The 45,293-nt window shown below is 62.8% G+C and carries 42 protein-coding genes, 2 tRNA genes and 2 pseudogenes (2 of these 46 only partly in view); 32 read left to right on the top strand and 14 right to left on the bottom strand.

The annotated features are described in order from the left end of the window. Positions 1-165, bottom strand: partial view of an acyl-CoA thioesterase gene (locus tag BI327_RS31690; RefSeq protein ID WP_076865189.1) — the 5' portion only. Its footprint begins 270 nt before the window's first position; only the first 165 of its 435 coding nucleotides appear in the window; its start codon is at positions 163-165; the stop codon falls past the left edge of the window. 102 nt (positions 166-267) lie between these two features. On the opposite strand from BI327_RS31690, the gene BI327_RS31695 reads away from it, so the two are divergent. Further along, positions 268-825 (top strand): TetR/AcrR family transcriptional regulator, encoded by a 558-nt coding sequence (locus BI327_RS31695; RefSeq protein WP_076865191.1) that lies wholly within the window; start codon positions 268-270, stop codon positions 823-825. 70 nt (positions 826-895) lie between these two features. Here the strand turns inward: BI327_RS31695 and BI327_RS31700 are convergent, their stop codons facing one another. Beyond that, positions 896-1,387: a hypothetical protein gene (locus tag BI327_RS31700; protein WP_076865193.1), complete on the bottom strand. Its 492-nt coding sequence runs from the start codon at positions 1,385-1,387 to the stop codon at positions 896-898. Between the two features lie 224 nt (positions 1,388-1,611). On the opposite strand from BI327_RS31700, the gene BI327_RS31705 reads away from it, so the two are divergent. Together BI327_RS31705 and BI327_RS31710 are read left to right on the top strand one after the other, a co-directional pair. Beyond that, entirely contained in the window at positions 1,612-1,890 is a 279-nt protein-coding gene (locus tag BI327_RS31705; protein ID WP_076865503.1) for a PsiF family protein, read from the top strand. Positions 1,891-2,161: 271 nt separating this feature from the next. Then, positions 2,162-3,247: an AbrB family transcriptional regulator gene (locus BI327_RS31710; protein WP_089025652.1), complete on the top strand. Its 1,086-nt coding sequence runs from the start codon at positions 2,162-2,164 to the stop codon at positions 3,245-3,247. A 155-nt stretch (positions 3,248-3,402) separates the two neighbouring features. On the opposite strand, the gene BI327_RS31715 is transcribed toward BI327_RS31710, so the two are convergent. Continuing rightward, positions 3,403-3,975: a disulfide bond formation protein B gene (locus BI327_RS31715; RefSeq protein WP_076865195.1), complete on the bottom strand. Its 573-nt coding sequence runs from the start codon at positions 3,973-3,975 to the stop codon at positions 3,403-3,405. A 110-nt stretch (positions 3,976-4,085) separates the two neighbouring features. Then, the gene (locus BI327_RS31720; RefSeq protein WP_076865196.1) at positions 4,086-4,754 is read right to left on the bottom strand and encodes an imm11 family protein; all 669 of its coding nucleotides are present in this window, start codon (positions 4,752-4,754) and stop codon (positions 4,086-4,088) included. A gap of 316 nt (positions 4,755-5,070) precedes the next feature. Here BI327_RS31720 and BI327_RS31725 point away from each other — a divergent pair. The 5 genes and pseudogenes from BI327_RS31725 (at position 5,071) to BI327_RS31745 (ending at position 11,738) form a co-directional block, all read left to right on the top strand. Further along, positions 5,071-5,155, top strand: a tRNA-Leu gene (locus tag BI327_RS31725). 213 nt (positions 5,156-5,368) lie between these two features. Next, on the top strand, positions 5,369-6,739 hold the full coding sequence (locus BI327_RS31730) for a tyrosine-type recombinase/integrase (RefSeq protein ID WP_076865198.1): 1,371 nt from the start codon (positions 5,369-5,371) through the stop codon (positions 6,737-6,739). Positions 6,740-7,083: 344 nt separating this feature from the next. Then, on the top strand, positions 7,084-8,874 hold the full coding sequence (locus BI327_RS31735) for a recombinase family protein (RefSeq protein WP_083742282.1): 1,791 nt from the start codon (positions 7,084-7,086) through the stop codon (positions 8,872-8,874). Between the two features lie 187 nt (positions 8,875-9,061). After that, a pseudogene (locus BI327_RS31740) lies at positions 9,062-9,563 on the top strand (SOS response-associated peptidase family protein); the annotation flags it as partial. A gap of 1,572 nt (positions 9,564-11,135) precedes the next feature. Continuing rightward, complete coding sequence (locus tag BI327_RS31745; RefSeq protein ID WP_076865202.1) at positions 11,136-11,738, top strand: CarD family transcriptional regulator; 603 nt, start codon at positions 11,136-11,138, stop codon at positions 11,736-11,738. An 843-nt stretch (positions 11,739-12,581) separates the two neighbouring features. On the opposite strand, the gene BI327_RS31760 is transcribed toward BI327_RS31745, so the two are convergent. Together BI327_RS31760 and BI327_RS31765 are read right to left on the bottom strand one after the other, a co-directional pair. Further along, on the bottom strand, positions 12,582-12,905 hold the full coding sequence (locus BI327_RS31760; RefSeq protein ID WP_076865207.1) for a nuclear transport factor 2 family protein: 324 nt from the start codon (positions 12,903-12,905) through the stop codon (positions 12,582-12,584). 931 nt (positions 12,906-13,836) lie between these two features. After that, positions 13,837-14,040: a cold-shock protein gene (locus BI327_RS31765; RefSeq protein ID WP_076865209.1), complete on the bottom strand. Its 204-nt coding sequence runs from the start codon at positions 14,038-14,040 to the stop codon at positions 13,837-13,839. Positions 14,041-14,448: 408 nt separating this feature from the next. On the opposite strand from BI327_RS31765, the gene BI327_RS31770 reads away from it, so the two are divergent. The 4 genes from BI327_RS31770 (at position 14,449) to BI327_RS43685 (ending at position 19,251) form a co-directional block, all read left to right on the top strand. After that, on the top strand, positions 14,449-14,646 hold the full coding sequence (locus BI327_RS31770) for a hypothetical protein (RefSeq protein ID WP_076865210.1): 198 nt from the start codon (positions 14,449-14,451) through the stop codon (positions 14,644-14,646). 399 nt (positions 14,647-15,045) lie between these two features. Then, positions 15,046-16,833, top strand: coding sequence for a retroviral-like aspartic protease family protein (locus tag BI327_RS31775; RefSeq protein WP_076865212.1), 1,788 nt, complete (start codon positions 15,046-15,048; stop codon positions 16,831-16,833). 296 nt (positions 16,834-17,129) lie between these two features. Further along, entirely contained in the window at positions 17,130-17,315 is a 186-nt protein-coding gene (locus tag BI327_RS41970; protein ID WP_143271723.1) for a hypothetical protein, read from the top strand. Positions 17,316-17,553: 238 nt separating this feature from the next. Further along, on the top strand, positions 17,554-19,251 hold the full coding sequence (locus BI327_RS43685) for a recombinase family protein (protein ID WP_076865505.1): 1,698 nt from the start codon (positions 17,554-17,556) through the stop codon (positions 19,249-19,251). Here BI327_RS43685 and BI327_RS31785 read toward each other — a convergent pair. After that, positions 19,208-19,284: transfer RNA gene (locus tag BI327_RS31785), tRNA-Met, on the bottom strand. The two genes, BI327_RS43685 and BI327_RS31785, sit on opposite strands and share 44 nt — an antisense overlap. 317 nt (positions 19,285-19,601) lie before the next feature. Between BI327_RS31785 and BI327_RS31790 the strand changes: the two are divergent. Both BI327_RS31790 and BI327_RS31795 read left to right on the top strand, forming a co-directional pair. After that, positions 19,602-21,036 (top strand): annotated as a pseudogene (locus BI327_RS31790) (coniferyl aldehyde dehydrogenase). A gap of 157 nt (positions 21,037-21,193) precedes the next feature. Continuing rightward, positions 21,194-22,801 (top strand): GMC family oxidoreductase, encoded by a 1,608-nt coding sequence (locus BI327_RS31795; protein ID WP_076865213.1) that lies wholly within the window; start codon positions 21,194-21,196, stop codon positions 22,799-22,801. A gap of 118 nt (positions 22,802-22,919) precedes the next feature. Here the strand turns inward: BI327_RS31795 and BI327_RS31800 are convergent, their stop codons facing one another. Next, positions 22,920-23,681 (bottom strand): SDR family NAD(P)-dependent oxidoreductase, encoded by a 762-nt coding sequence (locus BI327_RS31800; protein ID WP_076865214.1) that lies wholly within the window; start codon positions 23,679-23,681, stop codon positions 22,920-22,922. A 108-nt stretch (positions 23,682-23,789) separates the two neighbouring features. On the opposite strand from BI327_RS31800, the gene BI327_RS31805 reads away from it, so the two are divergent. The 3 genes from BI327_RS31805 (at position 23,790) to BI327_RS31815 (ending at position 26,210) form a co-directional block, all read left to right on the top strand. Further along, a complete protein-coding gene (locus BI327_RS31805; protein WP_076865215.1) occupies positions 23,790-24,305 on the top strand; it encodes a CvpA family protein in 516 nt (171 codons plus the stop codon). A gap of 136 nt (positions 24,306-24,441) precedes the next feature. Next, positions 24,442-25,224 (top strand): SDR family oxidoreductase, encoded by a 783-nt coding sequence (locus BI327_RS31810; RefSeq protein ID WP_076865217.1) that lies wholly within the window; start codon positions 24,442-24,444, stop codon positions 25,222-25,224. After that, positions 25,221-26,210, top strand: a complete 990-nt coding sequence (locus tag BI327_RS31815) for an NADPH:quinone reductase (protein WP_076865219.1) — start codon at positions 25,221-25,223, stop codon at positions 26,208-26,210. The genes BI327_RS31810 and BI327_RS31815 overlap by 4 nt, the downstream gene beginning before the upstream one ends. A gap of 187 nt (positions 26,211-26,397) precedes the next feature. On the opposite strand, the gene BI327_RS31820 is transcribed toward BI327_RS31815, so the two are convergent. Continuing rightward, positions 26,398-26,811 carry a DUF3775 domain-containing protein gene (locus BI327_RS31820; protein WP_076865220.1) on the bottom strand — a complete coding sequence of 138 codons (414 nt, stop codon included), beginning with the start codon at positions 26,809-26,811 and terminating at the stop codon, positions 26,398-26,400. Between the two features lie 116 nt (positions 26,812-26,927). Here BI327_RS31820 and BI327_RS31825 point away from each other — a divergent pair, with 116 nt between their 5' ends. Then, positions 26,928-27,773: an MBL fold metallo-hydrolase gene (locus BI327_RS31825; RefSeq protein ID WP_076865221.1), complete on the top strand. Its 846-nt coding sequence runs from the start codon at positions 26,928-26,930 to the stop codon at positions 27,771-27,773. Here the strand turns inward: BI327_RS31825 and BI327_RS31830 are convergent. After that, positions 27,770-28,141, bottom strand: a complete 372-nt coding sequence (locus BI327_RS31830; RefSeq protein ID WP_076865506.1) for a hypothetical protein — start codon at positions 28,139-28,141, stop codon at positions 27,770-27,772. The two genes, BI327_RS31825 and BI327_RS31830, sit on opposite strands and share 4 nt — an antisense overlap. Positions 28,142-28,153: 12 nt before the next feature. Between BI327_RS31830 and BI327_RS42995 the strand changes: the two genes are divergently transcribed. From BI327_RS42995 to BI327_RS31855, 6 genes are all read left to right on the top strand, one after another. Then, positions 28,154-28,318, top strand: coding sequence for a hypothetical protein (locus tag BI327_RS42995; RefSeq protein WP_210191240.1), 165 nt, complete (start codon positions 28,154-28,156; stop codon positions 28,316-28,318). Continuing rightward, positions 28,315-28,959: a TetR/AcrR family transcriptional regulator gene (locus tag BI327_RS31835; RefSeq protein ID WP_076865507.1), complete on the top strand. Its 645-nt coding sequence runs from the start codon at positions 28,315-28,317 to the stop codon at positions 28,957-28,959. The genes BI327_RS42995 and BI327_RS31835 overlap by 4 nt, the downstream gene beginning before the upstream one ends. A 145-nt stretch (positions 28,960-29,104) precedes the next feature. Next, the gene (locus BI327_RS31840) at positions 29,105-29,947 is read left to right on the top strand and encodes a fumarylacetoacetate hydrolase family protein (RefSeq protein WP_076865508.1); all 843 of its coding nucleotides are present in this window, start codon (positions 29,105-29,107) and stop codon (positions 29,945-29,947) included. A gap of 143 nt (positions 29,948-30,090) precedes the next feature. Then, positions 30,091-30,705: a glutathione S-transferase family protein gene (locus tag BI327_RS31845; RefSeq protein ID WP_076865509.1), complete on the top strand. Its 615-nt coding sequence runs from the start codon at positions 30,091-30,093 to the stop codon at positions 30,703-30,705. 24 nt (positions 30,706-30,729) lie between these two features. Continuing rightward, positions 30,730-31,920: a serine hydrolase domain-containing protein gene (locus BI327_RS31850; protein ID WP_076865510.1), complete on the top strand. Its 1,191-nt coding sequence runs from the start codon at positions 30,730-30,732 to the stop codon at positions 31,918-31,920. A gap of 72 nt (positions 31,921-31,992) precedes the next feature. Next, a complete protein-coding gene (locus BI327_RS31855) occupies positions 31,993-32,862 on the top strand; it encodes an MBL fold metallo-hydrolase (RefSeq protein WP_076865223.1) in 870 nt (289 codons plus the stop codon). 246 nt (positions 32,863-33,108) lie between these two features. On the opposite strand, the gene BI327_RS31860 is transcribed toward BI327_RS31855, so the two are convergent. After that, complete coding sequence (locus BI327_RS31860; protein ID WP_076865224.1) at positions 33,109-33,651, bottom strand: methylated-DNA--[protein]-cysteine S-methyltransferase; 543 nt, start codon at positions 33,649-33,651, stop codon at positions 33,109-33,111. Between the two features lie 155 nt (positions 33,652-33,806). Between BI327_RS31860 and BI327_RS31865 the strand changes: the two genes are divergently transcribed. Beyond that, positions 33,807-34,616, top strand: a complete 810-nt coding sequence (locus BI327_RS31865; protein ID WP_076865225.1) for an alpha/beta fold hydrolase — start codon at positions 33,807-33,809, stop codon at positions 34,614-34,616. A 201-nt stretch (positions 34,617-34,817) separates the two neighbouring features. Here the strand turns inward: BI327_RS31865 and BI327_RS31870 are convergent, their stop codons facing one another. Further along, positions 34,818-35,273 (bottom strand): carboxymuconolactone decarboxylase family protein, encoded by a 456-nt coding sequence (locus tag BI327_RS31870; RefSeq protein ID WP_076865511.1) that lies wholly within the window; start codon positions 35,271-35,273, stop codon positions 34,818-34,820. Between the two features lie 110 nt (positions 35,274-35,383). On the opposite strand from BI327_RS31870, the gene BI327_RS31875 reads away from it, so the two are divergent. The 5 genes from BI327_RS31875 to BI327_RS31895 all read left to right on the top strand — a co-directional run bounded on the left by BI327_RS31875 (position 35,384) and on the right by BI327_RS31895 (position 41,326). Then, positions 35,384-36,250 (top strand): sigma-70 family RNA polymerase sigma factor, encoded by an 867-nt coding sequence (locus BI327_RS31875; RefSeq protein WP_076865227.1) that lies wholly within the window; start codon positions 35,384-35,386, stop codon positions 36,248-36,250. 65 nt (positions 36,251-36,315) lie between these two features. After that, positions 36,316-37,572: a M20/M25/M40 family metallo-hydrolase gene (locus tag BI327_RS31880; RefSeq protein ID WP_076865228.1), complete on the top strand. Its 1,257-nt coding sequence runs from the start codon at positions 36,316-36,318 to the stop codon at positions 37,570-37,572. 685 nt (positions 37,573-38,257) lie between these two features. Beyond that, positions 38,258-38,932: a GntR family transcriptional regulator gene (locus BI327_RS31885; protein WP_076865229.1), complete on the top strand. Its 675-nt coding sequence runs from the start codon at positions 38,258-38,260 to the stop codon at positions 38,930-38,932. A gap of 128 nt (positions 38,933-39,060) precedes the next feature. Continuing rightward, positions 39,061-39,861 (top strand): phytanoyl-CoA dioxygenase family protein, encoded by an 801-nt coding sequence (locus BI327_RS31890; RefSeq protein ID WP_076865231.1) that lies wholly within the window; start codon positions 39,061-39,063, stop codon positions 39,859-39,861. A 157-nt stretch (positions 39,862-40,018) separates the two neighbouring features. Beyond that, the gene (locus BI327_RS31895) at positions 40,019-41,326 is read left to right on the top strand and encodes an NAD(P)H-dependent oxidoreductase (protein WP_076865232.1); all 1,308 of its coding nucleotides are present in this window, start codon (positions 40,019-40,021) and stop codon (positions 41,324-41,326) included. A 250-nt stretch (positions 41,327-41,576) separates the two neighbouring features. On the opposite strand, the gene BI327_RS31900 is transcribed toward BI327_RS31895, so the two are convergent. Beyond that, positions 41,577-42,662, bottom strand: coding sequence for an NAD-dependent epimerase/dehydratase family protein (locus tag BI327_RS31900; protein ID WP_076865234.1), 1,086 nt, complete (start codon positions 42,660-42,662; stop codon positions 41,577-41,579). 307 nt (positions 42,663-42,969) lie between these two features. Here BI327_RS31900 and BI327_RS31905 point away from each other — a divergent pair, with 307 nt between their 5' ends. Then, positions 42,970-44,058 (top strand): TRAP transporter substrate-binding protein, encoded by a 1,089-nt coding sequence (locus BI327_RS31905; protein ID WP_076865235.1) that lies wholly within the window; start codon positions 42,970-42,972, stop codon positions 44,056-44,058. Positions 44,059-44,314: 256 nt separating this feature from the next. Here BI327_RS31905 and BI327_RS31910 read toward each other — a convergent pair whose 3' ends face one another. Continuing rightward, complete coding sequence (locus BI327_RS31910; RefSeq protein WP_076865237.1) at positions 44,315-44,944, bottom strand: hypothetical protein; 630 nt, start codon at positions 44,942-44,944, stop codon at positions 44,315-44,317. Between the two features lie 318 nt (positions 44,945-45,262). On the opposite strand from BI327_RS31910, the gene BI327_RS31915 reads away from it, so the two are divergent. After that, positions 45,263-45,293, top strand: partial view of a GFA family protein gene (locus tag BI327_RS31915; protein ID WP_076865240.1) — the beginning only. 368 nt of this gene lie beyond the right edge of the window; the window shows 31 of its 399 coding nt (coding positions 1-31); it begins with the start codon at positions 45,263-45,265; the stop codon falls past the right edge of the window.

Genomic DNA, 45,293 nt, shown 5'->3' on the forward strand with positions numbered 1-45,293 from the left:
GCCGCGGCCGGACTCGCGCAGATAGCTCGGCGTCAGGCCGAGCCGCGCGAACATGTTCCAGCTCGCCTCGTCGAACTTGCCGACATACCACATGACGTTCATGTGGCCGATGTGGTCGCAGTGCCAGGGATAGACCGTGCCGCGATAGGTCGCCTCGCCCTCCATCGTACCCTCCGTCGATTTTTGATACGGTAGCGTATCAAGGACGAAGCAGGCTAGCAATACGGTACCGTATCAAGATCGCGCATAAGGGTCCGCGGAGATCACATGACTGAAAGCAAGGGCGACGTCTGGGTCGCGGCCGGATTCGCCGAACTCGCGCATAGCGGCGTCGACGGCGTGCGGGTCGAGGTGCTGGCGAAGAATCTCGGCGTCACCAAGGGCGGCTTCTACCGCCGCTTCAAGGATCGCGCCGCGCTGCTCGAGGCCATGCTGATGCGCTGGCGCGACGGCCGTATCGCGTCGATCGAGAAGCAGACCGCGCTCGACGGCGCCAGCGCGCGCGAGCGGCTGAAGGCGATCATCACGCTCTATTCGGAACGCATGAACACCGAGGCGATGGCGGTCGAGCTCGCGATCCGGCAATGGGCGCGCACCGACGAGGCCGCGGCGGCCGCCGCTGCGAGCGTCGATGCCGCGCGGCTGAAACAGGTCGGCCAGCTCTACCGCGCCACCGGGCTGCCGACCGACGAGGCCGATGCGCAGGCCTTCCTGTTCTACTGCTTCATCTTCGGCCAGAGCCTCTTGTTTCTCGAACGCGGCCCGCGCAAGCGCGCGCAACTGCTGGCGCAGTCGGCAGATAAGCTATTGGCGGAAAGCCCGTAGAGCTTCGGCCCAAACAAAAGCGGTCGGCTTGCGCCGGCCGCTCTCCTCGAACGTCCGTTCAGGTAAGGACTCAGGCGCCCTTCAGACGCTTGTTGCATTCGCTGTAATAGCCGCCGCCCTTCTGGATCCACTTCAGGCCGCCATTGCCGCCGGTGGTCTTGTTGGCGTTGTACTGGTCGAGGCAGCTGTGCATGCGCTGCTTGCCCTCGGTTTCCTTGGCATATTTGGGATCGACCGCATTCGGAAACACGGCGGGTCCAGCCGGCATCGCCGGTGCCGCGGCGGGAGCGGCTTCCTTCTTGGCCTCCTTCGGCGCGGCCGGAGCGGGCGCGGCGGCAGCGGGCGGCGGAGCGGCAGGCGCCGCAGCCGGCGTCGCGTCGGCGCCGCATTGCGCCTTGCGGAAATCATTCCACTTCTGGCCGCCGAGGGTGCCGGCCGACTTGGCCGCCTGATACTTGGCGCTGCATTCCTGCGCGGTCAGGGCCTGCGCCGGCGCGCTCGCCGCAAAGGCTGCAAAGCCCGACACCGCAATCACGCACAACAATCTGGTCTGAATGGTCATCCCTGGTCTCCCGTCATCCCTAAATTCCCGTCCCTGGTTTCCATTCCTGGTTTCCCTGGGGGGCATTGGCGTAAGACCATTATCCTAGCGCAACCCCGACTTGCGACAACGTGCGGGCGCGCCCGCGCGTGAAAATATTGTGGCGGCGGGACCGCCGCATGTTCATCCACGGTTCAGCATCGCCGCGCGACGTTTCGGCCTCCTTTCCTCAGAGGTGCCCCATGATGAAGATTTCCTCCCTTGCGACCGTGACCGCCCTTGCCTCCGCGCTGCTGATCGGCGGTGCCTTCGCGCAGACCGCCGCGCCCGCCGCCAAGGACGCTGCTCCGAAGGCCGACGCGAAGATGGCCAAGGAAGCCAAGCCGCGCACCGCCGAGTCGCTGGAGTGCTCGAAGGAAGCCGATGCCAAGGGCCTGCACGGCAAGGAGCGCAAGAAATTCCGCTCCGAGTGCAAGAAGAACGCGGCGGGCGGTGCCGCTGCCGCGCCCGCGGCGACGAAGTAAATCGCGAACGCTGCCACCCTCCCCTGGAGGGGGAGGGTCGGCACACGTTGAGCACAGCGAAACGTGTGTCGGGGTGGGGTGATCTCTCAACACGGGCAGCTCCCGACAGGAGAGACCGTCACCCCATCCCGCCTCGCATTGCGCTTCGCTTCATGCGAAGCGACCCTCCCCTCCAGGGGAGGGTGAAGGAGGATTCCCCCGAGTATTCCGGCGCAATGCTGCAATCGCGAGATGCAATTGTCCCGTGGTTGCGAATTTGCCATAAGGCGGCGTGACCCTGATCCGCGCTTCGATGGCAACAGCCATTCCCGACCGCAGCAAAGTTCTGAACGGGCTCGAGACTCTCGTCATCGGCGCCGGCGGCGGCCTGCTGTTTTTATGGGCAGGATTGCCGGGCGGTCTGATCTCCGGAGCGATGTGCGCGGTTGGGATCGCCGCACTGGCCGGACGGCCGCTCGCGGTGCCGCCGGTGCTGACGCAATCGGTGCTGCTGCTGCTCGGCATTTCCCTGGGCTCGCTGATGTCGCAGCAATTGCTGCAGCACATGAGTTCCTATCCGCTCACCATCGGCCTGTTGGCGCTGGCGACCTTCTGCTCGACCTTCGGATCGAGCCTCTATCTGCAGCGCGTGCACGGCTGGGACCAGACCTCGGCCTTCCTCGCCGGCAGCCCCGGCGCGCTGTCGCAGATCACGATCCTCGCCGCGGAAAAGGGTGCCGACGTCGCCGCGATCGCCGTGGTGCAGACCATGCGCGTCATCATCCTGACCGCGGCGCTGCCGCTGGTGCTGGCGCTGACCGGGGTGACGCACGCCGCGCCGCCGCCCTTGCCGACCACGGTCGCCTCGCCGTTCGGCCTCATTGCCCTGATCGCGCTGTCGATCGGCGTCTCGCTGCTGCTGCGCTGGATCAAATTTCCCGCAAGCTGGATGTTCGGCGCGATGCTCGCCTCCAGCCTGCTGCATGGCTCGGGCCTGGTCGATGGCGGCCTGCCGCCCTGGCTGCGCAATATCGCGCTGGTCGGCATCGGCGCCATTATCGGCACCCGCTTTGCGCGGATGAAGACTTCGACCCTGCTCAGCCACGTCAATGCCGGGCTCGGCTCGTTTGCGATCGCGATCGTAATCTCCGCCGTGTTCGTCGCGGTGATCGGCTTCACCACCCATGTCCGGCTCGCCGACGTCGTGGTCGCCTTCGCGCCCGGCGCGATGGACGCGATGCTGGCGCTGGCGCTGACGCTGCACATCGACCCGATCTTCGTCGGCGCGCATCATCTGTCGCGCTTCCTGTTCGTCACCATCTCGACGCCGGGCATCATCCATCTGTTCGGTCGTCCCCAGGACGACGTCGACGATTAATTAAGTGCGGCGCACCTGCCAGTCCCGTCATCCTGAGGTGCGAGCTCTTGCGAGCCTCGAAGGATGAACGGCCCGGCCGGTGCCCGTGCATGCTTCGAGACGGCCGCTACGCGGCCTCCTCGGCATGACGGATCACCGGAAGCCGTGTTTCGACCTCAGGCCTTCGCGACCTTCACCATGCCCCAGCCGGCGATCGCGGCCATCAGCAGCGAGATCAGCACGTTGTAGCCGGCGAGCGAGATGCCGAGGAAGCGCCACTGCACCTCGTCGCAGCGAACCACCTTGACCTTGTCGAGCTGGTCCAGCAGCGAGCCGGCCTTGCCGAAATCCACCAGCGGGCCGGTGCAATCGGTCGGCCCCGGCCAGAAGCCCCATTCGACGCCGGCGTGATAGGCGCCGAGCCCGGCATTGGCGAGCGCGGCGAGGCCGAGGATCGCTAGCCCCGCGAGCAGCACCGGACGCGCCGCGCCGCGGGCGGCTGCGAGCGCGACCACGGCACCGAGCGGGACCGCGAGGTAGTAGGCATAGCGCTGCTCGAGGCAGAGCGGACAGGGCATGATCTCCAGCACGAGCTGGAAGAACCAGGCGCCGGCCAAGGTCGCGGCCGCGATCACCGCGATCGCCAGAGCCGAGGTCAGCGCCGGATTGCCGGCGGCGGAAGCATCCGACGGATGGGCGGTGGCGGTCGTCACGGCGGTCCTCCTGCGAGCATCGTCCGGGAGGGTCATGGCCCTGCTCCATACTCGATCCGGGTGGTATCGCGCGAAAATACCGCTGTCGAGACGCAGGACAATCACATCCGCGCGGGTTGACCGTGACGAACTATCGTCCGCCGCGCTCAAATCGCGTTCAGCCGATGATGCGTGGGCACGCGCAGACCCCACCGGGTCATTTCCGCCTGCAACTCATCGGAAAAGAATACGCTCGGGTTGAGCAGCCTGCGTTCGTGCCAGAGGTGGACGCCAGCGCTGACACGCTTCTGGACCGTTAGACTGCCGTAGCCCTTTTTCGTCGGATCATTTGCGAAATAGGCCATTGATCCCTCCGAGACCTGACGGACGGCGCTTTGCTCCGGCACGAAGCTGTCGAGATAGCGGCGGACGAGCATTCCGTAATACGGGACGGGGTAGTCCTTGCCCTTCGGCGTGGTGATCCGCAGCGGCCAGAACTGGTGCACGCCCGGCTCCAGCTTCTCGATGATCGCGTGCAGGGTTGCATCGACCGCGCGGAGCCCGCTGGTCAGCATCAGCAGCGAACCGAGCGATTTGCGCGGGTCCTCCATCCTGAATTCCGACGGGCATTCGTGCGGCTCGAGCAGGCCCCTGTCCTCCCTGAACTTGCGGGCGACGTCCCCGATGTAGGCGACGTGCCAATTGTTCAGCGCCGCCCTTTGCTCGGCAGACATCTGCTCGTCGAAATATTGCTTGAGCCCTTCCTCCCAGCCGACGTAATCGCCGTTCGGGAAGAAGTCACCGAATTGGCTGCGCTCGTACCATGCCCACACCATCTGCAAATGCCCCTTGCGTCGTCGCAATCGACGAGCCGGACATTAGCTTTGCTCGCGCCCCCGCGTCACGGAGCAGGTTGCCACAGCCGCGGCCAGCGACATGGGGGCGCCCGCCGACGGTAGGGCGCCAGCGGCAATTCCGTCGCGAACGCGCTCGGACCGGCGATCCCTCTGCCCAATCCGGGTCGTATCCTTGCGAAAATTTGGCTGCCGGAGCGCGGGACATCCCGTCCGCGCGGGTTGACCGTGACGGGCCGCCCGCTATAGTCCGCCGCGCTTCGCGACCCCGGCCTTCCCGGCCGGGACCATTGCGAATGCCCCTGTGGCGGAACTGGTAGACGCGCTCGACTCAAAATCGAGTTCCGCAAGGAGTGCTGGTTCGATTCCGGCCAGGGGCACCAACTAGGCTGTTCAAGCCCGTTCCAAAGCGTCCGCGACCGTCCGCGCAGTGCCCGGAAACCCTTGAAAAATAGGGCTTTCCGCGTACATCGGTGTTCGCCACCGTTTGTTCTCATCCGATCCCAGCCGCTCAATGTGTCGGTATTTTTGTCGGTATCCGGAGAACAAACGTTCGCGGCGACTTTCGCTATTCCGAACGAAGGGATTTTGAGCAGATGGCCGGCAAGAATGATGGCGTGTGCGCCAACCCCAAGCAGATCAAGACAGACGTCGACTGCCGCGCCGCCCGACCGAAATTCGACAACGGCATGTGCATCCCTGCCAAGATTTCCGACGTGACGGGCGGCGGCCTCTATCTGTTCGTCACCGCGGACCAGAACAGGCCCGGCAACGCTGCCTCCAAGCTCTGGCGGATGGACTACCGCTTCCACAGCCGTCGGAAAACCTACTCCATCGGCCGTTACGGCAACGGCAAGGATGGCACCTTCTCGCTCGCCGACGCGCGGCGCGAGCGCGACAAGGCCAAAGACCTGCTCAAGGAGGGCAAAGACCCGAGCACAGAGAAGCAGCTCGACAAGCACAGGCAGGCGGCCGCCCGGTCTTTCGGGCAATGGGCCGACGAGTGGCTCGCGAAGAAGAAGGTGGAGAAAGTCAAACGCGGTAGGATCGTCGCGGTGCGCGATCCCAAGACCATCGAGGTGCTTGAGCTGCGCGTCGGTTACGTCAAGGACCGGTTCGGCAAGCTTTGTAGGCAGGAGATCAAGCGTCCGGACGTGCTCGCTTTCATGCGTTCATACGAGGCCGACGGAAAGCTGGAAACCCGCGACCGCGTGCGCAGCATCGGCGAGCAGATTTGCGATTATGCCGACGTCGAAGGCGACGGCTATAATCCATTCCGCAACCTGAATGGGCAGATGATTGCCAACATTTCGACGCCGCGCCCCGGCGTTACCGAGCCACGTGACGTGACGCGCGTCTTCAAGCTCATCACCGCACCGTGGACGAGAGCGAGGTTTGGCGACGTTGTTGGCCTTGCCCTGCGCTTCGATGCGCTCACCATACCCCGCCCCGGCATGGTCAATGAAATGGAGTGGAGCGAGGTCGATTGGGATGCCGAACGCTGGACTATTCCAGCCGCCAAGATGAAAACCGGTTGGGACCATGTCGTGCCTTTGTCACGGCAGGCACTCGCAATCTTGCGCATCACTAAGAAGCTGACCGGCCATCGCCGGTACGCGTTTTCCTGCTCTAAGGATGCACCTCTATCAAGCAACACGCTCAACAAGCGTTTGCGGCTGCTTGGCATTGACACCAAGACCCATCATTGCGCCCACGGATTCAGGACCACATTTTCGACTTTGTCTCACCACGAGGAGATCAAGGACGCTAAGGCATGGGACGGCGACGTTGTCGAGCTGCAGCTTGCGCATCTCGATAACTCAACCGTGGAAGGTCTCTACAAGAGGCACGGACCGCTCGCGCTGATCGGCTCGCGCACGAAGCTGCTGCAGCATTGGGCAGATCGGATCGACCATTGGATAGATCCCAAGAAAGTAGCGCCGATCAAAGGAGGCGCCCGGGCTTGAGACAGAGGCTGCTTGCTGCCAACGGCTCGGAATAAGGCCGCGCGGATGACCTGGTCGCCGAGCCCGCCCGCACTGCAACAAGCGGAAGCATTTGGCGCCGCGTCTGCCACGCGGCTGCGAAGTATATTCCGGAAGTCGGAAGGATTGTCTGGCCTAGTCCGGAACCCTCGACATGGCTCGCCTGTTCAACGTCACCACGCATGAAGTTTCGATCATCGGGCTGTTCCGCGCGATCAAATGCCAATATTGGAAATCCTCCGTGACGGCTCGACATCCGTCAGGAACCATCTGGCATTGTCGGCATTACCGATCTGCGGTCAGTTGCACACTTTCGTCGAAATCACATGCCTTCGACAGTGCCCGAGCGACGATCATCTTCACCGACGCGCCCAGAACGCGCCATTGCGTTGCGCGAGCCAAGGATTGCCAAAACCGCCTCATTTCAGGCAGAACAGCAATCACCACCGACGCTTCGTGCCGCACAGTATTTGCGGATGTCGTCCAATCCCCAGCAATACTCGATCGAAATCCAAGCTGCCGCCATCGCCGCCTATGCGGCGCGCCGAGGCATCGATATCGTTCGCAACTATTCCGATCCCGGACGCAGTGGCCTCACCATTGCACGCCGCAAGGGTCTGCAGCAGCTCATTAATGACGTCGAGAGCGGGCAGACAGGATTTGACTGTATCCTCGTCTTCGATGTGAGCCGCTGGGGACGCTTCCAGGACACCGACGAAAGCGCCTACTACGAATTCATCTGCACACGCGCGGGAATACAGGTTCACTATTGCGCCGATGAGTTTGAGAACGATGGCAGCCTGTCATCGGTCGTACTCAAGAGCCTGAAGCGCGCGAAAGCCGCTGGCTTCAGCCAGGACTTGTCGCGGAACGTGTTTATGGGCCAGACGAATATCGTCGACCGCGGATATTGGCGGGGCGGGGCTGCACCTTATGGGCTGCGTCGGATGCGTGTCGATGCGAACAGAAAGCACAAGGGGATACTAGAGCATGGCGAGCAGAAGAACCTGAAATCCGAAAGAGTCATTCTCGTTCGAGGGCCCAGCTCTGAAGTAAAGGCCGTCCGTCGTATCTTCACGTCGTTTGCGATTCACAAAAGAAACAGGACGCATATTGCGGAGGAGCTCAACGCTGATGGCTTATTGAGTCCAGGTGGAAAACGATGGACCGCTCTCACTGTCAGCAACATTCTCGCGAATGAGATCTACTTGGGTCACATCATTTTTAATCGTAGCTCCATGAAGCTCGCGGGACACCGTGTCACCAACCCACCCGACATGTGGATACGACACGACAATGCGTTCAAAGCAATCGTAGAGCCGCGTCTTTTCGCTCGTGCGCAAAAGCGGCTGGTTCAGGTCGCAAACAACAAGCAAGAAACTGATCAGCAATTGCTCGATAGATTGGTGAACCTCCTGCGACGAAAGGGCCGCTTGTCCGTGCACATCATCGCGGCGGCGAAGACGGTGCCTCACCCCAGCGTCTACACAAAGAGATTTGGGTCGCTCATGAGAGCCTATGAGCTCGTCGGCTACAGGCCCAACGCTCGGTACCGCTTTATGGAGATCGCAGTCGAAATTGACCGCACAATCTGCTCCGTGGTCGATGACATCATTATCAATCTGAGAGGACGAGGCGTGAACGCCTCGTTTTTGCACGAGCTGTACCTCGTCACGATTTCTGGAGGATTGACTGTATCGGTTGCCGTGGCGCGCGCCGTTTCAGACGGTGACACCAGGGCTCGCCGATGGGAGGTGCGAAAGCTCAAGTACCAAAAGGCCGAACTTACGCTTCTGATTCGAATGGATAGCGGCAACACACGCATTCAAGATTATTTCCTCCTCCCAACAGCGGCGCTTCCATTGACGAAGGACAGAAAGAAGCTGCGCGTGTCGGATCATCTCTTTTGTCGAATGCGGCTCGACAGCCTCGAGGCCGTCATGGCGGCCCTTTATGGCAGGTTGCGTGTTTCACGAGAGGAAAACAGGCTCACGGGCGCTCACCCTCTACCTACTCAAAGTGAAACCAGGGCCATTCGAGCCTCCCAAGCTAAGCCGTTGACGCCAGCGCGTACAAAAAGGCGCTCAGTAAGGAAGGCTGGCAGCGCGCGGGCCTGACTGAGCGGACTGAGAACTTTGAACAAGGTCTACCCATCGGGCGGCTATTTGTCAGGACGGCAGGCGCCACATCGACAGATCGAACGGCGAGTTGCTTGCGCGCTGTCGGGGGTTCGATTCACTGGTGCGCTAGATCGTGAAACCCACTATTTCGGAGGCCTATTTTTCCTATCGGCGCGCAGCCCAACTGCGGTGGGGCATGCCGCCACCGCCGCGCACGGGCGGACCGCCGGTCACCAACATCCGCAACACGGCATCACCGCATTGGCGGGGTTGGCTGAATCCGGAGCATCGTTGTCTGGTCCCCTTCAATAGCTTCGCCGAGTACGCTCCAGAACCGAATCCGGAGACCAAGAAGAAGGACGTCGTTTGGTTTGCGATCGATGACGATCGGCCACTGGCAGCTTTCGCCGGCATCTGGACCGAGTTCAAAGGAGATCGCGGGACGAAGTCAAAGCCGATCCCGGGCCCCCATTTGGTCTATGGCTTCCTGACGACGACGCCGAATGCACGTCGAGCCAATCCACCCTAAGGCTATGCCTGTGATCTTAACGACCGACGAGGAGCGCGATGTCTGGATGCGGGCACCGTGGGACGAAGCGAAGGCGCTTCAACGCCCGTTGACAGATGATGCGCTAAAGATCGTCGCCCGCGGTGAAGCGAAGGCAGATATCTTGGTGCCGCCATAGGGCGTCGACCACATATCGAGGCCGCTGGGCTACCCCTTCCTGAGTAAGAAACATCTGCTGGTCCCAGCAGTTTTCTACTCGTCAGGATTTTGCACTTTACATCCTGGGGCTAGAGCCAGCGCTGCCCGTGAGCATTTTAAACGGGCGGCGTTTGCGCCCTGGTCGCTAACTCCATCAGAGCGCGACGTTCGTGAGCACGCTTCCGCCAGAGAGCGATCTGTTGGCCGAGGGATAGCCCGTTTGGGTCATTGACCGCGGTCGTCGTCCTGATCGCGTCAGGAACCTTCACGTGCGCTCGGTGATTGATGTGACCTTTCCGAGGCACCTTCCAGATGGATGATGATACTGCCGCACCGGAAACGGCTCTCAGCGCATGGCCGAAGAACCTCCACCGTCTTGCGGACTGGATGACACGCGGTAATCGATGGACCGGTGCATTGTTGTCCACAGTGTGGATTACGCCACACCGCGCGGGTGTGAATCGCCGTACCGTACGCTTAAGGGAGTATTTCACTCCGCGGGTCTCGAACCCGTCGCGACTGGCAAGCTATCCATCCTTTGATGGCTTGCACACGGGCAGCCGGCTGCTGATCGAGCACCGGCCTGACAATTGCAACGACAACGCATTCCGGTATCGCGAATGCAGCAACAGCATCATTTCAAAAAACCGATTGCGCGGCATGGATCTATTTCGAGCTGACAAGATCGCAACTGTCCCGGACCAATCACATCATGACTGCCGCGTTTTCGGAGTGAAGCTCACCCTCGTCAGAACAATCATGGAATCTGAAAGCGGAACTGTCATTCATACGTTTGAATGCCCGCGGTGTGGAGACCGTACTTGGACTGACTAAAGGTTAGCAGGAAGCGCAAGCCAGAGGTCAATCGCTCACTACAACTAGGACAGCACCGACCCTCATAAAAACACCAGCGCCCCTACCCGGCGCTGGTGTTGGAGTTGCGCAAGCGTGTAGCGTGCACCGCTGCGTATAGAGAGCTTCTCTAAACTGGCCAGCGATAGACAATGCGTCATTGGTCTATGCGGAACTCGCCACAACGGCCCGATCTATGGGTCAACGCTCAACGTGACATCGATCACATCGCGCGTCACCCGCCGCGCCCTGAAGTGCCAACGAACCAAATTAATGGGAACTCGCTTCCATCGTGCCAACCAGGAGGTTCGACACAATCAGCACGATCCTGTTGAGAGGATTGTCGCTGCGACCGAGCGCACGCTTCGACTACAGTTTGTTGCGTGATTTCCTGAGAGGAGACTCCCGATTCACAGCGCAGCTTTGGGTATGCGACAAATGCGATCACAAGGTTTTCCTGCAGGCTAGCAACTGCTGGATTTGTAGGCTGGCGAACTCGTTGCCAAGAAGTCACGCCATCGAACCGAATGGATATTGCTCGTGCCATTATCGTGGCGGCGCTCGCACTCGTAGCTTATTGGTGAGGGATAGCCGGGGCGGCATTCTTTTTCTGAGCCCCGCAGTTGTTTCTAATGCGTTCATTGATCAAAGCTCGAATTGGCAAGAAACCAATTGCAGATTTCATGGAGCATGTCGCGAAATGAACTTTGTCTATCAGTCTAGCGCTAATCATTCAGCCCACACGCAATCAGCTACGTCCCCTGCCGATCAAGCGGATAGAAGCCAGAGCAACAAGACGCTCTTTGGATTCAAGGCGAATGACCTGATCGTCTACCCAGCGCACGGTGTTGGTCAGATCGTTGCGATCGAAGAGCAGACTGTAGCCGGCGCCTGCCTCGAGTTCTTCGTCGTCTATTTCTGCAAGAGCAAGATGACACTTCGCGTTCCAACGAGCAGAGCGGCCAAAACTGGAATGCGTCGGTTGTCCGACCCTGGCACCATCCAGCACGCACGACGCATCCTGTGTCAGCCACCTCGTAAGGCGCGGGGCAATTGGTCACGAATTGCTCAAGAGTACGAAAGCAAGATCAATTCGGGTGATATTATTGCAATTGCCGAAGTGATGCGCGACCTCCACAGGCGGGCCGCCAGCCCTGACCAGAGCTACGCCGAACGTCAGCTCTACACGACGGCCGTTGATCGCTTGTCCGAAGAAGTAGCTCTTGTTAGCGGCATGACCGAACAAGAAGCGGTTAAAGAGCTGGAAGGTACGGTAGTCATCGAGGCCAGGCGCAGCGCCTAGTTGAAGCTTCTCGGACCAGTCGCAGCTTTGCGTCAATTGACAACGGGAGCGCCATCCGTCAGACGGCGCGGCCGATATTTTCCGTACAACTATCCGATGATCTACCAGGACAAAGCGACGCCGGCCGAGTATTGGGCTGGGCTACAGCACGCTATCGGCCGAGGCTGGCTCGAGTACCACGAGAGCGGAACGTTCGTGAGGATGCTTCAGCCCGGAAGCGATGCGTTCGCTGACGGATAGCTCGTTTGGGCCATAAGTCTTGGCGAACTGCCCTGCAGACGCAATCCCTGCGACGACTGGCTTAGCCCGTTTGGGAGATGGCACCGCACCCTGGCGGCCATATGCACGATAACGTGCATTGTGGCCTTGATTCGGGAGCGGCGCGGATGGAGAGCTTGGAACAAGTTTGCACGTCGTGTGACGTGTCGCGGCACGCGATCTACGCTGAGCCGCTCACCACAGGCTACGAGGCGCTGGTTCTACACTGCCCGGATTGCAAATCTGTGGTGCGCCTAGCTGCCCCACAATCGAAACAGAAGAAGAAAAGATGATCGTCGTGCAGGTCATGCCAGTCGGCCCATGCATGAGCCCATTCCCAGGCTGGGACGATCTACCGTACCTTCCCGGTACTCGCGCCGCGCCTCGATTGCTAAATCGGGCGCATGCCCACCACGCATGTCCATAGAGGGGTCACGTTCAGCGTGACCAGCCGATACGACGATCAATTCGAGATCGCCATCGAGCTCGATGACAAAGTGCTAAACAGTACCGTGCGCACGAGGTTGCCCGAATTGGCAAGGCGACGCGCTCAAATGCTGATCGATCGGAAGCTGAAGAGTAGGGTCAAGCTTGTCCGCAGCTAACAGCCTTGATTTGGCCGACTGCGTCGAACGTCAAAACTGCGTTGACTAAGCCGGCGCCTGTAAAATACGAGATCGCGGTCTCGCCTCTGTCGTGGCGCAGATTGTCCAGTTCGAATGCCGGATAGCGCTTGAGGCGATCAATCCAATACGCGCGAAGGGCTTCCCGGCCGGTTAGAGTTTTCGTGCTCCCGCAATCGCAGTAGATCACGGCATCCTCAGCATACATGCCAAGCATGTCTTCAAGGTCGCCAGCGCGGTAGGCATCGAGCCAGTCAACCGCAGCGGCCATCGGGTCAAAGGACATATTCCTCACCTACATGCCGATCATCAAGGCCGCAGGTTCTATGGTTTGCAAAGTGAATGCAAGGTGAAGCCTACTCCGTCGTCGACCTCTTGCACTCGCCTGAAAGAAATGGCCCCAGCGCCGGGGTAACGCTGAGGCCATGTCCTAGTGCTGTCCGTCTTAGGCACCGGGAACGCTGGTCAACCGCGCGACTCAACGGAGGTTCCTATCGCAAGCATCATCGGACATTCGACCCAAAAAATCCCCGTTCTCGCCCGGATGGCGGTTGTAGGTTTGCGGGTGCATAAGCGGGCATAGATGTGAACGACAGAATGCTGCGGTTCACTGCCGGTCAGAGATCAGTCATGCGGATGATCCGGATTTTGGCGTTGGGAATAATCGGCTTTGCCGGAATGGGTGCAGTTGCAGCGCTCGCGGGAGATCCTCCGCCGGCACCGACCATCGCGTATCCAGCAGCGGAGCGCGCTAAGAAGTCCGATCGGCTTTCGCTCGTCCCAGAACAGCGGACGGTCGGCACTACCACGCCCAGCGCCCCCGCGGCAGAGCCAGGACCGATCGCACCGGTACCCCCTCCGCCTGCCCCGCAAACGAAAACAATCCTCGAGCCTCTCGCTCCTGTCGTCGCTCCACGGCGGCATAAAGCGACCGATCCGGATTTGAGAAAGAGAAAGCGGCTCGCCAGCAGTAAACAATCGCAGGCCGTCCCAGCCGAAAAGCCCGCGCGCACAATCGACTGCAGCGGAAACGGGCTGGATGGTCTCTTGCGGACAATGCGGCTGAAGCCAGGTTGTCTATAGACTGGATGTCTGACAAACGAAAACGACCCCGGCGCGGGGAGCGCCGAGGCCGTTATGAAACTCCCGGTCGGGGGGCAACCTATCGCGGGAGCGTATGCATGACTCCCGGCATTGCCGCTTGTTCCTTAAGTAGTTCAACCAACGCGGAGGTTTTCGGCTGACGTTTTGCCGCGGTTTTCTCGCTCTTCGTAGCTGACCTTTGCACCCTCGTTGAGGCTGCTCAGCCCTGCTTTCTCAACTGCCGAAATATGCACAAAGACATCCTTGCCGCCGTTGTCAGGTTGGATGAAACCATAGCCCTTTGTCGGGTTAAACCACTTCACAGTACCTGTAGCCACTAGACCAATCTCCTTAGAGCCAATGGCGGCAACTTAGGTCGATAGCGCTGCACCACGCAAGCGCAATCACCGCAGAATAGACGACCCCGACGCGCCACGCGCGTCGAGGCCGCGTTCCAGCTCTCGGCAAGGGCTTGGGGGTGTGGTTTTTGCCGAGAGCCCGTTCAATGACTCTCGACGCCTCCCCTCGTTCCTCTGTCCTTCGACACACAACTTCGACCGTTATGGGCTACTTCGGCATATCCATTAGGAAATCAGAAATGTGGGCCGGCGGCGGTCCGATCGACCCCTCATCCTCGACCAAACCACCTAACGCGATAGCGCTGCGAGCGCGACGGCCGCATAGGAACGAAACCAAGATGGGAGACCTTATCCGCCGGGAGCGACGAACAACGAAGGATTCCCCATATGGCAAAAGAAGAACACAACAAGGCAGCCGAGCATCACGAGAACGCCGCCAAAGCGCATCGATCGGCGGCGGAGCACCACGGCAAAGGAGACCATGCGAAAGGCATGGAGCACGCCAACACCGCGATGCAACACTCTCAAACCGCCCACCAACATAGCGAGCAGGCTCACTCGAAGAGCCAGCCAAAAGTGACCTAAAGAAGCCCGGTGATGAGCCGGGCTTTCTTGTTGCAGGGCGCCTTCGGAGCGTGAGATCGCCCTCCCTCAAGTCGAGCCCCTTCGAGCCATCCCGCGCGGGAGCTCGCGGGCCAAGACGCGTCGATTGGCGTTCGGCTGGGCAGCGACCAGCAAGGACACCGGGCAGCTGTGCTCAGCTCCCAGAGGGGGCCCCGCACGTCACGCCTTCGGCGAGACAGGCGAAGGGTACTGTGGCGGGCGCGAGCGGTCGTCGAGCGGGTTTTCTTAATCAACCGAGAGTTTTCGCCTTGGCGCCGCACACCTTGCTGAATATCCGGCATTGGCAGGAGCGAGCCGGACGGATAGGCTTGGCCTTATTGTAGCGAAAACACTTTCAGTTCGTCTCACAGGAGGAGTACGGTGAGGCTAATTTATATTTCCGTCGGACTCTTGTTTGGATTTAGTTGTTCCTCTATTTCCGCCGCCGAGAAGCCACTTGTTGCACTTCTAGCAGCCTGCGATCAAGTTGCGGCTCATCCGTTTGATAGCACGCGACCAGCGGGAGTCGCTGGTGTCAGTTCTGAAAAGATCGTCGCACAGGTCGCAATCGATGCATGCGAGCGCGCAGCGAAGGTTGCCCCAAACGATCCCAGGATTGCCCTCCAGCTTGGTCGGGCCTATCAGGCTGCGAAGAGCGTTGATGCGGCCCGACGGCAATACACCAAGGCGTTCGAGGGTGGCAGCGCTCAAGGGGCGGCCAACCTGGCATCGCTTTATCTGATTGGCGAGGGCGGCATCCCGAAGGATGACGCCGAAGCGCTCCGCCTCTCGAAATTCGCTGCAGATCACGGGAATGCGCAAGGTCAAAACGACCTTGGAGTTCTTTATCTAGCGGGACGTGGCGGGCTTCCACAAAATGATACTGAAGCCGCCCGTCTTTTTAGGCTTTCCGCAGATCAGGGCTTCCCGGCGGCGCAATACAATCTCGGCAGATTGTATCAAACGGGACGTGGCGGCTTAGCCAAAGATGAGTACGCGGCCGCCCGTCTATACAGAACAGCCGCAGAGCGCGGTAGCGCCTTCGCGCAAGTCTATCTCGGGCTCTTTTATCTCGAGGGACGCGGCGGAGTCACCAAAGATGAACGTGAAGCGGGCCGACAGTTCAAATTATCGGCCGACCAAGGTAATGCTCTCGGGCAGGCTTATCTTGGGCTCGCCTATGCGCGAGGTCACGCTGGGGTATCAAAAGACCAGCATGAAGCCGTACGACTTTTTAAGCTTTCGGCCGATCAAGGTAACGCCGTTGGTCAGGCGAACCTCGGATTTGCCTATGAGCGTGGAGAGGGCGGTCTAGCTAGAGACGATCGTGAAGCTGTGCGTCTCTACAAGTTGTCAGCTGATCAAGGCAACGATCAGGCGCAAAATAGCTTGGGCGTGGCGTATTTGCGCGGCTCCGGTGGCTTAACTAGGGAGGAGACCGAAGCAGTGCGGCTTTATAAGCTCGCAGCAGAACACAGGAATGCGCAGGCGCAGGCGAATCTGGGACTTGCCTATTTGGGTGGAGTCGGAGGACTGCCGAAAGATGTTGTCGAGGCTGTACGGTTCTTCAAAATGTCTGCGGATGGTGGCAACGCTCTAGGTCAAGCAAATCTAGGAGCTGCATACGAGCGCGGCGATGGCGGGTTAGTGAAAGATGAGCGCGAAGCTGTCCGCCTGTACAGGTTAGCCGCAGATCACGGAAATCGTTTTGCCCAGGCGGCATTGGCCCGTCTCGGCGTCCCTTGGCCCGCGGCACCTCAGATAATGACCGAACTATCCGCGGGCGACGCGCGCGTGAGGATGGTTTCAGGCAATGGGACCTATTACGTGCCCGCTCTCATAAACGGCACCCTGAAATTAAACTTCGTTGTTGACAGTGGAGCCTCTGACGTATCGATCCCAGCCGATGTTGCTCAAACCTTGATGAGGACCGGCACGATCAACGAAAGCGACTTTACTGGATCCGCGAACCATCGCCTTGCTGATGGTTCGATTGTCTCGTCGAGGACATTTCTCATCAGATCTTTGAAGGTTGGAGATCGAACGGTGACCAATGTTCGCGCGAGCATCGCACGTGCCAATGCCCCTTCGCTGCTTGGACAGTCCTTTTTGAATAGGTTCAGGTCTTGGTCGCAAGACAACGTAAGCCACGAACTTGTCCTTCAATAAGGTCTCACACTCAAGGGGTCTCATCGATGTCCTGACTCGGCACAGGGCACCCTGCCCTCACGAACGGCGGAGCGCCTCAGTTGAACACCCCCTTCATTGCCGCGCTAGAAATAGCCAGCGCAACTACTTCCGCCTACCTTTGCCCTCCGAAGGCAAAGGTCGCGCGCTCTGGCCTCGACACGACTGAGCGGCCCACTTAAACGCAAATGTATCCGAAAGCCGCATCGACGCTTTTGCGCACTTTCATTTCCACGGGAGCTTTGTCTTGACTGTGCCCCGCGGAGGCGCAGCGAGCGTTGGAAATCAAGAACGGCGAAAATTCCAGGCTTTCGCCTGCAGCTGAAGCAATCAATCAGGCGGAGGCTTGCGAAAAATCAATCCTTCGCCTTGCCCGCCTGATCGGAAGACAAATGGCCCGTGACGATTTCAAAAATCGTCGATCAGCCTATGCTTCGTCCGAGGAGGAAACTACCCCAATCTAGCTGTAGCCTAGTCGACGCACGTCGACGCACGCAGCTCTTCGAGTGCGACCGTCATCAGGCGCCTTTACCTTGCATAACTTAGTTCCCTCCGGGACTTTTTCTCGACGCTGACAAGCGATACCCTCTGTCGTGCGTCAATGGCCGGGTGCGCGCGCATATAAATGCCGCGTTCATTCTATAGGGTTAAATGCAGCACGACACCGTGTGTCGGCGGCGAAGAGAATGCCGGGGGAAATGAATGACGCGAGTAGCGCTGTACGCCCGATATTCGTCCGACAATCAACGTGACGCTTCGATCGAAGACCAATTTCGTATTTGCAAAGAGCGGGCAGAGCGTGAAAAGTGGGCGATCGTCAGCTCCTACAAGGATGCCGGAATTTCCGGTGCGAGCATGGTTCTTCGACCGGGCATCCAAGCCTTGTTGCATGATGCTCAAGGCGGTGCGTTCAACATCGTGCTCGCCGAGGCGCTCGATCGTATCAGCCGCGACCAAGCGGACGTTGCAACCCTATTCAAGCAACTGCGCTTTGCCGGCGTTCCAATCGTCACCTTGGCCGAAGGGGAAATCACCGAGCTTCACGTCGGTCTAAAAGGAACGATGAATGCTCTGTTTCTGAAAGACCTCGCCGCGAAGACACACCGTGGTTTGCGTGGTCGGGTAGAGAGTGGAAAGTCCGGTGGCGGGCTTTGCTACGGGTACCGAGTTATCAAGCGGCTGGACGAGCGCGGAGATCGCATCCGGGGAGACCGAGAGATTGATTCGACCCAGGCCGACATAATCCGGCACATCTTTCGCGACTTTGCCGCTGGCATCAGCCCGCGGGCGATTGCAGTGAAGCTTAACGCCGAAGGCATTGCCGGCCCTGAGACCAAGCTATGGAACGACACGACGATCCGCGGTCATATCAAGCGTGGTACCGGGATCATCAACAACGAGCTCTACCTGGGTCGCCTCGTCTGGAATCGGCTACATTACGTTAAGGACCCTTCGACGGGGAAACGCATCTCGCGTCTCAATCCGGAGTCCGAATGGATCATCACCAAAGTCCCAGAGCTTCGCATCGTCGAGGACGAGCTCTGGCAGCTGGTGAAGGCAAAGCAAAGTGAGATCGCCGAAAAGTTTATCAATTTGACGGCGGCCGTCCGTGAGCACCACTCGAACAAACGGCTCAATAGTGCTCGTCGCCCCAAGTCGTTATTCTCGGGACTTGTACTCTGCGGCTGGTGCGATGGCCCCTGTTCGCTGCGCGGCGCTGACCGCTTCGTCTGCTCGGCACATGTCAGCAATGGATCCTGTTCGAACGGCCGGACCTTGGCGCGGAGCGAGCTCGAACAACGCGTGTTGGGCGGGCTGAAGGATCGGCTGCTGGCGCCAAACGTCGTCGCAGAAGCAATGCGCACATATGCCGAGGAGATGAACCGGCTGAACCGCGAGCGGCGGGCCAGTGGCGATGCCTGGCGTGCTGAATTGGCAAAGGTCGAGAAGCAAATCCACGGAATCGTCGAAGCGATCAAGGAAGGCATGTTCCAGCAGTCGATGATCGCAGCGATGGACACACTGGAGGCTCGCAAAGCGGAACTCTCTACCCTGCTCGCCGAAGCCCGTGTGGATCCCCCGGACATTCTCCCGAGCGCTTCGCAACTCTACGCCAAGAAGGTCGCCCACCTCACCGAGGCTTTGAACCGTCCGGAGGACCGCGCCGAGGCCGCCCAGGCTCTTCGTGGCCTGATCGAACGCATCGTTCTCCACCCTGGCGCCAAGCGCGGCCATATCGATGCCACGCTCCATGGCGATTTAGGCACCATCCTGAGCTGGACTGCTAACTGCAACACGAAAAAGGGGGCACAAACCAAAACTCCCGCAGCCTCGGCTACGGGAGTGTCGGTATCAGTGGTTGCGGGGATAGGATTTGAACCTATGACCTTCAGGTTATGAGCCTGACGAGCTACCGGGCTGCTCCACCCCGCGTTAAACCGTTGCGTGCCTTTGCAGAAAGAGTGCCCGAACCGGTCGGCCAACGCTTGTAACGGCGCCGATCGATCCGTCCGGAGGGCTTCCTGAGAAGGCGACCCGGGCCGAAGCCGTCGGGCGCGTGGCGTATGTATCAACGTGAGGTGGGTTTGGAAAGCCCCGGATGCGGGTTTTTGAGGATTTTGTGACGCTGAAATCACCGGTTTTCCCGGCAAATTGTCCGCCGGGAACCGGCTCTTGCCAGATTGCCCGCAAAAGCGGAGCTTGGCGCCCAACAAAATCCGTCAAGGAAACGTCATACGAGGGGGAACGCGATGGACCGGCCGTTGAAGAGCCCGGGGCTGCATGCGCTCGAGGAGGCCTTTCACCGCCAGTTTGAGCTGTCGCGCAGCGAATCGGCGCCGAGCTTGCAGGCACGGCTCGACCGGCTGCGCCGCCTGCGCGCCGCGCTGACCGAGAATGAGGCGCGCTTCGAGGCTGCGATCTCGGCCGATTTCGGCCACCGCTCCACCGTCGAAACCGCGATCGCCGAGACCATGCTGGTGCTGGGCGAGATCAAGCATGCGGCCAGGCACCTCAAGGGCTGGATGGCACCACGGAAGGTGCCGACCACGGTGCAGTTCGCGCCGGCCAGGAACCGGCTGATCCCGCAACCGCTCGGCGTGGTCGGGATCATCGCGCCCTGGAATTATCCGCTGCAATTGACGCTCGCGCCCACTGTCGCGGCGATCGCGGCCGGCAACCGCGCGATCATCAAGCCGAGCGGGCTGGTGCCGCGCTTCGCCGAGTTGCTGGCCGAGGCGATCGAAAAGAAGTTCGATACCGCCGAACTTGCGGTGACCGATGTCGATGACGAGATCGCGAAGGCCTTCGCCGCGCTGCCATTCGATCATCTGATCTTCACCGGCTCGACCCGCATCGGCCGGCTGGTCGCGGCGACCGCCGGACGTAACCTTACCCCGGTGACGCTCGAGCTCGGCGGCAAATCGCCCGTGATCGTCGACGGCTCCGCCGACATCGACGAGGGCCGCGCAGCGCATCGCCTATGGCAAGCTGCTCAATGCCGGCCAGACCTGCATCGCGCCCGACTACGTGCTGCTGCCGCAGGCCTCGGTGCAGCCGCTCGCGATGCGGCTGCAGGGCCACATGCTGCAGATGTTCGGCACCGATCCCAGAAATCCCGACTACACCTCGATCGTCTCGGACCGGCACTACACCCGGCTCGAGGGCCTGGTGGCCGACGCCGCCGCGAAGGGCGCGACCATCATGCAGCCGGCGGCGCCGAACGATCCCGAGTGGAAGGCGCGGCGCAAATTCCCGCCGACCGTCATCGTCGATGCGACGCCCGAGATGGCCGTGATGCAGGAGGAGATCTTCGGGCCGCTGCTACCGGTCATGGGAGTCCGCGATGCAACCGAGGCGATCGCCTTCATCAACCGGCGCGACCGCCCGCTGGCGCTGTACTGGTTCGGCACCGACAATGCCGCCCGCGATGCGGTACTGGCGCGCACGGTGTCCGGCGGCGTCACCATCAATGACTGCCTGTTCCATTTCGCGCAGGCCTATCAGCCGATGGGCGGCGTCGGCGCGTCCGGCACCGGCGCCTACCACGGCGAATGGGGGTTCAAGACGCTGACCAAGCTGAAGCCGGTGTTCTATCGCTCGCGCTTCAACCGGCTCGCCGATCTCTATCCGCCCTACGGCGCGAAGATCGCGCGGCTGGAGAAGCTGATGCGGTTGTTGTCGTAGTATCCAAACCGTCATTGCGAGGAGCAAAGCGACGAAGCAATCCACAGCCCCACATAACGGTTGGATGGATTGCTTCGCGGAGCCTGTCATCCGGCGGCGCTCCGCGCCGACCGGGTGGCTCGCAATGACCTAAAACGAAGACGAGGGGGAAACAAACGTGACTGACACATTCGATTTCGTGGTGGTGGGCGCAGGCTCCGGCGGCTGCGCGGTGGCGGGGCGGCTGTCGGAGGATCCGGCGACCTCGGTGGCGGTGCTCGATGCCGGCGGCAAGAACGACAATTGGGTGGTGACCACACCCGGCGCCATCATTCTGATGCTCTCGGGCAAGCTCAACAACTGGGCGTTCGACACGGTGCCGCAGAAGGGCCTGAACGGTCGCATCGGCTATCAGCCGCGCGGCAAGGGCCTCGGCGGCTCCTCGGCCATCAATGCCATGGTCTATATCCGCGGCCATCGCGCCGACTACGACCACTGGGCTTCGCTCGGCAATACCGGCTGGAGCTACGCCGACGTCCTGCCCTACTTCAAGCGTTCGGAGCACAACACCGAGCTCGACGGCGAATATCACGGCAAGGGCGGGCCGCTCAACGTCACGGGCCTGCAGTCCGACAATCCGGTCAAGGAGATGTTCCTGCAGGGCGCGCGCGAGGCCCAGTTCCGGATCCGCGACGATTTCAACGGCGCCGAGCAGGAAGGATTAGGCATCTACCAGGTGACCCAGCGGAATGGCGAACGCTGGAGCGCAGCGCGCGGCTACATCCATCCCCACATGGGCCGCCGGCCCAATCTGCGCATCGAGACGCAGGCGTACGCGACCCGCATCATCTTCGAGGGCAAGCGTGCCGTCGGCGTCGAATACATGCAAGGCAAGGAGAAAAAGGTGCTGCGCGCTCGGCGCGAGGTCATCCTCTCGGCCGGCGCGTTCCAGTCGCCGCAATTGATGATGCTGTCGGGCATCGGCGACACTGCTGCGCTCGGCAAGCACGGCATCGCCAGCGAGCATCATCTGCCGGGTGTCGGACAGAACCTGCAGGATCATCCGGATTTCGTATTCGGCTTCGCCTCCGACGCACCTTATTTCTCGGGACTGTCGTGGAGCGGCATCGGGCGGATCATCAAGGGCATCGGGCAATACCGGCGCGAGCGGCGCGGCCCGATGACTTCGAACGTCGCCGAATGCGGCGGCTTCCTGAAGACGCGACCCGAGCTCGACGTCCCCGACATCCAGCTGCATTTCTGCATGGCCATGGTGGAAGACCACGGCCGCAAGCCGCGCTGGGGCACCGGCTTCTCCTGCCATGTCTGCCTGCTGCGCCCGGCAAGCCGCGGCAGCGTCTGGCTGAACAGCGCCGACCCGCTGGCAGCACCTGCGATCGATCCGAATTTCCTCGGCGAGGACAGCGACGTCGAGACCATGGTCGCGGGCTTCAAGATGACGAAGCGGCTGCTCGACACGCCGGCGCTGCGCGCGCTGCAGCAGAAGGACATGTTCACCGCAGATGTCCGCACCGACGACGACATCCGCAGCGTCCTGCGGGCGCGCTCCGACACGGTCTATCACCCGGTCGGCACCTGCAGGATGGGCACCAATGATCCGCTTGCGGTGGTCGATCCGAAGCTGCGCGTGCACGGGCTCGAAGGCTTGCGCGTGGTCGACGCCTCGATCATGCCGACGCTGATCGGCGGCAACACCAATGCGCCGACCATCATGATCGGCGAAAAGGCCGCCGACATGATCAGGGCGGAGATGCGGGCGGGGTGACGGCCGCCGAGCGAGATCGTCATGCGCGGGCTTGACCCGCGCATCCATCGTTCTTCGACAAAGAGTTTGGCGAAGCAGGATGGATTGCCGGGTCAAGCCCGGCAATGACAGGCTCGGATCAATTCAACAAGAACCCGCCATCCACCGTCACCACGGTGCCGGTCATGTAGCGCGAGGCGTTGGAGGCGAGCAGCAGGATCGCGCCGTCGAGATCGGATTCCGCCCCGACCCGGCGCTGCGGAATCCGCTTGGCGAGCCGCTCGCCCGCCGGCGTCGACCAGAAATCATGGTTCATCTCGGTGTCGATATAGCCCGGCGCCAGCGCGTTGACGCGGATGTTGTTGCCGGCGAGCTCGAGCGCCATCGCCTTGGTGCCCTGGATCATGCCGGCCTTGGAGATCGCATAGGGCGAGACCGCCTTCAGCACGCCCTGCCCGAGCACCGAGGCGACATTGACGATGTTGCCCGGCTGCTTGCGCAGAATCATGCGCCGCGAAAGTTCGGTCGCGAGGAAGTAGGCGCCCTTCAGATTGGCGTTCACGACCGCGTCCCAATCCGCCTCGGTCTGCTCGGTCGCGAGCTTCTCGATCGCGATGCCGGCGTTGTTGATCAGAACCGTGACCGGGCCGAGCGCGGCTTCCGCGGCGTCGAGCGCTTTCGCAATGCCGGCAATATCCGCGACGTCCATCTGCACCGCAGCGGCGCGGCCGCCCCTGGCCTTGATCTCCTCCTCCAGGCTCTTCAGCTTCGCGGTCTGGCGCGCGGCCAGCACCACCGCGGCGCCATGTGCCGCCAGCACGCGGGCGAATTGCCGCCCCAGCCCCTGCGAGGCGCCGGTGATGAGGATGATTTCTTTACTGACATCGAATAGGTCGGACATCGACAGGTTCCCGGATTGAAGCGGACGATTGATAGCTACAATTGTCCCTGATGTAAGCAGGTTTGATCAACCAGGACACCGCAGGAGATTGGGGCAGGAATTCCCTCCATGAACCTCTTCGACCTTGCCGTGATCGTCGGATTGCTGTTCGCGGTCGTGACCGGCTTCACGACCGGCCTGTTGCGCAGCGCGGTCACGATCCTGGCCTATCTCGTTGCCATGCCGCTCGCGGTCGCAGCGCTGGCGCTGATCGGGCCCCACATCGCGACACTGCCGTCGTCGCCGTTTCCGCCCAACGGCGTGCTGCTGTTCGGTCTGTTCCTCGTGATCGGCGTCGTCCTCGGAAAGATGGCGCGCATGGTGCTCGACGACACCATCGGCGCGGAAATCGGTATCGGCGACCGCCTCGGCGGCGCGCTGCTCGGTGCGACCAGGGTCGGCCTCGTCGTGACCACGCTAGTGCTGGTGTTCGATCAGCTGGTGCCGCTCGCCCGGCAGCCGCAATTCCTCAACGGATCGCAATTGCGGCCGCTGTTCTCCGCGGCCGGACAAGCCGGATTCCGCTCGCTGCCGCCCGAAGCCACCATGGCGATCGAGCGGCTGCGCCGCGAGCAGCGCATCTAGCCGATCGTGCTCACCCGCCTGTTCCGGCCCGGCATGCACTTATGCATTGCACGTCCCTTACCGGCGCCGCCGAGCTTGGCTAGACTGGCGGCATCGAAGCTTTACAAACCTACCCCACATCACAGGGAGCGAACTCGTGGATCTTGGAATCAAAGGCCGCCGGGCCATCGTCTGCGCATCGAGCAAGGGACTGGGCCGCGCCTGCGCGATCGCGCTCGCCAATGAAGGCGTGCATGTCACGCTGACGGCGCGCGGCGCCGAGGCGCTGAAGCAGACCGCCGACGAGATCCGTAAGACCCATCCCGGCGTCACCGTCACCGAAATCGTCGGCGACATCACGACGCCTGCGGGACGCGAAGCCGTGCTCAAGGCCTGCCCCGAGCCCGACATCCTGATCAACAATGCCGGCGGCCCGCCGCCCGGCGACTTCCGCAACTGGACCCGCGACGACTGGATCAAGGCGATCGACGCCAACATGCTGACGCCGATCGAGCTGATCAAGGCGACCGTCGACGGCATGATGGCACGCAAGTTCGGCCGCATCGTCAACATCACCTCTGCCGCGGTGAAAGCGCCGATCGAAATTCTCGGCCTGTCCAACGGCGCCCGCGCCGGCCTCACCGGCTTCGTCGCCGGCCTGTCGCGCAAGACCGTCATCAACAACGTCACCATCAACGGCCTGCTGCCGGGTCCGTTCGACACCGACCGTCTGCGCGGCACCGCCAAGCCCGAAGCCGAAAAGCGCGGCATCTCGGCCGACCAGGTCCTGGCCGAACGCGCCAAGCTGAACCCCGCCGGCCGCTTCGGCCGTCCCGATGAATTCGGATACGCCTGCGCGTTCCTGTGCGGCGAAAAGGCCGGCTTCATCACCGGGCAGAACATCCTGCTCGATGGCGGCGCCTTCCCGGGCACGCTGTGAGAGCGGTCTGGTACGAACGGACCGGCGCGGCGCCGACGGTGCTCACCGTCGGCGAGACGCCGACGCCTGATGCCGGGCCCGGCGAGGTCCGCGTCCGTCTCGAGGCCTCCGGCGTCAATCCGGCCGATGTCGGCCGCCGCAGCGGCAACTATCGCGCGATGGAATTTCCCCGCGTGATCCCCAACAGCGACGGCGCCGGGATCATCGACCAGGTCGGTGAAGGCGTCACTCGCTTTGCCGTCGGCGATCGCGTCTGGCTGTTCAACGGCCAGCGCAATGGCCGCGCCTTCGGCACCGCCGCCGAATACATCACGCTTGCCGATTACCTGGTGACGCCACTGCCGCAGGACGTGTCGTTCGCGGCTGGAGCGACGCTTGGCATCCCCTGCATGACCGCGTGGTGCGCGTTATTTGCCGACGGCCCGATCTCCGGCCAGACGGTGCTGGTCACCGGCGGCGCCGGCGCGGTCGGTCACTATGCCGTGCAATTGGCAAAATGGGGCGGCGCGCGGGTGATCGCGACGGTCAGTTCGCAGGTCAAGGACGTCGAGGCGCGGCTTGCCGGCGCCGACACCGTCGTCAACTACCGGACTGAGGACGTCGTCGCCAAGGTGATGGCTTTCACCGAGAACCGCGGCGTCGACCGCGTGATCGATGTCGATTTCGGCGGCAACCTCGCGACCACGCTGAAGCTGATGGCGCTGAACTCGACGATTGTGGTCTACGCCACCAACGGCAACCGCACGCCGGTACTGCCGGTCCGCGAATTGATGGAGAAATGCATCACGGTACGCTCGCTGGTACTGTTCGCGTTGCCACCGCCGCTGCTCGCGGCCGCGCAGGCCGACATCACGCAGTGGCTGGCGTCAGGCACCCGCGTGCACAATATCGCCGGACAATTCGCGCTGGCAGAGACCGCCGACGCCCATCTCGCCGTCGAGAAGGGCGACAAGATCGGCACCGTGATCGTCGACTGCGCGCGATAGCTCGCGTTGCTATCTTCTCCCTCGCCCCGTTCTTACGGGGAGAGGGTTGGGGTGAGGGGCTTTCACCGCGAAGAAAGTGATAGCGGAGGATGCCGAGACTCCCCCTCACCCGGAATTCAAGCTGCGCTTGAATTCCGACCTCTCCCCGCAAGCGGGGCGAGGTAAGGAGAGCAGCACGCTTCTGCTCCTACTGGATCGGCGTGATGCGCTCGTCGCCGGGCGCGAGGCCGAACTCGTCGAGCCCTTCGGCGAGGAAATCGCCGAGCATCGGCTCACCCAGCAGATAGCTCGCAGTGCGGCCGTTGCGGCCGCGCGCGGCTTCGCGGCGCAGATCGGCCCACTCCTCGATCGTGCCGTCGCCGCGGCCGAGCCGCATCAAGGCGACGAGATCGACCTGCTCGTCCTCGCTCAGCGCGTCGATGAAGCCTGTGATCTCGCGCGCCACCGGATCGCTGCCGTCATCCTCGAGCACATCGATCATCTCGTCGTCGGCGCCGTTCGAACCGGAATCCGGATCGACGATCCCCTCCTTGACGTCGAATTCGCGCGCCTTCTCGATCAAGAAGCCAACTTTTTCGGGGGAGATTGTGAGTTCCGGCATTCGCGCACTCCTTGGTCCAACGAGGCGGTAACGCAGGAGGCGCCGACTTGATCCATTGCGCGGACGCGCGGAAACCCGCATGGTTCGGCCACAAACAAAAACAGAGGGCACGCCGCATGCACTGGACGATCGGCAAGGTCAAAATCACAAAAGTCGTCGAGCTCGAGACCGTCGGCAGCACGCGCTTCATCCTGCCGCTGGCCGGCCGGGAGGAGATCCAGAGCCTGCCCTGGCTGATCCCGCATTTCGCCAATGAGGACGGCCAGCTGAAGATGTCGATCCATTCGCTGCTGGTGGAGACGCCGGAGCACCGCATCGTCGTCGACACCGGGCTCGGCAACGACAAGCAGGGCCGCAACGTGCCGACCTGGAACAACCGCAGCGATCCGTTCCTGGAGAAGCTGACCGCGGCCGGATTTGCCCCTGACAGCATCGACACCGTGCTGTGCACGCATCTGCATGTCGACCATGTCGGCTGGAACACGAAGCTCTCCGGCGGCAAATGGGTGCCGACCTTCGCCAATGCGCGCTATGTGTTCGGCAAGACCGAGTATGAGCACTGGCGCGATCACAGCGACGATCCGGCGCACGCTGCGGTGTTCGCCGATTCCGTGAAGCCGATCGCGGATGCCGGCAAGGCCGAGCTGGTGCCGAGCGATCAACGGCTGACGGAAGAGATCACGCTGATCCCGACGCCGGGTCACAGCCCCGGCCATATGAGCATCCACATCAAGTCCGGCGGCGAGGAAGGATTGCTGACCGGCGATGTCGCGCATCATCCTTGCCAGATGTATCACCTCGACTGGTCATCGACGGCGGATTCCGACCAGAAGCAATCGGCCGCGACGCGCCGCGAATTGTTCTCGCGCTTTGCCGATACGCCGACGCTGGTGATCGGCGGGCATTTCAATGCCGGCCATATCAAGCGCGACGGCGACGCCTTCAGGTTTATCGCGCTTTAGCTCAAGCTGGCGCGCGCGAGGAAGAGCGCGTCGGCCTCGCTGGCGGCGATCGCGGCGGGATAGGGTAAGGCCTTGGCCCGTCCCGGGAGGGTGCGCTCGAGTTCGGCGCGCTCCGCGGCGTCATCGGCGATGTAGACGGTGACCCGGATCAGCCGGCCGAGCTCGGCCTTGCGTGCCTTCATCCACAGCACCATCGGTTTGCCGGCGGCGACCTCGGGCTGATCGTTGACATTGACGATCACGGCGAGTGGACGGTCAGCGGCAAGCAGTTCGGCGTATTCCGCGGTCCAATCGCAGCCATCCTGCTCGGTCTGCAGGCGGCCGGTCGCGATGAAGATGCCGGGCTCGGCTTCGCGAAAGAATCTCATGGAGCTTTCCTCATGATGACGACGCCAGACCGTGCTGATCGGGTCGATCCGGATGGCGGCGGCGCACAAATATCTATTGACCGACGGTCGGTCAATACAACTAAGCCGTTTCAAAATCATTCTAAATATGCGATCCAAGAATCGGGTATCAGGTGCGGATGGATGCTGACGGCATGATCGGGAAACGGCAAGCGGCGGCCACGCGCGCCGCGTCACAGCGCTGGCGGCGGACTCAGCCCGCCGAGGTCAGGGTTGACGACCTGATGTCGGCGGCGGCGGCCCTTTTCATCGCAAAGGGCATCGAGGCCACCACGATCGACGACATCGTCGGACGGGCCGGCGTCGCGAAGGGCACCTTCTACCACTACTTCTCGACCAAGGCGGATGTGATGATCGCGCTGCGCACGCGCTTCACGCAGGACTTCCTCGCCCGTGTCGAGGCGGCGATCGGCGAGCGCGCGGCGGACGATCATGCCGGGCGGCTGGCCGCCTGGCTGCGCGGCGCCGTCGGAACCTATCTCGCCAATGTCGAGTTGCATGACGTCGTGTTTCACGACTTCCCGCATCATCAGCGCCAGTCGTCGGAAAAGGACGACGTGATCGCCCAGATCGTCGCCGTGCTGGAGGCTGGCCGGAAGGCCGGCGTCTGGGCGTTCCCGAACGCCCGCAGCGCGGCGCTGATCGTTTTCGACGGAATGCATGCCGTGGCCGACGATGCGATCGTCGCCGGCACCCGCGATCCCGAGCCGCCGTGCCGGCTATTGGAGGAGATGTTCACGCGGATGCTGGCGGCGCCCGCCATCATGACCGGCATTTGAAGGAACGGCGCAAGGCGGCCACGCCGGAAGGTGATGGCTGCAATGCCATGGCCGTGAGGCGGTTGAATTTCCGCCCGCGCTGTTCCATGAAGCGTGTCGAGGTATACCAGTAACAATCCTCAAGACACCGTAGGGAGTGATCAACATGAAGCTTGTTCGTTATGGCGAAAAGGGCGCGGAAAAGCCCGGTCTGATCGATAAATCCGGCCAGCTCCGCGACCTCTCGGCCCATCTGAAGGACCTGACCGGCGACGCCTACGCGCCGGAATCGCTGAAGAAGCTTGCCGCGCTCGATCCCGCCTCCCTGCCCGCCGTTTCCGGCAAGCCGCGCTTCGGCGCCCCGGTCACCGGCATCTCCAAATTCGTCGCGATCGGCCTGAACTATTCCGACCACGCCAAGGAAACCGGCAACCCGATCCCCTCGGAGCCGATCTTCTTCCTCAAGGCCAACACCGCGCTGTCAGGCCCGAACGACGCGGTCGAGAAGCCGCGCGGCTCGACCAAGCTCGACTGGGAAGTCGAGATCGCCGCCATCATCGGCACCCGCGCCAAGTATGTCTCGGAAGCCGACGCGCTGAACCATGTCGCCGGCTACTGCATCTGCAACGACGTCTCCGAGCGCAACTTCCAGATCGAGCGCCTCGGGCAGTGGACCAAGGGCAAGTCGCACGACACGTTCGGCCCGGTCGGCCCGTGGCTCGCCACCAAGGACGAGATCCCCGACGTGCAGAAGCTGTCGATGTGGCTCGACGTCAACGGCCAGCGCCGCCAGACCGGCTCGACCTCGACCATGATCTTCACGATGGCGAAGTGCATCTCCTATGTCTCGCAGTTCATGACGCTGTTGCCCGGCGACATCGTCACCACCGGCACCCCGCCCGGCGTCGGCACCGGTATGAAGCCGCCGCAATATCTCAATGTCGGCGACGTCGTGACGCTCGGCATCGAGGGCCTCGGCGAGCAGCGCCAGGAAATCATCGGGGCGTAAGGTTCGGGCAACGCTCTATCAACGCGTCATGCCCGGGCTTGACCCGGGCATCCACGTCTTGGACCAGGCGCGCGGATCAAGACGTGGATGGCCGGGTCAAGCCCGGCCATGACAGCGGAAAGAATCTTCGCAAGGAGTTCTCCATGAAACTCACCTTCTCTCCCGCCTCCCCGTTCGCCCGCAAGGTGCGCATCGCGGCGATCGAGCTCGGCCTGATCGACAAGATCGAGTTCGTTCCGGCTACCGTCGCGCCGGGCACGGCCAACGACGAATATTCCAGGATCTCGCCGCTGAAGAAGCTGCCGGTGCTGATCCTCGACCATGGCGACGTGATCCTGGATTCCTACGTCATCGTCGAATATCTCAACGAGCTCGGCGGCGGCCGGCTGATCCCGGGCTACGGCCCGCGGCGCTGGAAGCTGAAGACCGACCACTCGCTGCTCAACGGCATGCTCGATTCCATGCTGCTGTGCCGCTACGAGAAGATGGTGCGGCCGCAGGGCTCGCTGTGGCAGGCCTGGTACGACGATCACTGGAACAGGGCCTGGGTCGGCATGGCGCGGTTCGAGAACCGGCCGGACGTGCTCGACGGCTCGTCGTTCGACATCGCTCAGATCGGTCTCGTCTGCGTGCTCGGCTATGCCGATTTCCGCTTCGCCGATTGCGGCTGGCGCAAGGCCTATCCCAAGCTCGATGCCTTCTACCAGCGCATGCTGGAGCGGCCGTCGGTGAAGATTTCGGCACCGCCTGCGGCGTAGCCGCGAATTGCAGGGGGAATGACGATGCGCCATCGCTTCCCCCGCTTGCTCATTCTCGGCGCGAGCCTCGCGCTCGCGTTGACGGCCTCATTCACCAATCTGAGGGCCGACGATATGACACCCGGACCACAGGACCACCCTTGCGGAGCGCCGGCCGCGCTCGACGACGGCTGGACGATTGCCGCGCCTGAGAGCGTCGGCATGGACGGCGCACGGCTGTGCGGCATCGCTGCGCGGCTCGGCTTGCGCAGCAGCGAGATCCATTCGGTGGTCGTGGCGCGCCACGGCAGGCTGGTGTTCGAGCAGTATTTTGCCGGCATCGACCAGCCGTGGGGACAGCCCGAAGGCCGCATCGACTTCACTGCGACGACCCGGCACGACATGCGCTCGGCATCGAAGAGCGTGACGTCGCTGCTGGTCGGCATCGCCATCGACCACAAACTGATCGCGAGCGCCGACGAGCCCGTGTTGAAATTCTTCCCCGAGCATCAGTCGGCGAAGAAAGCAGGATGGGACGCCATCACGCTGCGCCATTTGCTGACGATGTCGTCAGGCTTCAAATGGGACGAGACGCTACCCTGGAACGACCCAGACAACGACGAGCCGCATCTCGCCTTTGATGCCGATCCGATCGGCTACGTGCTGGCCAAGCCGATCGCCGCGCCGCCGGATACGCTGTGGAACTACAGTGGCGGCGGCACCGATCTGCTCGGCAACATCGTCGAGCAGGTCTCCGGCAAGCCGCTCGAAGCCTTCGCACGCGAGACGCTGTTTCAGCCGCTCGGCATCACCGATCTCGAGTGGAAGACCTACAAGAACGGCAAGATTGCCGCCGCTTCCGGCCTTCGCTTGCGGCCACGCGATGCCGCGAAGATCGGTCAACTGATGCTCGATCGCGGCATGTGGAACGGACAGCAGATCATCTCGGCGGACTGGGTCGCGCAATCGATCGCACCGCGCTTCCAGGCAGTCGGCTATTTCGGCGGCACGCTGTTCTACGGTTATCAATGGTGGGTCGGCCGGTCGCTGTCCGAGGGCAAGGAAGTGGGATGGGTCGGCGCTTTCGGCTGGGGCGGCCAGCGCATCATCGTCGTGCCCGATCTCGATCTTGTGATGATGACGACGGCAGCCCAGTACGGCCAACTGAAGGAAGGCCTTGCGGCGATGGACATCCTCGCCAACATCATCATTCCCGCCGTGCGCGACGCGCACTGACCTTTTTTGCGCGTTTTCTTTACGCGAACCGGACGCCACTTCGCTCGAAAACGCTCACGCCAAGGAATCACCATGAGCCTGAAATTTGCAGCCGGCGATCTCACCATTCATCGCATCGTCGAGCAGGAGACGACCTTCCTGCCGGCGCACGACATGTTCCCCACCTTGACGCCGGAGCTGCTCGCCGAGAACCGCGGCTGGATGAAGGCGGCCGGCGCGCTCGACGACAGCGACACGTTGATCCTGGCGTTCCAGTCCTACATCGTGAAGACACCGCACCACACCATCCTGATCGACAGCTGCATCGGCAATCACAAGCCGCGGCCGACGCGGCCGACCTGGAACATGAAGACCGACGACAGCTACCTGCGCGGCCTCGCGGCGGCGGGCTTTTCGGTCGACGACATCGACTATGTGATGTGCACGCATCTGCATGTCGATCATGTCGGCTGGAATACGCGGCTCGAGAACGGCCGTTGGGTGCCGACCTTCCCGAACGCGCGCTACGTGTTCGACAAGACCGAGTTCGACTACTGGACCGAGACCAATGCGAAAGCAGAGGTCGCGCCGTTCGTCGACAGCGTGCTGCCGGTGGTCGAAGCCAAGCGGGCCGAGCTCGTCGGCAATGATTTTGCGATCGGCGACCACATGCGCATCCTGCCGACCCCCGGCCATACGCCGGGCCATGTCGCCTTCACCTTCGGCCGCGGCAAGGACGATGCGGTGTTTGCCGGCGACCTGATGCACTCGCCGGTCCAGACGCTTTATCCGGAGATCTCGCCGAAATTCGACGTCGATCCGGCGCAGGCGGCAACGACGCGGCGCAGCTTCCTGGAGCGCTATTGCGACACCGACACGCTGTGCTGCCCAGCGCACTTCCCCTCGCCGTCGGTCGGCAAGATCAGGCGGAAGGGGAACGGGTTCGTGTGCGAGACGGTGTGACGTAAGCTGAACTCGCGGCAAGCTCGCTGCCACCCTCCCCTGGAGGGGGAGGGTCGGCTCACAGCGAACGAAGTGAGATGTGAGGCGGGGTGGGGTGATCTCTCAACACGGGCACTGCCCGATACGAGAGACCTTCACCCCACCTCGGTTCGCATTTCATGCGAACCGATCCCAGAGCGAGCTCCGCTCGTCTCGACCCCTCCAGGGGAGGATGAAGAGCGCACCTTCTCAGTCGAACAGGCTCGCTCAATCAAACAAACTCGGCGTGTGGTTCACCACCGCGCCTTCGATCTGCAGCATCTTCAACTTGGTCACGACGCCGCCATTGGCCGAGAAGCCGCCGGGTTTGTTGCCCGCCGCCAGCACCCGGTGGCAGGGCACCACGATCGGGCACGGGTTGCGGCCCAAGGCCTGGCCGACGTCGCGTGACAGCTCGACGCCGCCGAGCTGCTTGGCGATATCGCCATAGGTCATGGTCTTGCCCGGCGGAATCCTGCGCGCGATGTCATAGACGCCGCGGTTGAACTCCGGCACGCCGTCGAGATCGAGCACGATGTCGGCGAGGTCGTTCGGCTTGCCCGCCAGAAGCTCGATCATGCCGTCGATCGCGTGCTGCACCACGGCCGGCGGCGCCGCCTCGGTGACGTCGCCATTGCGTTGGGCAATCCGCTTGCGGGTCTTTTCCTCTGATCCCATCGGCAGCTGCACGCCGGTGACGCCGTGCTCGCCCCAGACGACGCCGCAGGCGCCGATCATGGTCTCGAAGATTGCAAAATGCTGGCCGGTCATGGCTCGCTCCAGATGTTCCCTGATATCTCTTTGGGCTCACGTATGAGCCTGCTGTTGATCTGAAATCTAGGCTTGGAGAATGTTGCTATCCACCCGAATTCCGTGGGAACTTCGGCTAAATCAACAACATCCCCCGCCCTTCGCGAGCCCTTAAAATGCACAGCCTCCACGTCAACGGTTTCGACATGCCCTATCTGGATATCGGCCAGGGTCCGCCGCTGGTCTGCGTGCATGGCTCGCTGTGCGATTTCCGGATCTGGTCGGCAGTGCTTGGTCCGCTGACGCGCCACCATCGCGTGATCGCGGTCAGCCTGCGGCATTTCTTCCCGGCGCATTGGGACGGCATCGGCGACACCTATTCGATCGCCCAGCATGTCGACGATGTGATCGCCTTCATCGAAAAATTCGACACCAAACCGGTCGACCTGATGGGGCATTCCCGCGGCGGCCACATCTGCTTCCGTGCCGCGCAGCGGCGGCCGGACCTGCTGCGCAAGCTGATCCTCGCCGAGCCCGGCGGCGAGCTCGACGAGAGCCTTGATCCGGACTTCAAGCCTGGCCCCTCGCCGCTGGCCGCGCGCTTTGCGGCATGCGCCGCGGAAATCGCCAAGGGCGATATCGACGGTGGCTTGCAGATCTTCATGGACGCGCTCGAAGGCCCCGGCGCCTGGAAGCGGATTCCGGCAACCTCCAAGCAGCTGTTGCGCGACAATGCGACGACGCTGATCGGCCAGACCCGCGACCAGCGCCCGCCGTTCTCGAAGGCCGACGCGGAGGCAATCAAGACCCCGACGCTGTTCATCGGCGGCGCCAACACCAAGGGCGTGCTGCCGAAAGTGCTGCACGCGCTGGCCGCCAATGTGAAGGGTTCGCGCACCGAGATGATCCCGGGCACCACGCACCCGATGTTCGAGCAGGCCCCGCAGCGCTATTGCGAGATCGTGCTGGAGTTTCTCTCCGCGTAAGCGATGTACCCTCTCCCCTTGTGGGAGAGGGTGGTGCGATGGCGCGCAGCGACATCGTGCCGGGTGAGGAGTTTCTCTCCGCGGAGAGACAGACCCCTCACCCGGATCGCATCTGTCGATGCGATCCGACCTCTCCCACAAGGGGAGAGGTGCAGTGAGCAAGCCGCAGGTCCTTTCCCAAGCACAGGGAGAGGGGGAAGATTACACCTTCCACGCACCGACCGGCTGGCGCACCGTAACGTTCAGCCGGTTCCAGACGTTGATCGCCGCGATCCCCAGCACCAGCGACGCCAGCTGCTGCTCGTCGAAATGCTTGGCGGCCTCGTCCCACACCGCGTCCGTCACCGGATCCTCGCGGTCGCTGAGCCGGGTCACCGCTTCCGTCAGCGCCAGCGCGGCGCGTTCGGCTTCGGTGAAATAGGGCGTGTCGCGCCAGGCGCCGACCGCGAACAGCCGCTCGTCGGTCTCGCCGGCGCGCCGGGCGAGCTTCGGGTGCATATCGACACAGACGCTGCAGCCGTTGATCTGGCTGGCGCGCAGATGCACCAGTTCGAGCAGCTTTTCCGGCAGCGCCGGCTTGGTGCTCTCGCTGAGCGCCTGCAGCGCCTTCATGGCCTCGGGAACAACCATCACCGGGTGGTTCATGCGGGCTTTCATCATGTCACTCTCCTGAGTTGCCGTTTGACGCCGCGGTGCCGATCTGTTGTCACATCGGCCCAGTTTCGTTCGTCATAGCCATGACGGAGCGGACAAAGGGAATGTGACCGATGGACGAGAAAAGGTTTTTGGCCGAGCAGTTCGAAGCCAATCGGCCGCGCCTGCGGGCGGTGGCCTATCGCATGCTGGGCTCGACCGCCGAGGTCGACGACGCCGTGCAGGAAACCTGGTTGCGGCTCGGCCGCACCGACACCGCGGCGGTCGACAATCTCGGGGGATGGTTGACCACGGTGATCGCGCGGATCTGCCTCGACATGCTGCGCTCGCGCAAATCGCGCCGCGAGGAGCCGATGGGTTCGCACGTGCCGGAGCCGATCGCGGACAATCCATCCGAGCGCGAGACCGAGATGGCTGACTCCGTCGGTGCCGCGCTGCTCGTGGTGCTGGAAACACTGGCGCCGGCCGAGCGGCTGGCCTTCGTGTTGCACGACATGTTCGCGGTGCCATTCGAGGAGATCGCGCCGATCGTCGGGCGTACGCCGGCCGCCGCACGGCAGCTCGCCAGCCGCGCACGGCGTCGCGTCCAGGGCGCGCCGCCCGCGCCGGATGCCGATCTCAGCCGGCAGCGCGGCATCGTCGAGGCTTTCCTCGCCGCATCGCGCAATGGCGATTTCGAGGGGCTGCTTGCGGTGCTCGCGCCGGATGTCGTGGTGCAAGCCGATCAGGCGGCGCAGCGGCTCGGCTCGCTGCCGGTGATCCGCGGCGCCACAGCGGTTGCCGAGAGCTTCAAGGGACGCGCGCAGGCGGCGCGAACCGCATTGGTCGACGGTGAGATCGGCGTTGCCGTCATCTTCGGCGGCAGGCTGCGCATCGTGCTGCGGGTCACGATTTCGGGCGACCGGATCGCGGCGATCGATGCGACCGCCGAACCTGCGCAGATCGAAACATTCGACGTCGAGGTGCTCGACCGCATCTGACGCGGCTGGAGGCGCGTGGATCACGATGCTAGTCTCTCGCTGCATTTTATGCAGGGAGGACAACAATGAAACTATCGGTCAAATTGCTCGCATCGGTCGGCCTGTTCTCGCTTACCGTCGCCTCGTCCTCCGCCCTTGCCGCCGCGGATGAAAAGCTGCGCGCGGCCGCCGAACAGGCCCAGCCGGCGGTGATCGAAAGCCTGCACGACATGGTGCTGATCGAGTCAGGCTCCAGCGACGTCGAGGGCCTGAGGAAAATGGCCGATTTCACCGAAGCGCGGCTCAAGGCACTCGGCGCCAAGACTGAACGCCGCAAGACCACGAAGGGCGCCGGCGCCGACATGGTGATCGGCACATTCGAAGGCACCGGCAGCAAGAAGCTGATGCTGATCGCGCATATGGACACGGTCTATGAGCACGGCATCCTCGACACCCAGCCCTACAAGGTCGACGGCAACCGGATCTACGGGCCCGGCATCGCCGACGACAAGGGCGGCATCGCCGTCATCCTGCATTCGCTCAAGATCCTGAACGATGCGGGCTGGCGCGACTACGCCAAGCTCACGGTGTCGTTCAATCCGGATGAGGAGGTCGGCTCGATCGGCTCAGGCGAGATCATCGCCGAGCTCGCCGATCAGCACGATGTGGTGCTGTCCTGCGAGCCGACGGTGGCGCCGCCGGTCGCCAGGAACGAAAGCCTCCTGCTCGGCGCCAGCGGCACCGCGACCGGAACGCTGGACGTCAAGGGCAAGGCCTCGCATGCCGGCGCCGCGCCGCAGCTCGGCCGCAATGCGCTGATCGAGCTCGCGCATCAATTGCTCCAGACCCAGGACGTCGCGAAATCGATTCCAGGCACGCAGCTGAACTGGACCACCGCGAAGGCCGGCACCGTGCGCAACCAGATCCCCGATCACGCCACCGCCGGCGCCGACATCCGCCTCACCATTCCGGACGGCGTGCAGAAGCTGCAGGCCGCGCTCGACGAGAAGGTGAAGAACAGACTGATCGCCGACACCGAGGTGTCGGTGACGGTCGTGGCGGGCCGCCCGCCCTTCGTCGCTGACGATCGCGGCCGCGCGCTCGCCAAACAGGGACAGGCGATCTATGCCGAGCTCGACCGCACGCTCGATATTGCGGAAATGACCGGCGGCGCGACCGACGCCGGCTACGCGGCGCGCAGCGGCAAGGCCGTCGTGGTCGAAAGCTTCGGCCTCGCCGGCTGGGGCTATCACGCCCGCGACGAATACATCGACACCAACTCGATCGTGCCGCGGCTCTATCTGATGACGCGAATCCTGATGGAGCTGGGCAAGGCGAAGTAGCGGGGCGGAAGCACTTGCGGGGAGGCCCGTTGCCAAAATATCGAAAACAACCCCATGCAAAGGAGCCGGTGGCCGGCGTTCGACCAGGCTGCTTGACGCTTTGCTGAGCGATTGCGGCTGGCTGATCGGGGATATGGTCCTTCGCACCCAAGCCGCAAAACAAGAGGCCGTCCTGATCTGGGCGGCCTCTCGTCTAAACGATCACAGCAACTTGGGGCCTGTGCACGGCTGTCGCCGGGACCGTCTACCAGCCCGCTTGGCGCATGCGGACCAGTTCTCATAAAAGCAGTGCAAGTGCTGCAATAGCGATGGGACAAAGCCCCAGTATCACGATGCCGGCCCGGAAAAAGACTTCGGCCACGGCATATCCCCACCTGAGGAAACGCATCAGTCTAGGTCCGGAACTTTTCTCGCGAAAAGTGCACTTTGTGCCACTTTCTCCCGAACCGTAATTCTACGGTGCGGCTCGTCACGCGCCCGTCGACGCATTTGACGCACCCGATGCGCCATTACATCCCCGGCAGATCACCGGAATCGATGCGAACGCCGGATCCGCTCAATCCTTAAAAATGACGATCTATCAATTACTTAACTCCACCGCGAATTGGAGCCTTGACCGCTCGCGCAACCGGCAGTAGCCTGCCATCCGAACACGGAATTCCGTATTCCAAATTGGACGGTCGGCATGATCCCGTTGGACCCGCTTCCGAACCTGATCGACCAGGTCTATGGGCGATTGCTCGAAGCGATCATCGACCGCTCGCTGCTGCCCGGCCAGCGCATCACCCAGAACGAACTTGCCGAAAAGCTCGGCGTCTCGCGCCAGCCGATCTCGCACGCGCTGCATCTGCTGCATCGTCAGGGCCTCGTCGCCGAGAGCGGCAAACGCGGCTTCGAGGTGACGCAGCTCGATCCGCAGCGCATCCGCGAGCTCTATGAGGTCCGCGGCGCCATCGACGCGCTGGCGGCACGGCTTGCGGCAAGACGCGCAAGGGAAGATGCCGCGGCACGCGCGCAGCTCGAGACCGCGCTCGAAGCCGGCCGCGCGATCGACGACAGCACGCCGCTAGCGCGCCTGATCGCGCTCGACGTCGACTTCCACAGCGCGATCTACCGGCTCGCCGGCAATTCCGCGATCGAGGAAATGATCGCGCCGCAATGGCCGCATATGCGCCGCTCGATGGCGACCGTGCTCGCCGAGCTCGATTACCGCGACAGCGCCTGGACCGAACACGAGAGCATTGCCGCGCATATCTTCTCCGGCAATGCCAAAGCAGCGGAGGCTGCGGCGCTGGCGCATGCGCAGACCGCGGGGCGAATGACGGAAGAGAAGCTGCGGGCGATCGACGTGGCGGCGTGAAATGTAGTCGTCATGCCCGGGCTTGACCCGGGCATCCACGACTAGTCTCACCGCTGAGCAAAAGACGTGGATGGCCGGGTCAAGCCCGGCCATGACGAGCCAATAGAAAACAACAGGAGGAAAGCACCATGAAACTGACCCCGGAGCAGATCGAATTTTTCCATCGCGAAGGCTGGCTGTTCCTGCCCGAGCTGTTCACCCAGGAAGAGGTCGACTTCCTCGCGCGCGAGGCGGTCGCGATCTATGACGCCAACCGCCCGGAGGTGTGGCGCGAGAAGAGCGGCGCGCCGCGCACGGCCTTCGCCGCGCATCTCTACAACGAGGCGTTCGGCATCCTCGGCGCGCATCCGCGCATGATCGACCCGATCGAGCAGCTGTTCGGTGAGAAGGTCTACATGCACCAGTTCAAGATCAATGCGAAGGCGGCGTTCACCGGCGACGTCTGGCAGTGGCACCAGGACTACGGCACCTGGAAGCGCGACGACGGCATGCCGGAGCCGCGCGCGATGAACATCGCGATCTTCCTCGACGAGGTGATGCCGATCAACGGCCCGCTGATGCTGGTGCCGCAGAGCCAGACCGCGGGCGACCTCAAGGCCTCGCACGATCTCGAAACCACGTCCTACCCGCTGTGGACGCTCGACGAAGAGACGGTGACCCGGCTCGTCAAGCAGGGCGGCATCGTCGCGCCGACCGGCAAGCCCGGCGGCATGCTGATGTTCCACGGCAATCTGGTGCACGGCTCGAGCGGCAACATCACGCCCTACCCGCGCAAGATCGTCTACCTGACACTGAACGCGGTCTCGAATTACATCCGCACCCCGACGCGGCCGGATTACATCGCGCACCGCGACTTCACGCCGATTCAGACCGTGGCCGACGACGCGCTGCTGCGGCTCGCCCGAGCGCCACGGCAGGCGGCGGAGTAGGCTGACGCCTGCCCACAACGTCGTCATGCCCGGGCTTGTCCCGGGCTCCACGTCTTAACATGCTCGCTGCGCCAAAGATGTGGATGGCCGGGACAAGCCCGGCCATGACGGAATCGAGGCAGCACGACACCTATCGACCATCTCTCGGACATCCAACATGAACCTGCATCACCTCCTCCAAACCCGCGCCGCCGCCGGCAAGCCGGTGCGCGTCGCCCTGATCGGCGCCGGAAAGTTCGGCTCGATGTTCCTGTCGCAGGTGCCGCACACGCCGGGGCTCGAGGTGCCCGTGATCGTCGATCTCGACCGCGACCGCGCGCGCGAGGCGTGCCGCACGGTCGGGTGGGACGACGCGCGGATCGGCAGAACCACCTTCACCGATGACGGTGCGCGCGCGATCGCCGGCGGTGCATTCGACGTCGTGGTGGAAGCGACCGGCAATCCCGCGGTCGGCATCCGCCACGCCCGCGCGGCGATATCAGCCGGCAAGCACGTCGTGATGGTCAATGTCGAGGCCGACGTGCTGGCGGGTCCACTGCTCGCCGAGGAGGCGCGCAAGGCCGGCGTGGTCTATTCGCTCGCTTATGGCGACCAGCCGGCGCTGACCGCGGAGATGGTCGACTGGGCGCGTGCCACCGGCTTTCGCGTCGTCGCCGCCGGCAAGGGTACGAAATACCTGCCGGCCTATCACGACGTGACGCCGGAGGGCGTGTGGCAGCATTACGGGCTCACCGCCGGCGAGGCGCAATCGGCCGGCATGAATCCGCAGATGTTCAACTCCTTCCTCGACGGCACCAAATCCGCGATCGAGATGGCGGCGATCGCCAATGCCTGCACGCTTGACGTGCCGTCGGAAGGCTTGCTGTTTCCGCCCTGCGGCGTCGACGATTTGCCGCATGTGATGCGGCCGCGCGACAAAGGCGGCGTGCTGGAGAAATCCGGTATCGTCGAGGTGGTGTCGTCGCTGGAGCGCGACGGCCGCCCGGTGTTTCGCGACCTGCGCTGGGGCGTCTATGTGGTGCTGGAGGCGCCGAACGATTATGCCGCCGACTGCTTCAGGCAATATGGCCTCAAGACCGATGCATCCGGCCGCTATGCGGCGATGTACAAGCCGTATCACCTGATCGGGCTCGAGCTGAACATTTCCGTGCTGTCGGCGGCGCTGCGCAACGAGCCGACCGGACAGCCGCGCGGTTTCCGCGGCGACGTCGCAGCGGTGGCGAAACGCAATCTGCGCGCCGGCGAGATGCTCGACGGCGAAGGCGGCTACACCGTGTGGGGCAAACTGATGCCGGCCTCCGCCAGCCTCGCCGCCGGCGCATTGCCGATCGGGCTCGCGCATCGCGTCAAGCTGAAGAACGACGTCGCCCATGGCGCGGTGGTGCGCTGGAGCGATGTCGAGGTCGACGAACGCAACGACACGATCAAGACGCGCAAGGCGATGGAGCAGGCGTTCTCGCGCTAGCGCTCGCTTTCACTCAGCTCTTCACCTCTCCCCGCTCTTTGCGGGGAGAGGCGAAGGCCGCCTTTGGCGGCCGTTCTTGAGAACGCCGAAGCTGAGCTTCGGCTATGTCGCATCGAAAGATGTGATCCGGGTGAGGGGCGAGGCACACGGCTCGACAAGCAGCAAAGTGCTCGCCGGATGGAAGCCCCTCACCCCGCCCTCTCCCCGCAAGCGCGGGGCGAGGGAGACGAGAGAGCGGTGCTCGGGCGACTCACGGTAACAGCCGGCTTGCCTTCGCCAGCTTGAACCATTTGCGGAACATGACTTCGGTATCCATCATCTCGGTGAAGCCGGCCTGGTTGATCTTTACCGTCGAGACGATCGAAGGTGGCCCGGACTCGGTCTGGCCGTAGCGCATGCTGTAATCGGCATATTGGAACGACAGGCCGACGAACTCCTCCAGGCCGGGCGCGATCAGATCGTGCGTCTTGCGCAGCTCGTCCCACTGCGCGATCCATTTCGGATACTCCTGCGCCAGCGACAGCGGCACGTGCTTGCCCGGCGCCATCTCGAGCGCATCTGCTACCGCCGGCCAGATGTTCTCCCAGGTGAAGACGTCGCCATTGGTGACATTGAACGCTTCATTGCGTGCAGCCTCGGCATCCCCGGACCAGGCGATCGCGCGCGCCAGGAGATCGACATCGACCGCCTGCGCGACGCGCGGCGCACCGCCGGGATAATCGAGCGGCCTGCCCTGCTCGCGCAGGACGGCCGCATAGACGCCGAGCGGCGGGATCAGATCCATCGCGCCACCCATGGCTTCGCCGATGATCAGGACCGGGCGCAGGATGCTCCAGTGCCAGCGCTTGCCGCGTTGCAGCTCACGCAGGAAATTCTCCTGCGCCCAATAGAAATTCGGTTGCTCGTACATTTCCGAACGCCCCTCGCGCGCCGGCACGGTGAGCGGCCGGACATGCACGCCATAGGCCTTGGTGCCTTGCAGCAGCGCGACGTGCTTGAGATCGGGCGCTACGGGTTCGAGCACGCCCATCAGATTGCGCAGCATCCGGTCGTTGGTTTCGATCTGGCCGGCATCACGCCAGCCGTCGACCAGGCTCGGCGCCTCATAGAGCGCGGCATAGATCAGATGCGTCGCACCGACGAGCTCGGCCGCGGCGCGGCGGCAATCCTCGGCATTGGTGAGATCGATTCGAACGTGCTGCGCGCCGTAGAGATCGCGCGGCTTGCGGCGCGACAGCGCAATGCGCACGCAATCGTCGGATGCGCCGAAGTGTCGCAAGGCAGCGTTGCCCACGAGGCCGGTCGCGCCGGCGACCACGACTTTCTTGTTGGCCATGTCCTAAAACTCCCATCTCGCCTGTCTTGCGTAGCAGATCGCGACAGGGCCGGCACCGTCGCTCCGGGTATCAGATGAGACCCGACGACGCCGCGTTTCCTTCGCACCTGCAACGAAGGCAACCGCTTGATTTCCTCCGGCAAACGATCATCCTGACCGGCGGAACCGGAATCTCGGATTTCCAAACACAAGAGCCCGTCGAGGGCCACCGGACACATTCACCACAGCAACGTCGATCGATCGGCGAAGAAAGACGGCACCAAGATCGTTCCCCTTGTCGAGGCATCGGCACACAGGAGGGAATTGCATGAAGCGTCGTGAATTCTTGAAGGCAGGCGGCGTCGGGCTCGCTGCAACGGCGGTCGCTGCACCCGCGGTCGCGCAATCGATGCCCGAGGTCAGATGGCGGCTCGCGGCGAGTTGGCCGAAGGCACTCGATACGCTGTACGGCGGCTGTGAATTCTTCTGCAAGCGCGTCGCCGAGATCACCGACAATCGTTTCCAGATCCAGTCCTTCGCCGCCGGCGAGATCGTACCCGGCCTGCAAGTGCTGGACGCCGTCTCCAACGGCACCGTCGAGATGGGCAACACGGCGCTGTATTATTACTGGGGCAAGAATCCCGCCTTCACCTTCGGCACGTCGCTGCCATTCGGCCTCAACACCCGCCAGCATATCTCCTGGCTGCAATGGGGCGGCGGCACCGATCTGCTCAACAATTTGCTCGCGGAATACAATTGCATCGGCATTCCGACCGGCTCGACCGGCGCCCAGATGGGCGGCTGGTTCCGGAAGGAGATCAAGTCGATGGCGGATTTCCAGGGGCTGAAATTCCGCGTCGGCGGCTTCGCCGGCACCATCATCGCCAAGGTCGGCGGCGTGCCGCAGCAGATCGCCGGCGGCGACATCTATCCGGCGCTGGAGAAAGGCACCATCGACGCCGCGGAGTGGGTCGGGCCGTATGACGATGAGAAGCTCGGCTTCGTCAAGGTCGCGAAGTTCTACTACTACCCCGGCTGGTGGGAAGGCACCGGCCAGGGCCACAATGTGATGAACAGGGACAAGTGGAACGCGCTGCCGAAGCACTATCAGGCCGCGATCCAGGCCGCGTCCGAAGACACGTTCACCTGGGTGACCGGAAAATATGACGCGGTCAATCCGCCGGCGCTGAAACGCCTGCTCGTGGCCGGCGCACAGCTGCGTCCGTTCCCGCAGGAAGTGCTGGAAGCCTGCTACGGCGCGGCCAACGAGATCTATGCCGATCTCGCCAAGAGCAACCCGCATTTCGGCAAGATGTATGCGAGCCTCTCCGCCTATCGCAACGAATCGCTGGCCTGGATGCAGGTCGCCGAGCTCTCGTTCGACAGCTTCATGATGCGGATGCGCACGCGCACCTGAGAGGACGTGACGGTTTTGCACCGCCGTCATTGCGAGGAGCTCGCGACAAAATTGCAGAGCAATTTTGCGCGGAAGCGACGAAGCAATCCATTTCTCCGCTTGCGGCGGGATGGATTGCTTCGCTTCGCTCGCAATGACGGGGATAGAGCAGTGCGCGCTATTTCGGTCGTCCTGAGCCGGACGCATTGTAATAAAAAAGCCCCGGAGAAATTCTCCGGGGCTCATTTTTGATTCGGGCTCGATTCGCGGGGACGCCTCAGTTGTCGTCGCTGCCGCCGAACTCTTCCATCAGCTTGTCATAGCTCTTGGTCACGAGATCGATATTGCCCTTGTTCTCGACCGCGGGCGGCGGCGACTTCAGGGCGTCGTTGAGGTCGGCGAGCGCATCCTTCTTGTCCTTGGCCGACATCTTCTTGTCGGCCTGGACCTGGGCGATCTGCGCCTTCAGCACGGCCTCGGGACCGACATACTTCTTGGTCTGCGGATCGAAGCCGCCGAGCACCAGCGAGATGTTGTCGACCACGCTGTTGTACTCGTCATAGGTCGCAAAGCCGTTCTTCTTGGCGATGCCCTCGAGCTGCGCGACGATCTTCGGATCGGGCTTGGCATCCTGGGACAGCTTTGCGGTGATCGGATCCATTTCCTTGGCCGCGGCGATCGCGCCATCGACCTGCTTGTCGGTCAGCGCGATCTGCTTGATCGGCGGGGCCTGGTCCTGCGCCGGAGCCGCGGCCGGTGCGGCCTGCGCGGGCTGCTTCGCCGCCGGCGGCGCCATCTGCTGCTGCTTGGCCTGCGCGAACGCGCCGCTGGTCGACGCTGCGGTCATGGCGATCGCGAGACACGCGACGCTCAACGCAGCAGTTACGGGACGGACGATCTCACGCATGGAAGTCTCCTTGTTGGGGCAGGTTTGCCGAGCTTCTTGGGGGCAAGAGGTACGGAAATCGAAATGAACGGCCCATGAACTTTCGTCGTAGACGATGACGGGCAATCGTGGCCGAATGATCACAAATCGTTCAAGGAGTGTTGATCGCAGCCGCCGCAGCAGTGCCGCGGTCGATCGCGAATCGCGCGCGGAGGCAACACCAGACCTCGCCGCAGGAGGGCGGATCCAGCAGAAAACATTGTCCCGCGTGCAATTCGATCGTTGCCGCACGCCGCGTGGCTCGCACATGCTTGCGAACCAATCGAAGGAAACAGCGACATGACCGGCTATCGGGGATCCTGCCATTGCG

The sequence above is a fragment of the Bradyrhizobium mercantei genome (assembly GCF_001982635.1).
In the GTDB taxonomy this organism is placed as follows: Bacteria; Pseudomonadota; Alphaproteobacteria; order Rhizobiales; family Xanthobacteraceae; genus Bradyrhizobium; species Bradyrhizobium mercantei.

What these genes read in the sequence shown, in the direction of transcription:
- BI327_RS31695 (WP_076865191.1), top strand. Translation starts at nt 268, where the DNA reads ATGACTGAAAGCAAGGGCGACGTCTGGGTCGCGGCCGGATTCGCCGAA.
- BI327_RS31700 (WP_076865193.1), bottom strand. Translation starts at nt 1,387, where the DNA reads ATGACCATTCAGACCAGATTGTTGTGCGTGATTGCGGTGTCGGGCTTT.
- BI327_RS31705 (WP_076865503.1), top strand. Translation starts at nt 1,612, where the DNA reads ATGAAGATTTCCTCCCTTGCGACCGTGACCGCCCTTGCCTCCGCGCTG.
- BI327_RS31715 (WP_076865195.1), bottom strand. Translation starts at nt 3,975, where the DNA reads ATGACCCTCCCGGACGATGCTCGCAGGAGGACCGCCGTGACGACCGCC.
- BI327_RS31720 (WP_076865196.1), bottom strand. Translation starts at nt 4,754, where the DNA reads ATGGTGTGGGCATGGTACGAGCGCAGCCAATTCGGTGACTTCTTCCCG.
- BI327_RS31730 (WP_076865198.1), top strand. Translation starts at nt 5,369, where the DNA reads ATGGCCGGCAAGAATGATGGCGTGTGCGCCAACCCCAAGCAGATCAAG.
- BI327_RS31735 (WP_083742282.1), top strand. Translation starts at nt 7,084, where the DNA reads ATGCCTTCGACAGTGCCCGAGCGACGATCATCTTCACCGACGCGCCCA.
- BI327_RS31745 (WP_076865202.1), top strand. Translation starts at nt 11,136, where the DNA reads ATGAACTTTGTCTATCAGTCTAGCGCTAATCATTCAGCCCACACGCAA.
- BI327_RS31760 (WP_076865207.1), bottom strand. Translation starts at nt 12,905, where the DNA reads ATGTCCTTTGACCCGATGGCCGCTGCGGTTGACTGGCTCGATGCCTAC.
- BI327_RS31770 (WP_076865210.1), top strand. Translation starts at nt 14,449, where the DNA reads ATGGCAAAAGAAGAACACAACAAGGCAGCCGAGCATCACGAGAACGCC.
- BI327_RS43685 (WP_076865505.1), top strand. Translation starts at nt 17,554, where the DNA reads ATGACGCGAGTAGCGCTGTACGCCCGATATTCGTCCGACAATCAACGT.
- BI327_RS31800 (WP_076865214.1), bottom strand. Translation starts at nt 23,681, where the DNA reads ATGTCCGACCTATTCGATGTCAGTAAAGAAATCATCCTCATCACCGGC.
- BI327_RS31805 (WP_076865215.1), top strand. Translation starts at nt 23,790, where the DNA reads ATGAACCTCTTCGACCTTGCCGTGATCGTCGGATTGCTGTTCGCGGTC.
- BI327_RS31820 (WP_076865220.1), bottom strand. Translation starts at nt 26,811, where the DNA reads ATGCCGGAACTCACAATCTCCCCCGAAAAAGTTGGCTTCTTGATCGAG.
- BI327_RS31825 (WP_076865221.1), top strand. Translation starts at nt 26,928, where the DNA reads ATGCACTGGACGATCGGCAAGGTCAAAATCACAAAAGTCGTCGAGCTC.
- BI327_RS31830 (WP_076865506.1), bottom strand. Translation starts at nt 28,141, where the DNA reads ATGAGATTCTTTCGCGAAGCCGAGCCCGGCATCTTCATCGCGACCGGC.
- BI327_RS42995 (WP_210191240.1), top strand. Translation starts at nt 28,154, where the DNA reads ATGATGACGACGCCAGACCGTGCTGATCGGGTCGATCCGGATGGCGGC.
- BI327_RS31835 (WP_076865507.1), top strand. Translation starts at nt 28,315, where the DNA reads ATGATCGGGAAACGGCAAGCGGCGGCCACGCGCGCCGCGTCACAGCGC.
- BI327_RS31840 (WP_076865508.1), top strand. Translation starts at nt 29,105, where the DNA reads ATGAAGCTTGTTCGTTATGGCGAAAAGGGCGCGGAAAAGCCCGGTCTG.
- BI327_RS31845 (WP_076865509.1), top strand. Translation starts at nt 30,091, where the DNA reads ATGAAACTCACCTTCTCTCCCGCCTCCCCGTTCGCCCGCAAGGTGCGC.
- BI327_RS31850 (WP_076865510.1), top strand. Translation starts at nt 30,730, where the DNA reads ATGCGCCATCGCTTCCCCCGCTTGCTCATTCTCGGCGCGAGCCTCGCG.
- BI327_RS31855 (WP_076865223.1), top strand. Translation starts at nt 31,993, where the DNA reads ATGAGCCTGAAATTTGCAGCCGGCGATCTCACCATTCATCGCATCGTC.
- BI327_RS31860 (WP_076865224.1), bottom strand. Translation starts at nt 33,651, where the DNA reads ATGACCGGCCAGCATTTTGCAATCTTCGAGACCATGATCGGCGCCTGC.
- BI327_RS31865 (WP_076865225.1), top strand. Translation starts at nt 33,807, where the DNA reads ATGCACAGCCTCCACGTCAACGGTTTCGACATGCCCTATCTGGATATC.
- BI327_RS31870 (WP_076865511.1), bottom strand. Translation starts at nt 35,273, where the DNA reads ATGAAAGCCCGCATGAACCACCCGGTGATGGTTGTTCCCGAGGCCATG.
- BI327_RS31875 (WP_076865227.1), top strand. Translation starts at nt 35,384, where the DNA reads ATGGACGAGAAAAGGTTTTTGGCCGAGCAGTTCGAAGCCAATCGGCCG.
- BI327_RS31880 (WP_076865228.1), top strand. Translation starts at nt 36,316, where the DNA reads ATGAAACTATCGGTCAAATTGCTCGCATCGGTCGGCCTGTTCTCGCTT.
- BI327_RS31885 (WP_076865229.1), top strand. Translation starts at nt 38,258, where the DNA reads ATGATCCCGTTGGACCCGCTTCCGAACCTGATCGACCAGGTCTATGGG.
- BI327_RS31890 (WP_076865231.1), top strand. Translation starts at nt 39,061, where the DNA reads ATGAAACTGACCCCGGAGCAGATCGAATTTTTCCATCGCGAAGGCTGG.
- BI327_RS31895 (WP_076865232.1), top strand. Translation starts at nt 40,019, where the DNA reads ATGAACCTGCATCACCTCCTCCAAACCCGCGCCGCCGCCGGCAAGCCG.
- BI327_RS31900 (WP_076865234.1), bottom strand. Translation starts at nt 42,662, where the DNA reads ATGGCCAACAAGAAAGTCGTGGTCGCCGGCGCGACCGGCCTCGTGGGC.
- BI327_RS31905 (WP_076865235.1), top strand. Translation starts at nt 42,970, where the DNA reads ATGAAGCGTCGTGAATTCTTGAAGGCAGGCGGCGTCGGGCTCGCTGCA.
- BI327_RS31910 (WP_076865237.1), bottom strand. Translation starts at nt 44,944, where the DNA reads ATGCGTGAGATCGTCCGTCCCGTAACTGCTGCGTTGAGCGTCGCGTGT.